The sequence below is a fragment of the Robbsia andropogonis genome (assembly GCF_034047095.1).
Classification (GTDB): domain Bacteria; phylum Pseudomonadota; class Gammaproteobacteria; order Burkholderiales; family Burkholderiaceae; genus Robbsia; species Robbsia andropogonis.
The window spans coordinates 1,153,429-1,211,099 of the sequence record NZ_CP139166.1 but is presented as its reverse complement, the minus strand read 5'-3'; the positions used below and the strand labels follow the sequence as shown (position 1 = coordinate 1,211,099).

Sequence of the window (57,671 nt, the reverse complement as noted above, 5' to 3'; positions counted from 1 at the left end):
TCGAGAATACGGCGTCTGCTAAGCCGACGATGATTCTGACGAATGGTCTTGACTGATGCTACGAAAAATCTTTGGGCGATATCAGTCGCTCTTTCAATTGACGGGAAAATCGCCCCCGAGAACGGGGTTTCGGCTCGGGTATGACGTGCTGGCGCCGATTACGCGAATGGCAACACTCAGACATATGGGAGCAGCTTCACCTGGCGATGCTCAATCGCCGCCGCGGTTATCTGTTCCAGATTCGTTGATGACTGTTGTTCGCGGCGCTTAGTAGAGGAACTAGACGACTGGTCTAATCTGATCTATAGTGGATCTATGAACACGTCAGCTACTCACGAAACGTCGGATGTCCGTCGGAAAATCCTGGAAACCGGCCGGCGCATTATGGCCGGCAAAGGGTATTCCGGCGTGGGTTTGAATGAGATTTTAACGGCGAGTGGGGTGCCGAAGGGCTCGTTTTACCATTGGTTTGCATCCAAGGATGCATTCGGTGAAGCGCTGCTCGACCATTATTTCACTGACTATTTGGCAGAAGTTGATGAGCTTTTGAGTGCGGCGGACCAGACGATGGCGCAGCGGTTGATCCGCTACTGGACGCAGTGGGAGGAGAACCAATCCGTCCTTGAGTGTCAGGGAAAGTGCTTGGCGGTCAAACTCGGCGCGGAGGTGGCGGATTTCTCTGACGCAATGCGCGCGGCACTAGACCGCGGGACGTCGCGCATTGTACGGCGCATTGCTGACACGATTGAGGCAGGTGTGGCCGAGGGTTCGCTGAGTGTCCAGGCGGATGCGCGAGTTATTGCCGAAAGCCTTTACGAAATGTGGCTTGGGGCGAGTGTCATGGCGAAAATTGTTCGGAACAACAAGCCATTCCGTAATGCAATGATAGCCACCCAGTTACTTCTTGGGTTAGCAGGAAAATAAGGTTCAGGCAAAGATTCAGAATGTGCTGTACATTAATCTAGACGACCAGTCTAATTTGATGTGTCTTATTGCTAGACGACTGGTCTACTAAATTTGTTTTTTTTACGTTGATCCGGAGTTGCGAAATGAAGATTTTGATGGTTCTGACCTCTCACGAAGCGCTGGGAAATACGGGCAAGAAGACTGGCTTCTGGCTGGAAGAGTTGGCTGCACCGTACTACGCGTTCAAGGATGCGGGCGCCGAAATTGTATTGGCTTCGCCTAAGGGCGGTCAGCCGCCGTTGGACCCGAAGAGCAATGAGCGAATGTTCCAAACGGCGTTGACGCATCGATTCGAGGCAGACGCTGCCGCCAAAGCGCAATTGGCCACAACGGTGCGTTTGGATAGCGTTTCGCAAGCCGACTTCGATGCCTTGTTCTATCCGGGCGGCCACGGCCCGCTGTGGGACCTGGCCGAAGACCGCGCCTCTATTGGCCTGATCGAAGCATTCTTCGCCGTAAATAAGCCGGTCGCCCTGGTTTGCCATGCTCCTGGGGTATTGCGTCACGTCAAATCAGCAGATGGTCAGCCGGTTGTAGCAGGGAAAAGCGTTACGGGCTTTTCGAACACCGAGGAAGACGCGGTTGGATTGACCAACGTCGTCCCGTTCCTGGTCGAGGATATGCTCAAGACAAACGGTGGTGTCTATTCGAAAGGACCTGATTGGGGCGTCTATGTGGTTGAGGATGGACTGTTGATTACGGGGCAGAACCCGGCGTCGTCTGAAGCGGCCGCAGCGCTACTCATCCAGCAGCTCTCGCATTGAACCCAGTCTCCAAATCAAAACCCGGCACGATTAATTCCTGCAGTATTTGAAGGCGTCGTCGCCAACAACGTATTCAATGGCCCTTATACCCTGGCATCGCGGGTAAGCAGGTCAGCGCCGTATCGCATTTCGGTGTGTGTAATCTGGCTAGTGGAAAGCGCCTGCTTTTCACGAATTCGAAGACGGTACTGATTCGCAAGTGAGGTCACGATGAGCGCCTATGTCGTAATGATTCGAGAGCGAGTGAACAACCCAGAGGAAATGGCGAGGTATGCGCAACTGGCACCAAGCGCGCGTGCAGGTCATCACATCACCCCAATCGCGTTTTACGGCGACCTGATGGCGTTAGAGGGACCGCGTCCGGATGGCGTGGTGATTCTGCAGTTCGCATCCGTCGACGAGGCTCGGGGCTGGTATGAAAGTGCAGCGTATCAGGATGCGGCGACGCACCGGCATCTCGGGGCTGATTATCGTGTCTTTGTCATCGAAGGCGTCGCGCCACCCACTGACAGCCAACATTCATTGACGAAGGGGTAGGTCGTACAGGCCGGACCCTCCCCTTACCTCGTTAGGAGTTTTTATGTCTCTCGCCCAACGTATTGTGCTAGCAAGCCGACCGAAGGGGCGTCCAATTCCAGAAAACTTTCGTCTGGAACAGTATGAGCTTCCACCACTGGCAGATGGAGAGGTCGCGCTTCGCGTGCAGTTTCTCTCACTCGACCCTTACATGCGTGGGCGCATGGACGATGCAAAATCTTATGCGCCACCGGTGCCGATCAACGGCGTAATGGATGGTGAGGCAATTTGTGAGGTTACCGAGTCAAAGCATCAGAACTTCCAGGTTGGCGACGTTGTACGTGCGTTTACTGGCTGGTGCACACACGCCGTCGTGAATGCCGCCGCTATCAACCATTTTGATACGCACGGTGCGCCGACATCGACTGCAGTCGGGGCAGTTGGTATGCCTGGCTTTACTGCATACAGCGCACTGAAGGTAATTGGCCAAGTGAAGCCGGGTGAAACCGTTGTGGTTGCGGCTGCATCCGGTCCAGTCGGGTCTATGGTCGGTCAGCTCGCGAAGCTCTGGGGCGCCCGTGCGGTGGGTATTGCCGGTGGCAAGGATAAGTGCGATTTTGCGCGCTCGGAAATAGGTTTCGATAGTGTTATCGACCACCGTTCGGAAAACTTCGCTAGCGAGTTGGCCAAGGCCTGCCCTGACGGTATCGACGTCTACTTCGAACTGGTGGGCGGAAAAGTGTGGAATGCAACGCTGCCCTTGCTCAACAAGTTTGCGCGTGTACCTGTGTGCGGCCTTGTTGCGTACTACAACGACGAGCGTGGTCAGGCCGTCGACCAACTGCCGAGTGCCATGCTGACGATATTGAAGCAAAGCCTGTTGGTCCGCGGGTTTATTCAGACGGAATTCATCGCTGAGCACTACGCCAACTTCGAGCGCGAGATTGGGCCGCTAGTGGCCGCAGGTAGAATTAAGTATCGCGAAGATATCGTTGACGGCCTGGAGCGTGCGCCGAATGCATTCGCGGCGATGCTAGAGGGTGGTAATTTTGGAAAGCTGCTGGTTCGCGTCGGGTAGGCTTCTGGCAAAATCCCATAAACCAGCTTCCGGAAAGTGGCAGAAGCGTGCGCTGCTCCTCGATGTTTCGCCGCGCACGCTGATGACTAAAGGTAGTCCGGCGCACGCAGAGAATGATGATTTCTTGATCAAACTGTCGCCCATCGAACAGCGCCTCCAGACCTTTCCGCTTGCTAATCACCGGTCATCAGATTGTTGAGCTGAATACGTTGACCGATCCGTTGGGCCTATTTGCGACAGAGCCTTAATGCTGGCGTGCTATAGCGTCCGTGCCCAGATATCTCTCTAGCGATCACTTGCCTTCTTGATAACTTTGCGAGGCCGATCTGTCAGGATGGCGCTCGAAATGAGGTCCAAGAGGTGATCACCTCGTTGCTCGAACGCGGGTTGGTCGGCGAGCCAGCCGAGTGACGACATTAAAGCGAACAAGTCAACGCCATCCATATCGCTTCGCGCCTCTCCCTGTTTCTGGGCTCGTAGCAATAGTCGTGCGCCCGATTCGTGTACTGCTTTGCATGATGCGTAGAGCGCGGAGTCTGGGTCCTCGTGGGCGCTGGCCATCAAGGCCGTGACACCGCTGTAACTGTGAACGAATGCTACCCCTTCACGAAACCACGAGATCAGTGCGTCGCCTGGTGGTTTTGACGTTTCAAGTGCAAGCGCCTTCTGTGTCAGCGCGTCCAAATTCTCACGTAGCAACGCATCGAATAAGGCTTCCCGCGTTGGGAAATGACGCAGCAGCGTCGCCAAGCCGACCTCCGCCTGACGGGCAATATCGCGCATAGAGGCATCTGCGCCATGTTCAGCAACGACGTTTCGGGCGACGGCGAGGACATGGTTGTAATTCTTTCTGGCATCGGCACGCATATAAATTCTTGACAAATGGATCAGTGATCCATATATTCCATGATAAATGTGGATCAGTGATCCATAAGATACCTCGAAATTGTGAAAATTGGAATACATACGCTATTCGATAGCACTACAGGAGAAATCATGGAAAAGCTTCAAGGTAAAGTCGCAGTTATCACTGGTGGCGCTACAGGCATTGGTTTTGCCGCAGCAAAGCGTTTCATCGAAGAGGGTGCTTTCGTCTTCATCTTCGGCCGCCGGCAAGAAGTGCTTGATGCCGCGGTTGCCGAGCTCGGCCCGAATGCGCGCGCGGTGAAAGGCTCGGTTTCTGATCTGGACGACCTTGACCGCCTCTATGCGGCAGTGAAGGCAGAGCGCGGAACACTCGATATTGTCTTTGCCAATGCAGGCGCAGGAAGTCAGGCTGTACTCGGTCAGATCACTGTCGAGCACATCGATGCGACTTTCGATACCAATGTGAAGGGAACGATTTTCACGATCCAGAAGGCGCTCCCGTTGATGCGTTCGGGTGCCTCGATCATCCTGACCGGCTCGAGTGCGGGTACTACTGGCGCACCGGGAATGACCGCCTATAGCGCGAGCAAAGCGGCAGTACGTAACTTGGCGCGGACCTGGGCGGAAGACCTGAAGGGCACTGGCATCCGAGTAAATGTTTTGTCGCCCGGTGCAACGGCGACCGACCTCGCGAAGGCAGCGCTTGGAGAAGAGGGCCAGAAAATCTACGCGTCGATGACGCCGCTTCAGCGCATGGCTGATCCGTCGGAGATTGGGGCTGCGGCAGCGTTTCTCGCATCGACTGATAGCAGTTTCATGACCGCCAGTGAGCTCGCGGTTGACGGTGGCCTAGCGCAACTGTAACGCATGATGCTCTACGGCACTTGGTCAACGGCGCATAGCACTGCAGGGCGTGCGTGGTTACAACACTAATAAAGGGGGAAATATATGCGGTACGCAATCATTGGATTTGGCAATATCGGCCAGGCTTTGGCCAAGGCCTTTGCCCGCAAAGGCATCGAAGTGTCCGTTGCTGCCACCCGTGACCCGGAAAATTTTGCATCCGTCGCGGCCGCGATCGGACCCAAGATCATTCCTACAAAGCTGTCGGAGGCCATTAAAGCCGACATTCTCTTTCTGGCAGTGCGTTTCGATTCGCATCAGGAGGTCGCAAAAGTGCTTCCGTCTTGGAATGGAAAGACCATTATCGACGTGACGAATGCTTACGGCGTGTCTCCTGAGGAATTGGGAGGACGTCCATCCTCCAAGGCCGTTGAGCAGGCCTTCAATGGTGCAAAACTGGTTAAGGGCTTCAATCATTTGGGCTCTGCTGTCCTCGGTCAAGATCCTTCCGTAAAGGGGGGGCGTCGTGTCGTGTTCCTGGCAAGCGACGACGACACCGCGGCAGCGCGGGTTGCCGCATTAGCGGATGAGTTAGGTTTTTCGCCCATCAAACTTGGCGGTCTTTCCGAAGGTGGGTTGCTTGTGCAGGCACGCGGAAATCGCTGGGGTCAACTGATTTTCAAGGATGTGGTCACATTCGATTGACCAATGGTGCACCCGGCAATCAGATGTCCAACGTAACGAAAAAGGAGTGACCATGCCCGGAAACGACGTACAGCAGAGAGGTCAGATAATTTGTTGAACGAATGCCGGGACGGGCGAAAAGAACGTGCCGAATCGTCGCTACACGGAGGAGTTTCGAGGGGAAGCGGCAAGACTGGCAAATTCTGTCAGGCACGACGAGGGGGCGTGCCATCGGTAGTGTGCCGACTACTGGCGCTCGAGTCACACGAATGACACTATCCTCGTCCAGACATAGCCGGGGCAGGCGTCTATCTCTCGTTCGATAATCGCTCGGACGACAGCGCCATTTATGCGAAAAGGTCGCGCTGCGGCAAGGCGTCCCGTTTTCAGCCGTCGCGCTGCCAACCCGCCCCCTAATCCATCGAGAATTAGGACCTAGGTTTGATGGCCGCCGTCGTTCGCAACGATACAGGCATGGTGCAGGTGCGTAGCGCCGAACACCTCACAACCCTTGTCGGCGCGCCCGTTACATCATTTCCGGTACCTTTACGGGTGTACCGTCCATGAAACGGCTCAAGCGGTACGGCGAAATATCCATTATAGGCTTGGCGCCCGTGACCATATCAGCGATCAGTTCACCCGCTGCCGGGCCCAACGCAAAGCCATGACCGCTGAAGCCGCTCGCGACGTAAAATCGGGGCAGTTTCGGTACATCAGAGATGACCGGGATCAGATCAGGTGTCGTATCGATCGCACCAGCCCATGCATGCACAATCCTCATATCCTTGAACGCTGGAATAGCACGCTTAACGTTATTGAGCGCAGCGTCGATAAATTCGAGATCGGGTTTCGGGTCCAGCACGCGGCAGCGTTCGAACGGCGAAACGCTATCGAAGTCCCATGAGTGCGACGCTTCAGGGCCTTCGAACCAAGGCTTCGAGAAACGGTATTTAAGTTTCTTGCCGAGGTCGTTGCGATAGTTGCGATAGTACTTCAAAGCATGCTTGATGCCGAGCGGTGCGAGATCAATCCGGCCATACCCAGGAATAGCCAGCGTGTACGAACCGTCTAGCCGTCGGCGGAGTGCGAAATCCGGGCCATTGAAACATCCGTTGATGACGTTCGGTGCAACCGACGTACGCATCGCCGTGCCAATAACGTTTACTGCGGGCAATGCCACTCCGTGTCGCTTACAGAAGCGGCTGCTCCATGCCCCCCCGGCACACACTACGCTGTTGGCCTTGATCAGACCACGCTCGGTCCACACACCGGTGACTCGTCCGTCTGTGAGATCAAGGCCGCGCGCCGCGCAGTTTTGGTAGATCTTCGCGCCCAGGCGCTTGGCCCCTTCAGCGAGTGCCGGTGCCGCTCGCGACGGTTCAGCGCGTCCGTCATCCGGGGACCAGACGCCGCCCCCGTAGCGCGGGCTGCCTAGCGGCGCTTTATTTGCAATCTCAGACGCGCTCAGCATATGGCTTACGAAACCCAATTCGCGCGCACGGTTACCCCACGCTTCCCACTTGGCGATGCTTTTTTCATCGTTACTAGCGTACAGGATGCCTTCGCGGCGGAATCCTAGGTCGATCTGGATTTCGTCTCGCAACTCGCCCCAGCGACGGAGGCTACGCATTGCAAGTGGTAACTCGAATATGTGCCGGTTTTGCTGGCGTACCCAGCCCCAATTTCGCCCCGATTGCTCACCGCCGACGATGCCTTTGTCGACCAGTACGACGGAAATGCCGCGCCGGGCCAATGCATACGCCGTTGATGTTCCAATAATTCCGCCGCCAAGCACGACCACATCGGCAGTGCTCGAGAATTCCTGAGTGTCGTAAACTTCTTCAAGTCTAAGCATTGCAGATTTCCATTATACGAAAGCCGCCGAGAATGGCGCTGAACCGCCGGGTGATTTCCTTGACCGCGCGATAGAAGCTATCCGAGAATTCGCAGTCGCGCCGGTTCTCATGGTGATGCGCCTACAAGCGTCGTTGTGCCAAGTGATGACATGCCCGTGCATCTGCCACGATTCTTAACTTTGCCGAACACGCATTTTTGCTGAATCTCATTCATTATTCTCCGGTTCGGAGAATACGTTTCAGGAACTCCCGGGTGCGGTCTTCGCGAGGATCGCCCAGCACTTGGGCCGGCGGACCCTCTTCGAGAATCTTTCCATCAGACAGAAAGCACACGCGATCGGCCACTTCTTTTGCAAATTGCATTTCGTGGGTTACGACAACCATGGTCATGCCGTTGGCGGCAAGATTCCGCATGACTTGTAGTACTTCTCCCACGCGCTCCGGATCTAGGGCAGACGTCGGTTCATCGAAAAGAATGGCTCGGGGGTCCATTGCCAGCGAACGGGCAATGGCAACACGCTGCTGCTGCCCTCCAGACAGTTGGGCGGGGAAGTGGTGCAGTTTCTCTTTAAGGCCAACCTGCTCCAACAATGCGGCAGCCCGTGCACGGGCTTCGGATTTTGGTACTTTGTTCACCTGTACCGGCCCCTCCATCACGTTTTCGAGCACGGTCCGATGTGGGAATAGGTTGAAACGCTGAAAGACCATCCCAATTTTTTGCCGCAGCTTGTTAATCGAACGCTTTCTCGTATCGACTATTTCGTCAAATACCGCGATCTGACCGCTATCGTAAGTCTCAAGGCCATTAATGCATCGCAGGATCGTTGATTTTCCCGAACCGGACGGACCGATCAAGCACACAACCTCGCCCTCGGCGACGTGCATTGAAATCCCCTTGAGCACTTCCTCCGCGCCAAACTTTTTATGGACGTTGGTGATTTCAATCATGTCAATTCCCGCGATGTTTGCCATACCTGGCTTCCATGTACTTCGTCAACTGCATCAACGGGAGCGTCATTACCAGGTAGAAGCAGGCCACCATCGTATAGACCGTGCTGTTGTCGAAAGTTGAGGCCGCCAGCAATTGGCCCTGTCTTGTCATTTCGGTCACCGCGATTGTCGACGCGATGGCTGAGTCCTTGATGAGCATCACGATAGTGCTCGAAAACGGCGGCAATGCGACCTTGAACGCTTGCGGCAATACCACCCGCCGGAACGCGTGAAAACGTCCCATGCCGATGGAACGCGCCGCCTCAATCTGACCCGTATCGACGGACAAGATGCCGGAACGGAAGATCTCCGCAACATATGTGGAATATGCAAATCCAAGTCCGACCACAGCCGCAGAGAACGAGCTAAGGCTGATTCCGATATCGGGGCAAACGAAGTATATGTAGAAGAGCAGCACGATCATCGGAACGCCGCGAACGACATTGATGACGCATGACATTGGCAGAGACACGGCTTTGTGCTTTGACAATTTTCCGCCGGCTAAAAGCAACCCTAATGGCATGCTTAAGAGCAACGAAAGGATCCCAATCTGGATGGTGACCAATGCGCCCTGCAACAGATACGGAAAAAATTCGACGACGTTGGACCACCGCACAATATTGATTCCTGTCGAAAGTATCGGCTCATCATTAAGTCGAAGGGTGCAGTATAGTGAACGAAAATATTGGTCAAAAAGAATATGATTGGTAGTTTCCATCATGCATAGGCATTATTCTTTAGATTATTTTTATCTCCTTGCGTCGCTGCAAAGTTTCACTATACTGAACGGGCACATTGATGTCAGGTGATTCGGCCTGCTCCCGCGGTTGGCCGGTATTCTCAACGCGTTGCTCCCGCAGGTACACATATCATCATGATTCCTAATACGGTGGTGGTTTTTAAAAAATGCATTTTTTGCCTTTCTAGCGGCATGCGACGCACGCTGGTTGCCGTGGCGCTTACCATTGGCGCCGTTGGACCGGCTTTTTCCGCGCAACTCATCGCCGGATCGCCTCCGTCGAGTGCCCCCACCACGTATTTGGATACCAAGACTGGCAAGATTTCCGGCTATATGCCAGAGATTGCCGCGGAGATAGCAAAGCGAGAAGGGTTGACTCTCGATTTTCAATCTGTGCCTTTCCCGGCATTGATCCAGTCGGTCATTGCTGGAAAAATCGACATGATAGTCGCGGGCATGACGCCCACGCCCAAACGCGCGGAAGTTATTGACTTCTCGCAAGTCGTCACGGCTTTTGGAGAAGGCATTTTCGTACGCGATACAAACAAAAAAGACTATAAATCGGCCGAGGATTTTTCTGGCGACATAGTTGGCGTCATGGCGGGCACTGACTACGCTGACTCGATTATCAAAATGAACGTTGCAAAAGAGGTGAAGATCTACGACAACCCCGCCGATATGGCGCGTGACGTCTCGCTAGGGCGTATCGCGTTGGGCATGACTGATTACCCTATTGTGAAGGCGCAGCAAGCGGCAGGGGCGCTTAAAGGCATGCATGTCGTGGAAAGTTACAAGCCAATGAAATCATTCGGTGTCGCATTTGGTGTGAAAAAAGGTAACACGGATCTGCTTAACAAGATCAATTCCGCACTGGATGCAATGCGCGCCGACGGCACTTTGAACAAGATCCTCGCGCGCTATGGCATGGTTGCGAAGTAACAATCGGGCATACATACGGTGTTCGGCAGACCGTGTTTCTCGCGAAAGTGATGTATTCAGCGACTCGATCAAAACGCTAGAGCAGGATGCCGACAAAGTGCACGTGGGCTTTGCAACCCAGTATCCTGCGTGAGCAGTGCGATCAATAACCCCGTTGAAAGTCGACGACCTCAGGAATGCTGCCGTTGTTACGAAAGCGCGCGATATTCGCGGCGACGATGGCTGACGCGCTGAGTCGATCCGTAGGGGCGGCGATATGCGGCAGCACTGTCACCCGTGCGTGTGACCAATGCCAACTGGCCGTGGGAAGCGGCTCCTGCGCAAATACATCCAGTACCGCATGAGAGATGCTACCGGAATCAAGCGCTGCCCGAAGCGCATCGTCATCGACGATGGCGCCTCGGGCGAAATTGATCAAAGCGGCTCCGGGTTTCAACGCGCTGAGTGCCTCCGAACCTAACACGCCGCGCGTTTCCGCGGTCAGCGGTAGGAGGCAAATCACAATGTCGCTTGTCTGCAGCATCGCATGCATTTCATCGGGACCGCACAAGCATTGCACCCCCTCGATCGCCTTGCGTCCGCGGCTCCACCCACTGACCTTGAAACCCGCAGCCACCAGACGCTTGGCAGCCGCCTCGCCCAATGCGCCGACACCGAGCAGCCCGACCGATCTATCCGCCGCACGAACATAATCCCGTTGCAACCATTGGGGCGTCCGCTGTTGCGCCGCGTAGTACGGCATATCGCGATGAAGATAGAGCGTCCATGCCAGCACCGCTTCCGACATTGTTTCTGCCAAGGCGGGATCGACGAGCCGCACGATCCGCAACGGCCCGCCAACACGAGTGTCCGCGTCAATCGATAGATCGGCAACAAGACCTTCCACCCCCGCCCATACGCTATGGACCCATCGTAAGGCCGGTAACGCGCGTACATGATCAGACGGCGGATTGGCAGCGATGGCCACTGTGCACTTGGCTCTTTCAGCGTCAGTCAGCGCGAAGAACGGCACGATTCGCTCATGCGGCATGGCGGCTTGCAGCGACATACGCCAAACGTCTGCAAATGGGTAATCTGGGTTGCACAGAAAAGGCAGCGGCAGAGAAGAAACAGGGTGTGGAGTCGTCATGGGCGATAAACCGGGAGTAATCCAATCAGGGAAGCGGTCAGGCAAGGCGTCACGGCGATGTGCCTGGAAATAAATAAGTAATAAAAAACAACAACGTGCATGAAATTATTTCGTTTCGACAACAAGGGCTGCGCGTGAAATTCATATTCGAAAAATGTCACAGGTCATCTGATGTATCTTTAATATCTTATTGACCTCTCGTTTTTTTTTGCGTGCGACAATATTCACGGTTTGCTTATCTCAGCACCATCCAGAACGCGACAAAATGGCTCGACGACTTCCCAATCTGAACTCGCTACGTGCATTCGAGGCGGCCGCACGGCACCTGAGCTTCAGTCGCGCCGCGGACGAATTGTTCGTCACCCAAGGTGCGATCAGCCGTCAAATTAAGTCCCTGGAGGACGCGCTGGGGGTATCCTTGTTTCGACGGCTTACCCGTACCGTCGATCTCACCGAGCACGGTCGCGAGTACCTCCCGGTTGTACGCGAGGCGTTCGACCGGGTCGAGCAGGCGACGCTGCGCCTGGTGAATCGAGAGCGTCACCGTATCTTGAATGTAAACGTGCTCCCTACTTTTGCGATGCGTTGGTTGATACCGCGCCTCCCATCTTTTGCTCTTGCTCATCCCGATATCGAGATTCGGATGATCACCTCTATTCGCCCGATCAACTTCTGGCGCGAGGATATTGATGTTGCCATCCGCGTCGGGCAGATTCCGGACTCTCCTCAGACGTCGAATGGCCCGCGGCCGCGTATCGATATCCAGATGACGGAGGATTGGAGCAATGTCCGCTGCTATCCCTTGATGCCCGACGTTCTTATTCCCGTATGTAGCAAGAGCCTGTTGGAACGTCTGCCCCCACTCCAGCGTGCCGAACAGTTGCTGGAGATTCCGCAATTACCGCTGCTGCATATGGCCACCCGGATTCACGCATGGCCCGATTGGTTTCGTGCAAGCGGCATCGAGTACGCAATCCCGGAGCAAACGCCCGCGCATGGGCATTTTTTCATGGTACTAGAGGCCGCACTGGCCGGCGCCGGTATCGCATTGGTCCCGAAGGCATTGGCTGCCGCCGACATCGACGCCGGCCGGCTTGCCGTGCCACTGGATCTGGCGCAAGAAAGCGCGGGTTCGTACTGCTTTCTCTGCCGCGAGCACCAGGCCGATACCGACGCGGTGCAGGCGTTCCGCGACTGGATTTTCAGCCAACGTGATGCGACGGACGTGCCCCCGGCAGAAGCGACGACGGGGGAGGGCGATGCGCCCCGAATCTATGCCACGCTCTAATACGGAACGGCATGCCACGCGCATTCACACCAAATATGGCCGTTCCGACGGCGAAATCGTTGCGATTACTTCCGGTCGCCACGCTTTGTTGACATACAGCTGGATCGGCAAACCGTCCGGATCAGTAACGAAAACCACGTCGCGCGCCGGATGTGAAAAGCGGCCGATCACCTGCGCACCAAAGTCGGCAATACGCGTGGCTGCCGCGTCCAGATCAGCCAGGCTCGTGACTTCCACCCCGATATGATGGGTGGGCAAATTCGAAGCCAGGCCGGGGCGATACAAAACGATATCACCCATGCTGTGCGTACCTGCGAGCAGCGCATACTCGTCGGCACCGCCGCCTGCAATCACGCGCAAGCCAACAATACCTGTGTAGAAGGCGAGCATGGCTGCGTAATCGCGCGTCACCAGTGCAATGTGCGTGACGCGTCGACCATGCACCAGGGAGTCAGGGATAGAACGAATTTCGGGATCGACTGGATAATAGTGTTTGTCCAATGGAATATTCGTCTCTCCTGGAATCCAGATCGGTTTTTTCTTGCTGAACACCCCTTTTCGTTCGGAGCGCCAGTCCGCGACCATGTCCGCATAGATTTCCACTTCGTTGCCATCGGGATCTTTTTGATACAAAGAGTGGGCAACGTCATGATCTTCGGTCGATTTGTACGACACCCCAGAGGCGATGGCAGCCTTATAGCCGGCGACCAGGGCAGCTTCGCTCTCGACCTCGAACGCAAAGTGATTCAAATCCGGTTTCTGACCAGGCTTGGCGTAGCGGCTATTGATGTCCACCAGCGCGAAGTCATGATAGGTATTGCCGTTGCTAATGAAGGATGCCTTGTTGTCGGGCTGACTATACACCTCTTCAAAACCGAATACGTCCCGGTAAAACCGGCTAGCCCGTTGGTAGTCCGAGACGAAGACGTTGGCGTGTGCCAGACGTCGCGGCGCAAAAAACCCGTGTTCAACTGCGCAATCTTTACCGATGTCGCTGTTCATCATTTTCCGATCCTGAAAAAGAAGAGGGCGCTCGCCATGAGCATGGCCACAATCGACCACCCGGGGTCGCTGCGGCAGTCCATGCTCTTCCGGGCGATTGATCACGTACCCACTCGCAACGGCGCGTGCAGTTTGCGTAGAAGTGCCAGAACGCTCAACGCTGTAATTCGGCCCGTCTTCGGGTTTTCGCTCGGGATATTCTCGATGGTCATCGTGAAACTGGCCGAGTCGGCATCGACAGTAATGGTATGTGTATTGCGCTGCAATCCTGGATCCGCCCATATCTCAAGCGATGTCGCGTCCGGACCGATCCCCGCGAGTGCGAGTGCCACCGCCACGTTCAGATTGGCGGGAAACCCAACAGCCGCTTCACGTGGTGTGCCCTCGAAAATTCGCATCGGTGCTTTGATATCGGCGATATCAATGTCGTTCTGTTCGAGAAACGGCGCACCTAGCAAGCCGATTACAGGCTTACGCGTCACCATCCGAACCGACCGTATGGTACCTTGCGCCGCCGCCGTCACGGCATCGAGACCAAGTAGCGCACCGGTTGGTACGCAAATCTGGCCCCCTGTCCCCCGGGCAATGTCGACTAGGTCCATGCGGTCGAGCAATGCACCCACACTCAGCGGGATGACGATCTTACCCGCGGTAAGCATCGGAGTGGCAATTGCGGCCAACAGATGGGATGGGGCGCATTCGACCACGACGTCGCACAGCGCTGGCATCGCGTCGAAGCCAACCACCGCGGGGGCATCAACGCGCCAGCGGCGTTCGCCGAGCCACGCCTGGGCCCGCTCGGGCGACCGGGCGGCAACCGCTGTCACCTGGATTGCGGGATCGCCCGCTTCGATCATCTCGACCAATGTCTTGCCTACTGTGCCGAGCCCGGCAATGCCAACGCGTAGCGCGTGGCGAACCTGCATGCCCATCATCAAACGTCTCCCGGTTAGGCGATGCATTCTAGGCAGAGCAAATGCAAAGAACAACGGAGTTTTTCGCGCAGCGCGATGAGGTGAACTCATGCCAGACTCGGCGGCATCGACATGCCGGCATGAATCCCCGGCGGTTCGGATCGCATATCGCGTCAATGCCTTGCCGAACCAATAGGCAAACGCTGGCCGACCCCAATGAAACGGATGATCTGACGTCATGGTGACCTGAGAAAAAGGCGTTTGTCCGGCATGCATAGCGCTACGCATAATGACTAGCTCCACGACCGGCGGCGATAGAGGCCTTGTTTGCCGTCGTGGCGCGCAGACGCCCTCCGCATCACCCCAACTGAGGAAGTGGCATGCCTTACCTGAATCGCGGTGCAAGCCGCCTGTATTACGAACTGCATGGCGTAGAGGCTCCCGTCGTGGCAACTCAGGCCGTCAAGCCGGCCAAGCCGGTGTGGGTACTACTTCACGGCGTAGGCGGTAATCACGCGAGTTGGTTCCATCAAATTGCCGCCTGGCGTACACAGGTCGGTCTGCTGGTCGTGGACGCCCGTGGCTTTGGCAACTCGACCGATGCAGAAGCCGCGGGTCGCGGTGCATTCGTCGACGATTTGCACGCCTTGCTCAACGCGCTGCAGCTTGACCGAGTGGTATTGATCGCTCAGTCCATGGGTGGCGGGACAGCCATCCACTTTGCGATACGGCATCCAGCCCGAGTCAGCGCATTGGTTCTAGCCGATACGATGGTCGGCCTCCAATTGCCGCCAGACATGGCGGCAAGGATGGCACCTGTTGTCGCCCGCGCCAATGCACTCACGCAGTTGGAGCGTGTGCTTGGGCCAACGTTTCAAGCACGCGCGCCGGCACAGTCTTACCTTTACACTGCTTTAGCAAGCTTTAACGAGACAAATGTACGGTCCTTGACGGGCGAGCAGGCGCAAGCGACACCGGCCGAGCTCGGGGCACTCGGGCTACCTATATTGTTCGTCGCAGGCAACGAAGACGTGCTATTCCCGCCCCAGGAGATCGCCGCGCTTGCCGCCGCGACGACGGGCGCCGAATTCCTTGAAATACAGGATGCCGGTCACTCAGCCTATTTTGAACAACCGGATGTGTTCAATCACGCCGTAAAGGCCTGGCTCGATCGCGTTACATAAGATGGTGCATGACTTCTTCTCATCACTCGGCGGCGGAAATCTCGTTTGTTGCCGGATTTTGTCATTCCTATGATGGTCTCGCATTCACATAAGCCAACCACGCATACGGAAAAATAAGCATGAAACTGACACCATTGGTCGCCCCGTCGTTCGCGCTTTTGGGCGCGCTCATCGCAGTACCGGCACTCGCGCAGAGCAGCGTTACGCTGTATGGCGTGACGGACGAAGGCATCGCATATGGCAATAACGTGGGCGGTGGCACCCAATGGGCGGCCGCAAGTGGCACCATGTCAGGCAGCCGTTGGGGCTTGAAGGGTGTCGAAGATCTCGGCGGCGGCATTAGCGCGCGGTTCCAATTGGAGAATGGCTTCAATCTCAGTAATGGCGCTTTGGGCAATGGCGGCCGTGAGTTCGGACGTCAAGCGTGGGTCGGCCTCGGCAGCACGCAGTACGGTACGGTAACGATGGGAAGGCAGTATGACCCGGTGACGGACCAAGTCCAAGGCATCACGGGCGACGGCGTGTTTGGTGCATTCTTCACCACACCAGGGGATGCCGACAACAACGACAACAGCATTCGTGTGAACAACACGGTGAAATACGTCTCGCCTACGGTTGGTGGCATGCAGGCAGAGGCGTTGTATGGCTTTGGTGGTGTTGCTGGCAGCATGAGCAGCGGGCAAACATTCGGTGCTGCGCTTTCGTATGCGACAGGCGGGTTGCACCTTGCGGGCGGGTATTTGTTCACGAAGAACGATAATGGCAGCAGCGCGACATCAGGCGGTTTCATCAACGACGGCAGTCTGGTGACGGCCGGTTACGGGGCCCGTGCCGGATCCTTCCAGACCGTGCATGCGGCGGTGTCTTATGCGTTCGACAAGTTCACCGTGGGCGCCCGCTATTCCAACTCCGAATACAAAACGTATGTGCCGAACGCTGTGTTCCACGATACAGAGAAATTCAATGTGGCGAGCGGCTACCTGGCCTATCAAATCCGTCCCGACCTGAACGCTGCCATCAATTACGGCTTCACCAAAGCAACAGGTGCCGCGTCCGCGAATTACCACCAGATTGCTGCCGGCATCGACTATTTCCTGTCGAAGCGAACCGACGTATACGGCATCGTGGGCTATACGAAGGCAAGTGGCCAAACGTTGAATTCGGCAGGTACCGCCGTAGTCGCCGCCACGGCGAATGTCGGCGACTACAACGACGCCTCCTCGAACAGCAAGCAGGTTCTAGCGGTCGTCGGTATCCGACACAAATTCTAATCCGCAAAAGAAGCGGTATACCCCTATGCAAATGGTGCTCGAAAACCTGAGAGACGACGCGGGCCTGCTGGGCGAGCGTCGGGTTTTCAACGTCCCGAAATGGCGCGATGCTGATACGCGCATCGTCGATGCGCGCGAATGGCGCGCGTACCCTGCCCTCTACGATGCGGACACGCTTCTGACATTGCGCGGCGGACATCTTAGTGAAGCCGATCGCGAAATCGCCCTGGCGGGCGGCGTTGCCAACCTGAACGCCAGCATCGCCTGGCAGCGTATGGCCGATCCGGCGGATGCCGCAGCATTGCTGCGGTCCGCGCAAGATGCCGACATGCCACGCATCCGCCTGTTGTTGTCGGCCATGCCGGATTGTGACAACACCGGATTCGTCGATTGGTTTGCGGCATTCGCTCGCGTACCGCCCCCGTCGGTTTTAGCGGCCTGCAAGCTCTACGGACGTGACGCGACATTCAATAGCAATCTGGAAGCGGTATGGCGAGCGAACTGGCTACCGATGGTGTACACCGATGACCCGGAACGGGTCGTGGAACGTGCGGTAGCGATGGGGAAGCCAGTGGTTATCCGGCACGCTACCCATCCAGATGCGATTTCCCGCCTGCGCGCTATCGCCGGCACGGCGGCGACCGATGACGCATTGATCGTGCTCGCCTGTGCGCCGCATTATCTGCTACCCATGACGGCATCGCTACGCGGCACGTTCAATGTGCGTCCGCCACTGCTCGATGACGCACGATGTATTGCGCTGCAAGGCTGTTTTGACGACATCGACTTGATCGCCACCGATCATGTGGCGGAAGGCGCAACGCGCGGCCCCGGTCTTCAGTCCCAGCATCGCTTCTTGCCCGCCCTTCTGAGTCTGGCGAAACGGATGAACGTGCCCACGGAACGTGTCTTGCGCAAAGCGTCGCGCCGACCTGCGGCGTTGTTCGGGCCCGATGTGAACGACTGGGCCGTTGCCCTGGTGGCTCGCGTTCCGGTGCAGCCATCAATGGCCGAAGGTAACGCTTTCCCAGGCATCAACCCACGCCACGATCCCTATGTCGATATCGCCTTCGAGGATCGGGTCGTCGCCATGGTCCGCGGCCTGACGTTATGGCCGACACGTCATCTTCTACCTGCCATCTGACCAAAAATTGGCAACCGAAAAAACATGCTTTTCTTCGTACCTCACTTTTCAATCCACTCATTGTCAGAGGTCTTCTGATGATCCAATTTCTATCCCGCGGAACGCCTGCCGTCTTTAAGTTGACGGCAGGAGGGGCATTGGGCGCAGCCATATTGGCGTCGACTTTTTTTTCGGGTAACGTCACCGCTGCGGGTGCGGACAATATGCCGTCCCTCAAGACCTTCGCCGCAAGCAGCGAATGCGTGGCGCTACGCAAAACGTATCCGACGCTGAATGGCAAGCATCTGACTGTCGGGCTGGGCGGTTATACCGCGGGATTCGAAGCACCCGACAAAGATGATCCGTCTAAGATCGTTGGTCTCGATCCCGACCTGATTGCCTATATGGGTGCGTGCCTCGGCTTCGAGCACACCTTCCAGAATGTGGCATTTAATGTACTCGTGACCGGCATCGCCGGAGGGCGTTTCGACATGGGGCCGAATCTCTACGTCACCGATGTGCGCCGCAAGCAGGTAGCGTTCATCTCGTCTTTCGCGGTGATCGACGGGTCAGTCGTGAAGCAGGGCAATCCAAAGAAATTGCATTCGATAAACGACCTCTGCGGCAGTACGGTGGCGGCTGCGGCAGGCACTTACGAGGCTGTAAGTCTGGTTCCGCCATTGAGCGAAAAATGCGTGGCGGAAAAGAAGCCAGCGGTCAATCTGTTACTGCTGCAGACGACAGATGCCAGCGTGCAAGCCGTCGAAAGCGGCCGCGCGGATATTTATTTGACGGCTGAATCGGATGCAAAAGCGTTGGCAGCTTCCGCACCCGGACTGACCACGGCCTTCACGGTGGATCTGCCAATTCTGAACGGCTTTCCCATTGCCAAGGAAAACACGGCATTGCGCAGTGGCGTATTGGCTGCAATGAAGCTCATTCAACAGAAAGGTATCGAGCGTGCCTTATTGGATAAGTGGGGCCAGGACGGAAAATCCGAACGCCCGGCCGCCGATGCGACTTAAGGTCTTATGCAAAACTTCCTTCATTATTTGACGTTTCCGTTTCTCCTTCAGGGTTGCATCGTTGCCATCGAACTGCTTGTGGGCGCGATGATCGGCGGTCTCGTCATTGGTTTTATGCTGGCGCTCGCTTCTGATGCCCGTTGGGCGTGGCTGCGTTATCCGGTACGGGCCTATATCTACGTTATTCGTGGCACGCCCCAACTGCTGCAGTTGATTCTACTGTTCAACGTCTTGCCGCAGGCGGGCCTCACGTTGTCGCCATTCATGAGCGCCTTACTTGCCTTGACGATAAATGAGACCGCGTTTTGCGCAGAAATCGTTCGAGGTGGTATCAAGTCAGTTGACAGGGATCAACGTCTCGCCGCTAAAGCGTTCGGATTCTCGACGGTGAGCGAGTTGGTGTATGTGGTCATTCCACAGGGATTGCGCGCCATCGTACCGACGCTTGGCAACGAGGCAGTTGGGCTGTTGAAATCGACATCGCTCGCGTCGGTGGTCGGTGTCAACGAACTGACGCTGCGCAGTCAGACCATCGTGTCTCAGAATTTTGCGTTCCTGCCGGTGTTGCTCGCTTCGGGGGTGATGTATATCGCGCTCTCGGCCGCGATTTCCGCAGTGCAAAGATGGTGTGAAAAAAGGGTTGATCCCGCGCAGCATGGACAATCCATCCGGGCGCGATCGATGCAGCCGCCGGATGGGGCAGGCACGCAGGTCATCGATGACCGGTGCGGCTTATCGAATGGTCCGCCGCTTGCTAGTGACAAGGGGCCATTGCCCCGCATGGCTCCGGTGAAATATGAAACGCCTTCCGATGATCCGCACATATTGGACGCATTGCCGACGGACGCGGCAAGCACGACATCCATGTCCCCGCAACTGGTCCTGAAAGGGGTGAAGGTGCGCTATGAAGGCAACGAGGTATTGAAGGGCATTGATCTTTCGGTGCGTGCCGGCGAAGTGGTCGCGCTGCTAGGCAAGTCGGGATCGGGCAAGAGCACGTTGTTGAAGACCATTCTTGCACTTAATCCCTTGGCGGCAGGATCAATCCGGGTTGACGGTCAATCACTGACGGAAGACGACAGCGGCCGCCCGGTTCCGGCACGACATGTGCCAGCGCGGCGCGCCGCCGCGCGTATCGGGCTTGTGTTCCAGAACTTCGCGTTGTTCCAACATTTGAGCGCGCTGGAAAATGCAGCAGTGATACCACTTCGCGTTCATCGGGTGCCGCGCATCGATGCCGCCCGGCGAGGACGCATCGCGTTGCTCAAGGTGGGCCTGGGACATTTGGCGGATCGCATGCCATTCGAACTATCTGGCGGGCAACAGCAACGTGTCGGCATCGCCCGGGCACTGGCGAGTGATCCGCGCATCATATTGCTCGATGAGCCGACATCCGCGTTGGACCCTGAACTCGTCGGTGAAGTCAATGAAACGATACGTTCGCTTGCGAAGACCGGGATTACGATGCTGCTTAGCACGCATGATGTGGGCTTTGCGGCCACTGTTGCCGACCGGATTGTGTTCCTGCATGATGGTCGCATCATGGAGCAGGGTGACCCGCATATCCTACGGTCTCCTCGTAGCAATGAGTTCGCTGCCTTCCTCCGGCATCCGGGGCAGTCGGATGGACAGTCGAGCGCTGTATACCCTGAGGATTCGGATACAGCGCCGCGCCGCGCCGTAACATCGCCGATATCTTCGCAAACACTCACTGCCTTATCTGGAGGGACCAGATGAGTGACTTGTCAGACAGCGCGCGACAGGCATTGGGTGAACATCTGTTCGGTTACTTGTGCGGGCGAGCTACGGATATGCCGTCGGAAGCGACAGATCCGAATGAATCGGCATTGGCGCACTATCGTCTGGTGCCGCGCATTCTGACTGGGCATTCGACTGTCGATATCCGCTGTACCTTGTTCGGCCGTGCCTACGCCGCGCCCTTTGGCGTCGGCGCGTTTGCCGCGGACCGCTTGTTCGGATCCGATGGCGTGGCGGCCATCGCACGCGTATGCGCCCGTCTTCACTTACCGCTTATTGTCTCCGAAGAGGCGGTTACACCATTACCTACTGTCAAGGCGACCGGCGTGGATTACTGGCTGCAGATTCGTGCGGCGGGACCGCTTGACCGCGCGATCACGCTTTCGCAACGCGCCTTGGCGGCAGGCGCGCGAGGCGTCGTGCTGACCGTGCTGGCCGCCGCGCATCCGGTACCCGGGCTGTATCCCGGTGGCGTTGACGTCGGGGCGGAAGTCGCTGCGCGTGGGTGGTCGACGATCGGCGCGGAAAACGGCGTCGCGCATCTGCCGGCGTTTCCCGGATGGAACATCGACGCATTGGAGACACTCGCGGCTGCGATTCATGCCGATGGGGGGGCGCTTATCGTGAAAGGCGTATTACATGCCGACGATGCCGCGAGCGTGGTGGCGGCTGGTGCCGATGGCGTCATGGTATCGAATATCGGCGCACGTCAATCGTATCGGTGGGCGCCGTCGATTTCCTGCCTTTCGAGCGTAGCCGCGGCACTGAAGCGTACGCCACCAACGGCCGTGCTGTTCGACGGCGGCGTACGGCATGCGGCCGATGTGCTTGTTGCGAGCGCACTCGGGGCCAATATGTCGATACTCGTGCGGCCGGTTGTGTACGCCCTTGCCACCGACGGCGAGCAAGCCGTGGAAACGTTGCTCACGCGGCGCATGGGCGAAGTAACGGCCTTGTCTGCATGGATGGGGGTTGCGACGCTATCGGAACTACGGCCCGATCATCTTATACACGTATCCGCTTGATCTGGCGCATGCCAGCAACTACGGTATATCGAATACGCGAAGCCAGAAATTGGCAGGAATGGAAGCCGAATAAAGGGCATGGATACGATGACAAGCGATAAACAATCGAGGCGACTTAACGCAGGACCCCATTTTCTGGAGAATATCGCCCTTCTGCCGCCGATCACGGATATCGATCATATCGACCTGATTGATCCGACCGGTCGTCTAGAGACGCGTATCCTCAATAAGGAAGGTCAGCGCGGCGCAATGGCAATATGTCAGTATCTGCTGCCCTTGTTTGGCAGGCTCGATCGTGACGCCGCCGCGCATGGCGTCCATTTTTTTGGTGAAGCCTATGTCGCTGATGCGCGCGCCCATCCGGGCGCGCATCGAAATATCGATCGCTTTCTTGCGATCATCGCAGGCGCGCCAACATTGGATATCGTCATCGCCCGTCGGCAGGCGTGACGACGCGGATAATGAAGCCCGCCACGTGCGACTCATCGCACATCTTTTCCGTAACGTCTTACACGTTACCTTGATTTCCAGCATCCACTTGGCGGTCGTCCCCCACAGAATAGCGGTCGTTCAGGGTAGAATTTTCTCGCAGTAGCACTGACAGGAAATTCTGCATAAAGACGTCCCGAGTCACAGAAAGCCAAATTATCGCGATATTAAAGCAGGCGCAGGCCGGAGCGCCCGTGCCGCAGCTATGCCGCGAGCACGGAATGAGCAGCGCAAGCTTCTACAAATGGCGCTCGAAATACCGTGGCATGGACGCCGCGTTGATGACCCGAATGAAAGAGCTAGAGGTCGAGAACGCGCGGCTAAAGAAGATGTATGCCGAGACGTCTGAAGGCGGAGGTCGTGCGCGAGGCGCTTGAAAAAAGTGGTGAAGCCGTCTCGCCGACGCGAGATGACCCAACGAGCGGTACGAGAGCGCGGGATGACCGTGCGCCAAGCCGGAATGGCATTCGGCATCAGCGAGACCTGCTACCGGTACGAATCGAAGCGTTGTGCCGAAAATGAGCTCATCGCGGATTGGCTTGTGAAACTCACGCACAATCGACGCAATTGGGGCTTCGGATTATGTTTTTTGTACCTGCGAAACGTCAAAGGGTTTGCCTGGAATAACAAGAGGGTTTATCGGATATACCGGCAGTTGGAACTGAACTTACGTATTAAACCGCGCAAACGCCTTGTTCGCGAACAGCCTGAGCCCTTTGCGGTACCGACGGCATTGAACGAGTGTTGGTCGATGGACTTCATGCACGACCTGCTTTCAGATGGCCGTAGCATCCGGTTGTTCAATGTGATTGATGAGTTCAATCGTGAAGGATTGTGCATCGACGTAGACTTCTCGTTGCCAGCACTAGGTGTTATTCGGTCGTTGAATCAAGTCAGCGAATGGCGTGAAACACCCCTGAAAATTAGGTGTGAAAACGGGCCAGAATATGTCAGCGAAGCACTGAAAGACTGGGCAGAAAAGCGCGGCATCGTGCTGTAATTTATCCAGCCCGGATAACCACAAAAGAATGCCTACATCGAGCGATATAACAAGACCATGAGATACGATTGGCCTGCCCATTACCATTTCGACACCGTTGCGCAATTGCAAGACTATGCGACGAAGTGGCTATGGTCATACAATCACGAGCGGCCCAATACAGCCATTGATGGCCTTCCGCCGAAACAGAAGTTGACAATCGCAGCCTAGCCTCTACCCTCGACGACCATTAAAAATGGAGGGACTACCATGCGACGCGATTTGCGTCGTAAGCATCATAATATTGCGTGCTTACATGCATTAAACCGATTTGCCGAACGCTCATTATGAACGCCCGCTATATGCAAAACACTTTAACAACGGACAGTACGGGAAAGTGAGGCAGTCTCGCCAACAGCATCATCTTGTCGCTTGTAGGGTCCGCAACCGCCTCATAAATCAAGTGCAGTAGCAGAAACGGCTCATTTGGAGCGAAGGTGGGTAGCTAGCATTACCCGGTCTCCGAAATCGTAATGCGGTTCCGCAGCGATCGTCGCTTCCTCTGCCTGGATGACGAAAGCGACATCGTCTTTTCGCCACGACTGGCATAGGTCGTCAAATTTCGCGCCGGGTCGATAAGGGAGTGCAAGATGGATGCCGGATGCGATACATTTGTCGATCGCAGACCGCCGAGATTGGGTAAATGCTCCTAAGCCGCGCCTCATTTCAAATCGCACATATCTACCTTTGCTTCGCTTATACCAATATACAGAATCCCATACGGGAGGCGTCCAATTTTGGTCGAAGAATAAGTTATTTGCAACGATCCCCGCGATTTCATCCGAGGCATTCACTTGATAGCAAGTACAGAGATAGATACATATTTCGTAAGATAAGCGCCGCAACAACGGTTCTGCGTTCACAGATACGATCATTGCTGGCAATAATTGCTTATCGATAAGTAGTGAATCTGCCAGCGTGTTTCGTGTAAAACTGCTGTCTGACATAAAGCGTATCACCAAAATGTCGAGCAGAGACAACGCTTCTTGAGTTTATTGAGTAGACGTACTGATTTCCTTTTCAATTGTGGCAATGACGGTGTTCAATTCGGAACTGAAGTTAGAAAGACCGTAAGGCAAAGCACGTTCTAAAGATATTTTATAAGCTGGTATTCCCATGACTAATTTTCGGAGCAGAACAGTCTGATCCATTTTGCAAGGATGTGCCTGAATACTCGTTATTACGTCGGACGAAAGAAGCGGCGTCCAGCCCGTGTGAACGGCTCTTATCTCAGAGATCGTGTTGAAGATCTGCGGAAACAATGCTTCCATAAAAGTTGCAAGGCTCTTGCTCGTTGATGCGAGTGTGACAATGCTCCGTGTCGAAAGCTGAAGCGTGCCGGTCCTGAATATATCGCCCGGAATAATTTCGAGACGCGTGTTAACGCCGTAATCGACGTCATTGCACGGTGCCCGCCTCGCGGCATCGTCGACAGATGACCATTGATCAAGTAGAAGGGATGATGCGTAAGAAAGGGCATTTGGGATGATTTGCATGAGGTACGATTTGGAATATGGGGACACGGGTTTGTTCGGTAACGTTTCATTAGAAATTGTTCATATTATGTACGAATATAAGTTTCGTAAAACGAAGCAATTTCATTTGACGTGTACGGCGAGTTATAGGCAATAAGGCGTATCCGGTAGCCTTACTGGCAAGGCAGCATACTGCATCTCTATTTGGGAAAATTGGCGAGATTGCGTGCAGGAAAAGCCAAATTTGGGTTCTAGGCCCTCTGGAGTCGGAATAGATGTTGCCTCGATAGAAATCGGAATAACAGAGCGATATAGGTAATCGGTAGAGGTTAGGCGGTACGGTTATCATTTAAAGACAAAGCGGTGTTGGGGCTGTTTCCGCCGGAGAGTATGTCTGTGCAACGCTTGACCAAGGAGCTAAGTGTGTCCGCGGCAATATTGACGCACTGGCGTGCCGATGCATTGAGCACACCCTACGGGGGCAGGGTATGGACTGCTGCGGCTTGAAGCACTTCTGGCAACCGCGGCGATGGACGAGAACGCCAAGAGGCACCCGATGCCGCGAGAATGGCGTATACCGCAGGAGCCTGCGCAGTGGCGGTAGCCGGCGGCGCAATCGCTGGTCGAGGCCGAAGACGCGCGCGCTATGTCCGCACAAGCAAAGGCCGATGGTCAGCGGGCCAATGAGCTTAAGCGCAAGGTACGGTGTAAGTAGTCTGCCTTGAACAATTCGTTGAGCCGCATGGCATAAGGCTTTGACGCTGTATGAGGATTGAGGGATTTGCAAGGAACGGGCATATTACGTGTTGAATCCTGCAAATTCTGACGAGGTTTGAATGGGTCCGAAGAAGGTAGTGCCCGAGGAAGATTTCTTTCGACAGCCGCTGCGCGAGCAGATCAACCTGAAGCATTCCTTGGTCAAGCTGAGCGACTTGATCGAGTGGGAGCGCCTGAGCGTTGCGATGAGTGCGAGCTTCGCATCGTCGCGTGGGCAGCCGGCTAGTTCGCCGCGCTTGATCGCGGGTCTACTGTATTTGCAGCATGCTTTCGACTGGTCCGATGAGGACGTAGTATGGCAATGGATCGAGAATCCGTACGGGCAGGTTTTTACCGGCGAGACGTATTTCCAAACGACGCCGCCAATCGATCCGTTGAGCCTCACGCGCTGGCGCAAGGGCCTTGGTGAGGCACGCGTGGAGGAGTTGCTGGCCGAGACGATCGAAGCGGCCAAACGTGCCCAGGTTGTTGAAAGCGCAAGCCTGAAGCGGGTCATCGTCGATACGACGGTGATGGAAAAAGCCATCGCGCACCCGACTGATTCGCGCCTGCTGGAGCGCTGCCGAGAACACTTGGTGAAGGCCGCGACACAACATGGTTTAGCACTGCGCCAGAACTACAATCGTGAAGCGCCTCGCTTAGCAAGTCAGATTGGCCGATATGCATACGCCAAGCAATTCAAGCGAACGAAGAAAACATTGCGAACACTGCGTTCGCGCGTTGGACGCGTCATGCGCGATGTAGAACGTCAAATTGACGGGGTCGCGCAACAAAGCCGCGCGGCACTCGACACGCTGCGGCTCAAAGCAAAACGGTTTCTCGTGCAACAACCCAAAGATAAAACCAAACTGTACGCGTTGCACGCGCCGGAGGTGGAGTGCGTCTCAAAAGGCAAGGCACGACGCCCGTATGAGTTTGGCGTGAAGGTGTGGATCACCACGAGACATCGCGAGAGCTTGGTGATCGGTGCGCGCTCGATGCCGGGGAACCCTTACGATGGACATATGTTAGCCGAAGCCTTGGAACAGGCAGCGATTCTGAGGGACGTTACGGCAAACATCGCGGCAGTGGAACGAGGTTATAGGGGCGTTGCGATAAGCGGAGTGAAGATCTATTACCCTGGTCCGCGACGTGGCATTACGCGAGGGCTACGAGCGATGATCAACAGACGCAGTGCGATCGAGGCGGCGATTGGCCACATGAAGTCCGACGGCAAACTAGATTGGAACTGGTTCAAGGGGGCGCTCGGCGACGCGATCCATGCTGTCATGTGCGGCACGGGCCACAACCTGCGGATGATCCTGAGGAAGCCGCGGTGTTTTTGCATCCTGCTATTGGCGTTGGCGTGGGGTGCGGAGTATGTCACGCGGCCGACGACCTGACCATCGCCAATCAAATTCCTTCAGGAAACGAATTTTTCAGGTCCGACTCCGTAAAGCTGTCGTCAGTGGGGCGTGAGTCAAGCAGGAGAGACGATGCATAGGAATATGCATTGATGACGGTTTGCATGGAAGGTGTTCCTGGAGACGGATGTGGTGGTGGCTTAGTACCCTCCCTGAGTATCAGTTCCTTTGAAGTAGAAGTGTATTAAAAAAGCGAGGCTTACCTACTCCGGGAAAATAAGACCAAATTGATCTAGGATAATGTCGCACCGAGACGGAGCGCGTCATTAAGAAGAGTCGATATAGCGATGAGCAGATTTTTCGGATATTGCGAGAGGCACTACGGCGTGCCGACGCCGATGTGCAACTGTTCGACATCTAGCCGACAGTGATACGACTGATTCGCGTCGTAAGCATCATAATATTGCATGCTTACATGCGTTAAACCGCTTTGCGGAACACTTACTATGTGCACCCGCTATATACAAAACACTTTAACAACGGGCAGCGCGGGAAAATGAGGTGGCCTCGCGAATGGAATCATCTCATCGCTTGTCGGTTCAGCGACCGCTCCATAAATCGAGTGCAGTAGCAGAAACGGCCCATTTGGAGCGAAGGTGCACACCCACCATTACCCTATCTCCGAAATCGTAATGCGGTTCGGCAGCGATCGTCGCTTCCTCTGCCTGGATAACGAAAGCGGCATCGTCTTCGCGCCACGCCTGGCATAGGTCGTCAAATTTTTCGCCAGGTCGATAAGGCAGTGCAAGATGAATACGGGATGCGACACGTTTGTCGATAGCAGACCACTGAGATTGGGTAAATAATCCTAAACCGGACTCCATTCGTTTTCGCACAAATTCTCCTTTGCTTCGCTTATACAAAAATGAAGATTCCCATACGACAGGCGTCCAATTGTGGTCGAAGAATAAGTTATTCGCAATGATCCCCGCGACTTCATCCGAGACATCCACTTGATGACGAGCACAGAGATATACACTTATTTCGTAAGATAAGCGCTGCAACAACGGTTCTGCGTTCACAGATACGATCATTGCCGGCAATAAAGCCTTATCAAAAAGATCTAATGAATCCGTCAGCGAGTTTCGCGTAACACCGCTGCCTGACATAAAGCGTATCACCAAAATGTCGAGTAAGGAAAACGCTTCTTGAGATGATTGAGTAGGCTTACTGATTTCCTTTTCAATTGCGGCAATGACGCTCTTCAAGTCGGCACTGAAGATACACAGACCGTCAGGCAAAGCACGTTCTAAAAATATTTTAGAAGCTGGTATTCCCATGACTAATTTTCGGAGCAGAGCAGTCTGATCCGTTTTGCAAGGATGTGCCTGGATACTCGTTATAACGTCGGACGAAAGGAGCGGCATCCATCCCGTGTGAACGGCTCTTATTTCAGAGAGCGCGTTGAAGAGCTGCGGAAACAATGATTCCATAAAAGTTGCAAGGCGCTTGCTCGTTGATGCGAGTGTAACAATGCTCCGTGTCGAAAGCTGAAGCTTGCCGGCCTTAAATATATCGCCCGGAATATTTTCGAGATGCGTGCCAGCGCTGTGATTGACGTCATCGCATGATGCTTGCTTCGCAGAATCATCGACAGAGAACCAGGGCTCAAGCAGGCGAGATGATGCATAAGAAAAGGCGTTTGGGATGATTTGCATGAAGTACGATTGGAAATATAGTGGCAAGGCCTGTTCGGTAACGCTTTACTCGAAATTGTTCATCTTATGTGCGAAGATAAGTTTTGCAAAACGAAGCGATTTCATTTGACGTGCGCGGCGAGTTATCGGCAATAACGCGTATCCGGTAGCCTTGCTGACAAGGCAGCATGCTGCATCTCTATCTAGGAAAGTCGGCGAGATTGCGCGCAGGAAAAGCCAGAATTGTGTTAAAAGCAAGTCTTGCTTGAAACGCGTTGCACAATTGGCAGAGGTATTACCATGCCTGATGCCGCGAGAATGGCGTTTATCCGCAGGAGCTTGCACAATGGCGGCAGGCGGCGACGCAGTTGCTGGCCGAGCCCGAAGATGCGCGCGCCATGTTCGTACATGCAAAGGCCGATGGTCAGCGGGCTAAGGAGCCTAAGCGCGCATCATGGCGTAAGGAGAAGGCGCTGGCTGAGACGGCGGCACTGCTCGTACTGTCAAAACACGTGAGGGTATATTCCTTAAGAGCTGGTGACAACGTTGATCCGCACAAGATCTGGGCGACCATGTTCGCCAACGAGAAGTCGGGCGGCCATGGCGAGCGCTCAGTCGCGATTGGAACAATTGACATGGCGATCTGCCCGGCATCGGCTTCGAAGGGAAGGCCGACCTTTTCGCTGAGATGCAAAATCTTTCCGCATAAACCTCCAAAATGCGGACATGCTGGCAAAAGTGTCGGCATGGCGTTCAAAAATACAGATTTCGAAAAGATCTTACGTCAGCATTATGCGCCGTGCGTCATGGCAACCGTTCAACTGCGGAGTAGTGTCGTCGGCATTTTGAGCGGCGGCACCAGGAAACGATAGTTCCCGGTTACCGCCACGTTAACATAACGACGCCTTTTTTCGGGGATACCCAATTAAAAGCGCCAGGGTATCCAGAAAGGCCCATCAGCCTTTTACGTTTTTCACCACTTCGCGCGCTGCGCGGACCACGGCGTCCGTCGTAATATCGAACTTGGCATAGACATCCTGGATCTTTCCGGACTCGCCGAAATCGTGCATTCCGACGAATTTACCTTCCAGGCCGAGATACCGCTCCCATCCCAGCTCGACAGCAGCCTCCACGGCCACGCGCGCGTGCGTGTCGCCTAACACTTTCTTCTTGTACTGCAGGTCCTGCTGTTCGAACAACAGGCGACATGGCATGGACACCACGGCTGTGGGCACGCCTTCCTTTTGCATGATCTCGCGCGCTTCCACCGCCAGATGCAATTCTGAACCGGTCGCAAGCAGCGTCAACTGCCGTGGGCCACCTTCCGCTTCAAGCAGAACGTAGGCGCCGCGAGCCGATTTGTTCTCTGTGCCGGCCTCCGTACGCAGCAGCGGCATCGGTTGGCGCGACAATGCGAGAAGCGCTGCCTGTCTTGGGTGTTCCAATACCAACTCCCACGCTTCGGCTGTCTCCACGGCATCTCCCGGACGGAAAACAGCCAAGTGCGGAATCGCGCGCAATGCCGCAAGGTGCTCCACCGGCTGGTGCGTCGGACCATCCTCTCCGAGGCCGATCGAATCATGAGTCATCACGAATGTCGTACGCACCCGCATCATCGCGGCAAGGCGAATGGCTGGCCGACAGTAATCCGAGAAACACAGGAAGGTACCGCCATAAGGAATCACGCCGCCGTGCAAGGCGAGGCCGTTCATTGCCGCCGCCATGCCGTGCTCTCGCACACCATAGTGGATGTACGACCCGTCATACTTGCCTGGCTTGATTTCTACCTGATTTTTCGCCTTGGTGTTATTCGACGGGGTCAGATCCGCCGATCCGCCTAACAATTCGGGAATCGCATCGAACAAGTGATTCAACACGGCACCGCTGGCTTGACGCGTTGCCATCTCGCCACCCTTGCTGACGAATTCCTCTCTCGCCGCCGCTATTGCGGCTTTCCAGTTCGGCGGTAATTCACCTTTGGTGCGCCGTTCGAATTCGCCACGCAGGGCATCCGGCGCTTTCTTGACACGCTCAGCCCATTTTGTCCGAGCCTCGCGGCCTTTGGCGCCGATTTCCCGCCATTCGTTCAGCAACTGTTGTGGGATCTCGAACGGTGCCGAATTCCATCCTAAAATTTTTCGTGCACCCGCGATTTCGTCCTCACCGGGCGCATCGCTGTGCGCTTTTTGCGTGCCAGCCTTCGTTGGGAAACCGAATCCAATAATGGTTTTACACGCGATCATCGTAGGCTGATCGGTTTTTGCACGGGCGGTCTTGATGGCATCGCGAATCGCATCGGTGTCGTGGCCGTCGATTTCGAGCACGTGCCAGCCGGATGCCTTGAATCGCTCGATCTCGTTGTCGGACACGGCAAGATTCGTCGCACCATCGATGGAAATGGAATTGTTATCCCAGAATGCGATCAACCGGCCCAATTTGAGATGGCCTGCCAGCGAAATCGCCTCCTGACTAATCCCTTCCATCAAGCAGCCGTCGCCGAGGAATACATAGGTGAAGTGATTCACGAGGTCGTCACCGAACTTGGCATTCATGATGCGTTCGCCAAGTGCCATGCCGACGGACTCCGCAATCCCTTGCCCGAGCGGGCCCGTGGTGAGTTCAATGCCGTCAGCGTGTCGATATTCCGGGTGGCCTGGGGTCTTGCTGCCAACTTGCCGGAATTTCTTCAATTCCTCGATCGGCATATCCGCGTAACCGGTCAAGTAGAGCAGGCTATACAACAGCATCGATCCATGGCCGTTTGACAGCACAAACCGGTCGCGATCAATCCAGTGCGGGTCCGCCGCATCAAACTGCATGAAATCCTTGAATAACACCGTTGCGATATCGGCCATGCCCATTGGCGCGCCAGGATGCCCGCTCTTTGCTTTCTGCACTGCGTCCATGGACAGGAACCGGATACAGTCCGCCATGTCTCGCAGATGTTTATCGCGCGGAGCCGGAAAATGGATCGGGGCTGAGGAAACTGAGGAAGATTGTGAGGTCATCGGGCTATCCTTTCGGGTCAATAGCGGGGCAGTACTGTCAAATGGACGTCTAAGTCCGGACGTGGGAGGCTGGGCGGCAGTCAGGGAAGGGGCGAACAGTCGTTCGCGGCGGCGTTGCTGACGGTCGATGCGTTCCTCTTATGGTAAGTCCGTCTGAGATCATTTGCAGGATGCCGTGAACCGAGGCTAGCAGGATGGATTGATGCCGGCGCTAGTACAGCGCGTAACGATGGGACGTGGGGAATAAACGCAAAAGGCGCCTGGGAGCGCCTTTTGCATTGTCAGTACGGCGTACACCGTGATTATTGCGCGGTGTAAGGGTTCATCGACACGGGACGACCGGCTGCGGACGAACCTGCTTCGACACCGCCGAAGCTGTTGCCCATGCGTGCGCGTGCCGCTTGGATATCATTTGGGTAGTCAGGATTGTTTCTTGCTGGTTCATATCCGGCGCGTTCCAGCTGTATCAGCTCTGCGCGAACCGATGCCCGCGTGACCGGTGCTGTTGACTGTGCGAAAGCTGCCAACGGCAAGGATAGGGCAACGGCAACGGCCAGTGATTGAATAAGTGCTTTCATGATCCCTTCTTCATTTTGTCTTTGTTACCAATGCTGCACGCCCGTGCAGTACGTCGATGAATGCATCTTACGGTAGGTTGCAAAGACAATAAATGGCGCTGAGACGAAGGAATTTGTACTAAAAAAGTAATAATAAAAGCGCGCGGGCGGGGTCACGGGGTTGCCATGCCCGATTGGCGCGAGACCAGGCGCGCATAGGTGCCCCCGTTCGCAATCAATACGGCGTGCGAGCCCGCCTCGACGATCCTACCCTCATCCATCACGATAATGATGTCCGCGTTCTTGATGGTCGAAAGACGATGCGCGATGACAATAGCAGTCTTGTTTTGTTTCAAGGCGTCGAACGCGGCATGGATATGATTTTCGTTGATCGTATCCAGCTGCGATGTTGCCTCGTCCATGATCAGGATCGGTGCATTCTTCAGAAACGCCCGCGCGATCGCAATCCGTTGGCGTTGACCCCCTGACAGTTGCACGCCGCGTTCCCCCACATGGGTTGCCAGACCGTCGGGCAGCGATTTGACGAAGTCGTCGAGTGCCGCGAGCGCCAACGCGCGCCGCATGTCATCATCGGACGCGTCAGGGCACGCAAGCCGAATGTTTGCTTCGAGGGTGTCGTTGAAGAGGTACGTGTCTTGGCTGACAAGTGCGATGTGCCGACGCAGGTCATCGAGACGTATGGTGCGCAGGTCGGTGTCGTCTAGCATGATGCTTCCTTGCTTTGGGTCCCAGAAACGCAGTAGCAAGTGCGCGAGGGTCGACTTGCCGGCGCCGGACGCCCCGACCAGTGCAACGCAGCTTCCCGGCTTCACCTGGAAGCTGACGCGTGCAAGTGCGGGTCGGGTATGCCCAGGATAGGCAAACGTCACGTCGTTGAAGCAGACGACCGGATTCTCCGGTACCGGTTGTATGCCGTCGCGCACGGGTTCCGGTTCCGTTTCCACTAGATGTAATCGACGGGTGGACGCAATCGTGTCGGCCAACTGGCGTGCGGTCTGCCCTATCTCGGATACCGGCATGAAGGCGGCTACCGAGACAAGCGCGAGCAATGGCAACCATTGCGGCGCGATCCAGCCTTTTGCGCAAAGCACCGCGCCAAGGACCGTGACAGCCAGTGCGCCTGCGCCTGTCGCCACCTCCAATGCGGCACTTTGGCGAGCGAGGTCATCGAGCAAAGCGGAACGTACGCGCTGGTATTGTGAGACGTCGGCCATGAAGACCGCTTTTCTTGCCTCTGTTGCCTGGAATGCGGACAATTCCGCAAGCCCCTGTATTGTCTCCGTAAGATGGGCGCCAAGTTGTCCGAGTGCCCCCCGCGCTTCGCCGCCGAGTCGATCGATCTTTGCGCGAGCGAATACCGGGTTTAAAGCCGCCCATGCGAGAAACGGGAACAGGATCACGGCAAGCGGCCAGGCAACGCATGCCAGCAGAACCAAGACCGCCGTGGGAATCAATACCGCGACGAACGCCGGGGCCACCGTATGCGCATAGAAATATTCGATTGTTTCCACGTCTTGCGTAGCCAGTGCGACGAGGTCTCCTGAGCGCCGACGTAGCAGATAGGCCGGCGCCAACTGCGACAGCTTTGCGAACAAGGCGATGCGCATCTCCGCAAGCAGCCGATAAGCCATGTCGTGTGCTTGCCAGGATTCGAGCCAGTGCAATGTCGCGGCGAGTGGCGCTGCCAGCAAGAGACCGATCGTCGGCAGTAAAACCGGGCCTCCCGACGCGACTTCGGCCACGACCAGCGATCCCAATAAACTCACGGCGATAAACGCCAGCACACGGCCGATCCCGCAACATACGGTCAGCGTCAATCGTGACCGCCAGGGCGCCACGAAGCGCAGTAGCGTTTGCAACGTGCGCGTCCAACTCACCTCGGTCGGATCATGGGCGAATGGTGGTGGCGCCGCCGATCCCGGCGCAGCGGTGGTGCTGTTTCGTCGATCGAGCGCCATTGATTGCACCACGGCTGTTCCTATTTGCGGCGCCATCAATCTTGCGTAAAGGCCCGATTGCATGATCAGCTCAGCGTGCGTGCCGTGTTGCACAACACGTCCCGCGTCCAGCACCAGGATGCGATCCGCACCGATGACGCTGGACAGACGATGCGCCAGAATCAGCGTGGTACGGCCACGCATCAACGTATCCAACGCTTGTTGAATGACGGCTTCATTTTCCGCATCCACGGCGGAGAGGGCTTCGTCCAGAATCAGGATGGGCGCATCCCGGAGCAAGGCACGCGCGATTGCGATACGCTGGCGCTGGCCTCCTGAGAAACGCGCGCCTCGTTCTCCCACGCGTGTCTCGTATCCCTCCGGCAGCGCCGCGATGAATTCATGGATATTGGCGGCGGTTGTCGCGGCGATCATGTCGGCATTGCTTGCTTCCGGCCGGCCAAGTCGCAGGTTTTCCGCGATCGTCCCATGAAACAAGGTACTGTCTTGTGAAACGATGGCGATCATGCCGCGCACCTGTTGCGGATCTAGCGACCGAATGTCATGCCCCCCGATGCGAATGGTGCCCGTTTGCGGATCGTGCTGACGCAGCAACAGCCGCAGGATCGTCGATTTTCCCGCGCCGCTCGGACCGACGATGCCAATGGTCTCGCCAGCGTTTATCTTGAAGCTCAGGCCGGTGTGCGCATCGAGGCGGCGCCCCGGATAGGCGAAACCGACTTCCTCGAATGTGATGTCGGAAGTGAGGCCGCTTACATGCGCCGCCACGGTTGGCGGCAGATCGGTAGGCGTTTCCATCAGCGTATGGATGGCCGTCGCCGCGGACTGTCCCATCATGCCGCGATGGAGCACGGAACGCAGATCGCGAAGCGGCCGGAATACCTCGGTACCTGCCATCAACACGATTAGCAGTGCCTCGATATGCATTTCGCCGTGGTACACGCGCCATGCACCAAGCGCGATCGCGGCCGCGGCGCCCAGTGCCGTACCGAGGTCGGTGAAGAAACGCGTTAGCAGCCCGAGTGCCAAGACCCAGAAGGTACTATCGGATAGCGCCCTTGCCTGCGCTGCGAGTTTTTGTGCAAACGCATCGCTTTGGCCGAAAGCCTTGAGGGTCGGCAGTCCTTGCACGGCGTCGAGAAATGCTTCACCGAAAGACTTGAATGCGTGGGCGCGTTCAATGGCTGCTTTTTTATCGGCGTGATGGATCGTCATTGGCAATGCCAATGTGACAAGCGCGGCAACAAGCAGCACGGATGCGGTTGGCAGGTCCCACCATGCAAGAATGCCGAAGATGATGAGCGGGGCGCAGGCGGCAATGACCAACTGCGGGACATACGAACCGAAAAACGTCTCCAACTGTTCGACGCCATCGATGACCGCCAACATCACGCCGCCGGTGCGCGCCGATCCGAACCATGCCGGGCCGAGCGCGACGATCCGATCGAACAAACGCGCACGTAATATCGATTGGATCCGTCCCGCCGTCGCTTGCGCCAACACGACCCTGCGGTGGTCCAGCCATGCGCGCATGAGAATGCACGCCAGTGCGCTGGCGGCGTCGACGGCAATTGGCTGAACCGCCGCGCCACCAAGCACGCCTGCCAGGACGCGGCCGAGAAAAACGAAACGGAGCACACCAAAAACCATTGCCACGAGCCCCAGGCCGACAGCGCCCGCCACACGCAGGCGGAATCCGGTCATGAGCGTCCACAGGGTATGGTTAAAATACATGCTTTATGCCTCCCGTCATGTCGTTTTGTCAGTTCGCACGGTATCGCGAGTCCGGCGGCAAGGCAAAAGACGTTTTTTCACGAGGTGTTGAGCAAGTTACAATACCCCCATGCCATCGCTTCCATCCCTGCCGTCGCTACGTGCTTTCGAGGCCACCGTCCGCCTCGGAGGGTTTGCGCGTGCGGCCGTGGAGTTACATGTATCGACGAGCGCGGTCAGCCACCAGATACGCGCTCTGGAAGAGACGCTTGGCGTGCGTTTGCTGGAGCGTAGCACCGGTCTGGGCGGTATCGCGTTGACGCAGGCGGGCGCACGTTTGCTGCCGGCCGCATCGGAGGCGTTGTCGATGCTCGAGGCAGCGTGTCTTGAGATCACAAAGTCTACAAGGCGTCTGACGATTTCGGCGAACGTCTCGTTCTCGTCGATGTGGCTCGCGCAGCGCATGGCCGCGTTCTCCGCGAGTCATCCCGAGGCGTCGCTGAATTCGATTGTCCAGGAAGGGCCGCCGGACGACAGTCGCTATTCCGTCGATGTCGCGATCGTGCATGTTGCCGAGCGAGACATACAGCCGGACGATCTAGTCCTCTTGCGCGAAGCCGTGTTTCCCGTATGCAGTCCGACGCTGCACGCCGTTGCCGCCACTGCCGGGCCGTGTCTTTTGCTGCAGCAGGAGCACCGCGATTTCCCGGAGATCGAGTGGCATTACTGGATGGGCCGAATGGCACTCCCGGATAATTTTGAGACAAAGATCGTTCGTTATAGCAGTTTCAGTCAGGTCATTGGTGCCGCGGTGGCCGGCGCAGGTCTCGCACTGGGGCGTCTGCCGTTGATCGAGTCGGAGTTGAAAAGCGGGCGATTGGTGCGCGTGCGGCCCGATCTCTGCCAGGCGGCGTCATGGCGGTATGTGCTACGCAGGGGCAAGGCGCGGGAACACCGCTTGGTGGATCGCTTGATTGCGTTTCTACAAGCCGAAGCGGCGGCAATACCGGAAGTAACGCGGCAAGATGTGCGTGCCTGAATGTTCGTTAGAATCATGCCGTCGCATCGCATCACTTGCATCCCTTGAAATCATCACGATCGCTCATGACAACCATCAATGCCGCCAAGCCCGTCTACCATTCGCTGTTCCGTCGGCCAGATGTATTGGCGCTCCGCCAGGATCTGGCGCTGGCTTTGCGCGCCGCAGCCTATCATGACCTAAGTGAAGGTGTCTGCAATCACTTCAGCGTTGCCTTGCCAGACGACGATGGCCTGTTTCTACTTAATCCACGAGGCTTGATGTGGCGCGAGGTGACGGCGGAAGATATCGTCATCGTCGACGCCGCTGGCAACCGCGTCGCGGGGCGGCACGAAGTCGAACCCACCGCCATGTTCATTCATGCGGCGATTCATCGAATCGCGGGCAAGCATACGGTCCTTCATACGCATATGCCCCATGCAATGGCGTTAACGTTGATCGAGGACTGCGGCCTTGATACACGTTTATCTCAGAATGCCATGCGGTATCACGGCCGGGTCGCCATCGACCGCGAATATAACGGGCTCGCGCTGGATGCCGGTGAAGGCGAGCGAATCGCACGGGCGATGCAGGGCAGGGATGTGGTGTTTCTCGCCAATCATGGGGTGATTGTTTGTGGCTCGCGCGTCGATCATGCATACGATGACCTGTATTACCTCGAGCGTGCCTGTGCGGCGGAAGTTCTTGCGCGTTCGACCGGGTGCGTCTTGCGACCGGTGGATGATGCGATGGCCGCACGTGTTGCAACGCAGACCCTTGGCGAACGACTGCAATCCGAGCTGTTCTTCGCGGCACTGAGGCGCACTTTGTCGGCACCGGGCGACGGTGCCTGTTAAACGCGCCATCATGCTGATGCGATCCCCGACCCCAAGGCTCCCGCTCTCGCCGGGCTAACAAGCGCTGGGCTTGAAACAGGAATAGACGATGATCCCCGCCGCTTCTTCCGTCCCATCCTCCGTATCGTCCCTCCTATCGCCTGCGCGTATTGCCGCATTGCGCGCCGCAACGCCGGGAGTGCGGACAGTAACCCATTTCAATCACGCTGGGGCGTCGTTGCCGTCAATCGCGACGTTGGAGGCGATAAAAGCGCATCTGTGGCGCGAGGCGACCATGGGCCCCATCGAAGCGGGTGTTGCTGCTAAGGCGGTGACCGAGCGCGCGCGAACCCTTGCTGCGCGCTTGTTAAATGCCGATCCTGCCGAAATAGCGATCACAAGCGGCAACTCGGCGGGGTGGAGTGCCGCATTCGCCGGACTGGATGCGTGGCGACCGGGTGACCGCATTTTGACCGCGAGGCATGAATGGGGCGGCAACGTGGCCAACATGCAAATGGCCGCGCAGCGTCATGGCGTATCGGTGGAAGTCATACCATGCGATGCCAACGGCATGGCTGATCCGCAAGCGCTGGAAACGATGCTCGATGCGCGTGTCCGTTTAATTGCCATTACATGGTTGCCTGCGAACGGCGGTGTCATCAATCCCGCCGTTGCGATCGGCGAGGTGGCGCGACGGCACGCTATCCCCTATTTCATCGACGCGGCGCAGGCGCTTGGGCAATACCCGATCGATGTGGCGGCCGTTGGATGCGATGTCCTTACCGCGGCTTGCCGGAAAGCGCTTCGGGGACCGCGCGGCACCGGACTGCTATATGTGCGGCGCGATTTTCTCAAACATTTGTCGCCATCACAGGTTGACACCCATTCCGCGCCGTTGGTGGCCGAGACCTTACCCGACGGCGCCGCTTCTGTCCGTGCAGCCTTACGGAATGACGCGGCGCGCTTCGAGACGAGCGAGGCTTCTTTCGCGTTGCATTGCGGCTTGGCCAACGCGTTGGAAGAAGCGCTGGAACTAGGGATCGACATGATCCGTGTGCGGATCGATGCGACCGCCCGAGCAGTGCGAGCCCGTCTGGCATCTATCCCTGGCGTAACACTCCTGGATATGGGCATCGAACAATCGGGGTTGGTGTCCTTCGCTGTTGATGGCGTGGATTTACCCGCATTGCAGCGGGGCTTTGCTGATCGCGGAATAACGATCAGCGTGAACGGTGTGTCATACACGCCGTTCGATATGCGTGCGCGGGGCTTGTCGCACGTCGCGCGGGCGTCGGTAAGCTATCTTACGACCGATGACGAAATCGACATATTAATCAATGGCCTTCGTGCACTGATGGCATGACGATGCGATTGGCATTGACCGAGCGTTTCTCGCGGAGCGCGGGATAAGCATGCCATGCTACATAGCATTTTCCAATGCAATCCATCTGAAAAAAATTATTTGTCTTTAAATTTGGATTGTTAATTTATCAAGGCAAACCTTGGTGCCAAGTCGGCGTCGATAGACAGACCACGCGCGGTTGCAGGTAAATGCTCGCGTCATGCTATGGCGTGCATGACGCCGTTCTTCCATATCGAACTGTACAGCTTGTAATAATCAGCGTATGGCTGCTGGAAAATGTAACAATGACCTTCGATTGGCACTATTTTCTGAGTCTTTTTGGTGAAGTCGATTTTTGGCTGGCTACGTGGACGGTCATCAAGCTCAGTGTCTTGACCTGGGTCGCGAGTATCGTCCTTGGTTTCGTTCTGGCGATGGCCAAGCAGTCTTCTCGAAACATTCTCAGTCTGCCCGCGCGCTTCTATATCTGGCTTTTCAGAAGTGTACCGTTACTGGTTCTTCTTATTTTTGTCTATAACCTGCCGCAAGCGGCGCCGGCATTATCCGTCGTGCTCGGCAACCCATTTTGGGCCGGTGCGATCGCGTTGATCATGAGCGAGACAGCCTATATTGCGGAAATTCACCGTGGCGGATTGCTCTCGATCGATAAAGGGCAGTGGGAGGCCGCGCAGGCCTTGGGGCTCCGATTTGTGGGTATTCAGTGGAAGATTGTCATTCCACAGGCGCTGCGCGTCGCACTGCCCGCGCTAACCAACGAATACATATCCATCGTCAAGCTGAGTTCGCTGGTCTCAGTGATCTCGCTGACGGAAATATTGATGGTTGGGCAGCGGCTTTATTCCCAGAATTTCCTTGTCATGGAAACCATGGCGGCAGTTGCGGTTTATTATGTTCTGATCGTTACGGTATTCGACTTCATTCTCAAGCGCACCGAACGGATGCTTGATGTCACGCAGCGCAAGGCAACGCACAAACTGGATGAGAAAGTGCTGGCGTTGGCAACGCGCCAACGTATTTCGACCGTGCGTCAGACAGTGGAAGGACAAGGGCCTGCGTTGCAAGCTTGGCGATTGCATAAGGCCTACAACAATGTCGAGGTCTTGGGGTCGGTCAATCTGCAGGTTCAGCCGGGCGAAGTCGTGTCAGTGATCGGACCGTCTGGCTCCGGAAAGACAACGCTGATCCGTCTGCTCAACGGACTAGAGAAAATTGACAACGGTGAGATCCGCGTCAATGGACGGCCTTTTATTCATCTGAGTAAGCGGGGAACAGAAAAACCGCGTTTCGTGGAGCATCTGGAACATCGCTTGAACATCGGCATGGTGTTCCAGAGTTTTAACTTATTTCAACACCTCACCGTATTAAATAACCTTTTGCTTGCTCCGCGTTATCACCGGCTTGGTACGGTAAGCGAGTTGAAGCAGGATGCCTATGGCTTGCTGCATAAAGTCGGGATGCTGGAACACGCCTGGAAGTACCCGCATCAGCTCTCTGGTGGTCAGCAGCAGCGGATCGCCATAGCGCGGGCATTAATGATGCGTCCTCAGATCATGTTGTTCGACGAACCGACATCGGCGCTTGATCCGGAAAAGGTCAGCGAAGTACTTCAGGTGATAGAAACATTGGCCAAGGAAGGAACCACAATGGTCATCGTCACACACGAAATGCATTTTGCATTCAAAGTGTCTGACCGCATCGTCTTCATGGAGAAAGGTCGGGTTATCTGCGACGACAAGCCTTCGGTGCTACGCAATGGTGAGAATCCGCGCATGGCGGCATTTCTGAAAGGCGTAGTGCTGGCGTAATCAGGCAGTCCATTGTGACGGCTGTCAAACTTCCATCAACGTCGATCTGTTACTACAACTGCAAAAAGGGATTGCCATGAATCTGCTGCGACGAATCAACTGCCGCCATATCGCTGCGACGATTTTAGGGGGAGTGCTTGCCGTTGGTGCACTTCCGTCGTTTGCGTTCCAGCAGTCTGGAAAGATTATTGTCGGCTCGGACATGACCTTCTTTCCCTATGAGTATATGGATAAAGGTCAACCTGCCGGTTTCGACATTGAGTTCATCGACGGCGTGGCGAAAGTCATGGGGTGGAAGGTCGAAAACATCGATACTCGGTTCCCAAATCTTATCATTGGATTGCAAGGCGGGAAATTCGATATCATTAACTCCTCGATGTACATCACCGCGGAACGTGTCAAGGTGATCGACATGATCCCTTATCTCAAGAGCGGTGAGTCGTTGTTGGCATTGAAGGGTAGCGATTTTCAACCTAAGGTTCCGGAAGACTTGTGCGGCCATAAGCTGGGCTCGATGGGGGGCACGGCATGGCTTAAGCAAATGCACGCGGTGTCAGACGATTATTGCGTGAAGAAAGGCTTGCAGCCGATCACGATCAGCGAATTCGTGACGGATCCCCAAACAACGCAGGCGTTGCTTTCTCACGCCGTTGATGCCCAGATCACCGATGCCGCGGTGGCGCGCGGCGTGATTCAGAAACTCGGCAATCGTGTCGTCATTTCATCGGACTCGCTGATCTACCCTGTTTTGAATGGGTTTGGTGTCAAAAAGGGAAATGACGACGTCAAGAATGCTTTGCTGAACGGCATCGAGAAGTTTAAAAAGACACCGGATTATGCCGCCTTGCTGAAAAAGTATCATTTTGAGGCACCCACCGAGCAAGATATCGCCACACTCATGCCAAAGCCCTGATAAACACGCGGGTGGTGTCGCCTACCGGTGGCATGCGGCCGCGTTTTTGAACGGCGGTGTCGAGGATCAAAAGAGAATGCTGACCGAATCGCAGAAATCATTTTTTCATGAAAACGGCTATCTCGTTGTGCATGATGTCGTTAGCAAGGCGTTGCTCGACCGTTTGCAAACGGCGTTTTCCAGTTGGGTGCAGGAAAGTCGCGCGCATGCCAACGCCTACGGTGAAACAGTGGATGGACGTGCGCGCTTTAGCGTGGAGCCGGGGCACAGTGCGGAACGTCCGGCGTTGCGGCGCGTGAATTCACCGGTGGAAATTTCGGAAGCCTACCTTGAGGCAATGCGTGATTCCGACGTGGTAACGGTGATTGCCGACCTCATTGGGCCGAACGTCAAATACCATCACAGCAAAGTGAATTCCAAAATGCCGGGGGCCGCTACAAATGTCAAATGGCATCAGGACTTCCCATTCACGCCGCATTCAAATGACGACATCATCACGGCATTGTTGATGGTCGATGAGGTCACGGCGCAAAACGGCCCTTTGACAGTGGTGCCGGGCAGCCATAAAGGGCCACTTCACGATTTGTGGCATGACGGCAAATTTACCGGGTTCGTCGCCGATGAGGTCGCGGCGCAGTGTGTGCCACAAGGCGTGCAATGCATTGGACCTGCGGGCTCCGTTTGTTTGATGCACACCCGTCTGTTGCATGCGTCGGAAGCGAATCTGTCGGCGGAACCACGGACGCTGTTCATCGCTGTGTACACCGCCGAAGACGCCATTCCGCTCTGCCCGAATCCTATCCCGAGTCGCTTTGAAGGACTGGTGGTTCATGGCGAGAAGACAGGGGTAGTACGATCGAAACCGTACCAACTGCGTTTGCCCGAGCATCCGAAGGGGGCGTCTTTTTTCGAACAACAGGCCGCTACTGCCGTGCAGACGATGCGCTGAATCGTAAGAAGTCAGTTTGACAGCGCATTATCCGTGCGTGTTCTATTCCGAATCCGGTCGTCCCAAAACGGGCAAATCGCGCGCTCCTGGCGGCACACGCCAGCTGCGCGAGATGGATCGACGGATCGATCGACGGCACACACTACCATGCGTCTCGCCACCGTTTTTCCGCTTCGGCGGCGTACAACGTACGACCGACTGAAATCAGGAATTCAAGATCGGACGGCTCCAGATGGGCGGAATGTCCTGCGATCCATGCGGCCAATTCATCAGAGGTGGTACGTGGTCGATCCGCCGCTTGTTCGGAGTCTCTGAATTTTTTTCTAATTTGAGCCTGATTCATGGTGCGCCTCGGAAATGACTACTGTCCGAGCCCCACTGCGAGCGATCTCAGATTGACCGATTACGTTCCCAGCCGAGCATGTGCCTGTTCAAAATAATTTTTTTGAGCCGGTTCTTCTATTGGATATCGGCACGTATTTCTAATCCTTAAGGGAAATTTTAAGAAAAAACCGAAATTCTTTCTCTCATCATATGAAAGCGTAAAACCATGTTTATGCAAGATATATAGCGATATTTCCAATTAGTGACCAGGATTGAACCGCATTGTTACAGATACGCGCGCGTGCTTCACTGGAAGCGTTGCATCCTGAAAGGTGCCAGCAACGGATTACCACCAGCGTCGATGTTGCCCGATGATCCGGCGAGTGCGTCGATTGCCAATTGTTCACCAAGACCCGCGGAGTTTTTGAAGCCGTGCCCCGAGCAGGCGGAGACCATGCGAACATTTTGCATATCGCGGTAGGCATCAATGATGAAGTTGGAATCCTTGCTGACGGTATATAAACATGCGGCGCTGGCGATAGTTTCGCTTTGTACGAATCTCAGGCGCGTCGCGACGTGTCTTTCGTACATCGCCAACGACTCTTTCGTATCCACCTCTCGCAAATAGCAATCGGGTTCCGTCTCGGTGTGATATTGCTCGGAGGCAACCTTGACGCCGTGCTTGCCGTCCACCATCGGGAAGCCGTACAGATAGTCGTCGTCGCCGTTGCCATGCATCCAAATAAAGATCGGGCAGTTTTCCGGTGCGTAGAGAGAAGGTTTGTCCGTCTTGAACCAATGGAGCGTTTGTCGTCTTACGGTCAGATGACGCTGTACCTTGCCACCGGCCATCGCCGGCGCCCACGGACCGGCGGTCACGATGGCCTTTGCCGCGGAATAGGCGCCAGACGCGGTTTTGACGTTGACGCCATTGCCATCTTCTTCAATGGCGATGACTTTCTCGTTCAGGCGCAACGTTGCACCAAGCATTTTGGCTTGGTCGAGTTGTGCCTGTACGCAGGCCTCGGGCAGCAGTGCGCCCGCGCCGGGTTCGAAGTAGGCGGTTTCGTCGCCGCGCGTGATGAATTGCGGATAACGTTTCCGGATCTCCATTGCGTCGAACACTTCGTGGGGAATATCGAATTGCGCGGCATTATCGATGGTTCGCCGGACGAAATCAGGTTTTCCGTGATGGCTGACGGCGCCGCTGATCGAACCGATGATGAGGCCGCCTGTTTGATGAAAAAGGGTCTTGCCGGTTACCGCTTCCAATTCCCGCCATATCGCGTGTGAACGCTGTATGAGTGGGATGTAAATCTGGCCTTCCCCAACGGCGACGCGCGTGATGCGGCTTGCGCCATGGCTTGATCCGCGGTCGTGCGGTGGCGTGTATTGATCGATCCCGATGACACGGGCACCGCGCTTCGCCAATTGGTAGGTTGTGGCGCTGCCGAATGCGCCGAGCCCAATGACAATCACGTCAGCGCTTTGGCGATGGCTCATTCTTGCTTCCCTCTCTATTTTTGACGATTCGCAGGCATCTCCGCGCCTCGCGACAACAGACGCACGTTTCATTTGAACGCCAGTCTTGTTCGGGCGGAATGGCTTGGTCTTGTGCGCGCTGCGCCTAGGCCTCGACACGATGATTGCAGGGGACCCGCACGATGGTGCTCGATCCTGTGTATCTTTCGGCGCGAGGAGAGTGGATGGCCGGGTGCGGCGTCCGTTTGACGCAGAGAGACGTATTACATCACGACGCGATGTCGCGATGTCAAGCGCGTGTCGACCGAAGGCCGGCACGGCATCGGATGGGCCAGGTACGCACGGTGGCGGGCTGGCCGTTGATGTCGAAAAGAGGCGATATCGCAGCATCGGCGCAGACTGCATCGCGTGTGGAAGACCTCCATCCGCGACGACAGGCTGCGCCGATGACCGCGTGACGCAGTCGTTTTCCCGGCGATGGGTCAGAATACGTGCTGAATGCCGGCGAAAACACCCGTTTGGCTGTGCCCAATCAGCGGATTGCCGGAACTCGCCGTGGTGCCCGCGCTGTTGGCATTCAAGCTGAAGTTTGCCGTTGAGCTGTTCTGCACGGTCGCGGCTTCCAGGTGCAATTGCGTGCGTTTCGACAAGTTGTAGGTTCCACCGACCGTGTACATCGTCGCGTTGCCCGCACCCTTGTTCGCATTCACGTGATACACGGCCGCGGTGAGTGTTGCCGCTGGTGTTGCTTGCCACGTGATGCCGCCCCATTCGTGATCCAGCGACGTCGGCTGGCCCGCGACATAGACACCGCCCGACGACCGGATCGCTTGATAGGCTGCGCGAACCGTGAATTGACCGAGGAAGACGTTCAGCGCCGCAGTGTATTCGCGAGAGGCGGTGAAGGCGTTATCCAACGAGCCGTTGCCGCTGTCACGCTGTTCGTCATAGAGGCCTCGGACCTGGAATAGCGATGATGTGTACGTTACCTGTGCGCCATCTGAACGCCCTTGCGTGGTCGTACCGTTGCCGTTCCAGTTAGTGGCGTTCGCGAAGGAATACTGTCCTGCGAAGTCGAAGCCACCATAAGTCGGCGATTGATAGGAGATGTTATTGCTGGTTTGATTCCAGTTACGACCCCGTACCAATGATGCCGATGACCAGTTCGACTGACCGAAAGGATCGAAATCCCATACGCCGTTGGAAATCGCAAGCTCACGGCCCATATTGAACGTACCGTATTGCTTGCTGGCCAATCCCACCGTGGCGTAGCGATTAAATATCTGGTTGTTGCCGGGCCCCGAACCGCTCATCGTATTGAAGGACCCTTCCAAGCGGAAGAGGGCCTGCAGCCCACCACCCAGGTCCTCTACTCCTTTCAAGCCCCACAAACTGGTTCCCCAATCGCCGCTTTCCGCGCGCCAGCGACTACCACCTCCACCCGGGGTGGTGTGCTGCAAGCCATTCATGTATTCAATGCCGGCGTCCAAACGACCGTACAGCGTCACGCTACTTTGCGCGTACGCGCTCGTCAAGGGTAATACCAGGGACGCCAACGACGTCACAATCCACGCTTTTTTCATTGTCTCTTCCATTTGATGGCGTGTTGTCATGGGTGACGGATTTCCGTCCTCATGTTCACGATAGTGTCGCTACTTTGTGATGAAGCCTCGGCGCTACTCCTCCTCTCAAAAACGGGTCATGCGACCCAAATCAACCCCGATCAGGCACCGGAAAAGCGATATTCCGACATGCCGGTAAATGTCGTTCGTACCGAAAATACACCGCCTGCCATGGGTTCGCTGGCAAGGGCCTCCGCCTGGAGACCAGTACGGGCACTCGTAATGAACAACGTGCGTCGGTCAGGTCCACCAAACGTCGCGCAGGTCAATCGCGATGCCGCTACATGAACATGAACGTCCATGACGCCCTCGCTATCGAAACGCACCATCCGGCTACCGTCCCAATGGGCGTTCCACAAGCCGCCTTGACTGTCGACGGTCGAGCCGTCCGGGCTGCTTTCATCGGCCAGCAATGTCGCAAACAAGGTGGGCACGCCCAGTCGACCGTCAGCAAAATAATCGCAGCGATGGATCTTGCGTGTCAACGAGTCGGCAAAGTACATTCTTGCCGGGTCGGCCGGTGCCTTTTGATCTTTTTCGGACGTTTCAGCGCCGGGGTAGGCAGCCGCGGCGCGCGTGTCGAACGCGATACTGTTCGCGCACGCAATGCGGGGCAGAGGCAACCGCTCCAGGCGGAGGTCGGCGTTCAGTCGCCAGAAATGCCCTACCGCTTCGGCTTTGTCTGCCTGGTCGAATGTGCCAAAAACAAAACGTCCTTGCGGATCGCAGCGGCCGTCATTGACACGGGTGCGGGGCAAATCGGCCTCCACCTCGACAATATCGACGAACGTATTCGTGGCAGGTTCGAACAACGCAAGCCGGGATGCCAAGCCAAGCAGCAACCAACCCGGTCGCGTGCAAAGCGCAAAACTGGCGAGGCGCTCGGGCAGTGCCCACTGATGCGTCTCGTATTGCGCGGGCGCGCCGTTGGACCAATCGGCGTCGGGGGCGAACGTATGCCGCCATAGGGTGGCGTTTTCGATATCGGTCCAATACAGTGCGTGGTTGATGTCATCCCAAAGGATGCATTCGCCAAGTGTAGCTTTGGCATCGTGAAACAGGCGTGCATGCAATTCAATCACGATCAGGTCCACCCGCCATCAACGACGAAATCTTGCGCCGTACACATCGCGCTGTCATCGGCTGCCAGGAAGAGCGCCATGCTGGCGATATGGATCGGTAGTAAGGGGGCATTGATGCATTGCCCCTTCGCAATGTCCTCTTTTGCCGCGTCGTCCACCCATAATGCCAACTGCTTCTCCGTCATGACCCAGCCCGGCATGATCGTGTTTACCCGGATATTGTACGGGCCGAGGTCCCGGGCTAGGCAGCGCGTCAGACCCTGCACCGCGGCTTTCGATGCGGTATAAGCAGGCATGCCGCCTTGTTTCAATTTCCAACTGATCGAGCCGAAATTGATGATCGAACCACCACCTGCCTGCTTCATGTCCTCCATCACCTGCTGCGCCGCAAAGAACTGGTGACGCAAGTTGACGGCAATGCCCTTGTCCCAGAATGCATAGGTGGTTTCTTCCACGCGATGCCGCTTATCGTTGGCCGCATTATTTACCAGCACGGTGATCGGACCGCAAGCGGCACGAATCTGTGCAATGGCATCGTTAAGCGCATTTTCCTCGGTGATATCTGCAGCGACAAAGCATGGACGATGGACCGTCGAAGGCAGGGGAGCGAGTTTTTCGACTAGCGCCGTGCCTGCTTTCTCGTCGAGGTCGACGAAGCCGACCCGGGCGCCTTGCGCGGCAAACGCCTCAACTAGCGCCGCGCCGATACCGGTGGCGCCACCACTGATGAATACGCAGCGATCTCTTAAAGTGGGATAGGCTGCATAAGCTCGCGCGAGAGACGAGGCCCCAAAATCCGGGGGCATGTTATTCGAGGCGTTTGTCGTCATATCAGAAAGAAAGGTCTACATTCCGCACTGCGTCAGCGGCGGGGCGTATTTATCTTAGCTAAATATCGTCGCACATGCTGAGGGCTCGAAAAGCATTCTAGTAATACCAATAGATCCCGTCATGCACGATATTCTCGGTGCTTACCCGTATTGAGTGCCTAAATAGTCTTACCATATGCTCTGAGCACTCAGGCTGGGCGTGTCAGAACCCTTGATATCGGTGCCTGGGCGACACAGAAGAAAGCCGCTGGCGAGGAAAGGCGCGCTTTTCTGTTAATCAAATGACACACGACCCAATATGTGGGATGTCGCCTTCGCGAATCGTCATCGCTAATCATTTATCGACCCATATCTTGGGATGTCCTTTAAATCGAGGCGTTGCGGTTCGGAGTAGCGCGGTACGCTCACTGACGCGAGGTTGGTTACAACAAGGATGGAGACTATAACGATGCGCATTTCAATGAAGATTTGCAGCCGCGCGATGGCAACTGGCGTACTCACGTCGGTGCTGGCGCTGGCAAGCGCCCACACTTACGCCGAAAAATTAGGGTTCCTCGTCAAACAGCCGGAGGAGCCGTGGTTCCAGACCGAGTGGAAGTTTGCGGATATCGCAGGGAAAAAGGATGGTTTCGAGGTCTTGAAGATCGCGGTTCCGGATGGGGAAAAGACACTGGCGGCCATTGACAGCCTGGCTGCGAATGGTGCCAAGGGATTCGTGATCTGCACCCCGGATCCCAAGCTTGGTCCGGCAATCGTTGCAAAGGCCAAAGCGGCTGGTTTGAAGGTCGTTGCGGTGGACGACCAGTTCGTCAATGCCAAGGGCCAGCCCATGACGGAAGTGCCGCTGGTCATGATGGCCGCGTCAAAGGTGGGTGAACGCCAAGGTCAGGAGTTGTATAAGGAGATGCAGAAGCGCCATTGGGACCCGAAGGTCACGGGTGCGATGGTCATCACGGCCAATGAGCTGGATACCGCACGTCGCCGGACCGACGGTGCTATGTCGGCGTTGAAGGCGGCGGGCTTTCCGGCGGCGCAGATCTACACCGTGCCAACGAAGAGCAACGACATTCCCGGCGCGTTGGACGCAGGTAATTCCTTGCTCGTGCAACACCCGAACGTGAAGAACTGGCTCGTTATCGGGATGAACGACAACACGGTGCTGGGTGGTGTGCGCGCGACGGAAGGTAATGGATTCCAGGCAGCAAATGTTATCGGGATCGGCATCAACGGTGTGGATGCGGTCAACGAACTGTCAAAGAGCAAACCCACCGGTTTCTACGGTTCGCTCCTGCCGAGTCCGGATATCCATGGCACCAAGAGCATCACGATGCTGCATGACTGGGTGACAAAGGGTATCGAGCCGCCGAAGTTCACCGAGGTCACCGATGTGGTGCTGATCACGCGTGACAATTTCCACCAGGAATTGAAGAAGAAGGGCCTGGAATAACGATTCCTGTGCTTATCTCCCGCACGCCCGGCCGATCGGGCGTGCTTTTGCGTCCCTATGGAACCTTTTTTACGGAGCGCAGTCATGCAGTCGAGCGCAACCTCGCTGGCATTTTGCGATATTGGCAAGACGTTTCCTGGCGTGACGGCATTGGCCGGCATCAGTTTCACCTGCCATCCTGGCGCGGTCCACGCGCTGATGGGAGAGAATGGCGCCGGCAAGTCGACCCTGCTGAAGATCCTCAGTGGCGCGTACCAGCCGAGCAGTGGCCATCTCGAAATCGACGGCAAGCCGGTGGCGTTCCGTAACACGCAGGATGCGTTGGCAAACGGCGTGGCTATCATTTACCAGGAATTGCATCTGGTACCCGAGTTGTCCGTGGCGGAAAATATCTGCCTGGGGCAGTTTCCCGGGCGCGCAGGTATCGTCGATCGCGCGTCGATGCGGGCGGCAGCGGGGTTGCAATTGCGACGATTGATGCAGGACATCGATCCCGATACGCCGGTCAAGTATTTATCGATCGGGCAACGTCAAATGGTGGAAATCGCAAAAGCGTTGCTGCACGAAGCCCGCATCATCGCTTTCGACGAACCCACCAGCAGCTTGTCCGCGCGCGAGATCGAGCAACTCGAACGCGTCATACGCGACTTGCGGGCCGAAGGACGGATTGTCATCTATGTGTCGCATCGGATGGAAGAAATCTATCGGATGTGCGACGAGATTACCGTTTTCAAGGATGGACGACTGGTGCAGACCTTTACCGATATCGCGCAACTCAGCCATGACCGGCTGGTGCGTGCGATGGTGGGTCGTGATATCGAAGACATTTTCGGTTATGCGCCGCGGCCACTCGGTGAGGTGCGGTTGGCAGTTTCGCAGCTGGACGTGCCCGGACTGGCGGCACCCGTGGATTTGACGGTGCGCCGTGGGGAGGTCGTCGGGCTGTTCGGACTTGTCGGCGCGGGCCGGACGACATTACTGCGGGCTTTGTTTGGTGCGGACCCTGCACGTTCGGGCGAAGTCAGGGTCGATGGCGCACTCTGTACGCCGGATTCTCCACGGGAGGCGATTCGCCAGGGCATGCTGCTTTGCCCGGAAGATCGCAAGGCGCAGGGCATCGTCCCCGTGCATTCGGTTGCCGACAACATCAATCTCAGCGCACGGCGTCACCATCTAGGCTGGCGAGCCCTGATCAATAGACGGTGGGAGCGCCACAATGCCGTCGAGCAGATCAAGTCCATGCGGATCAAGACGCCCGGCCCCGACCAGCTTATCCGTAACTTGTCCGGTGGCAATCAGCAGAAGGCCATCCTGGCGCGTTGGCTGTCGGAAGACAACATCAAGATCATGATCCTTGATGAACCAACGCGGGGCATCGATGTAGGCGCAAAACATGAAATTTATCAGGTGATATTTGAATTGGCAAAAAAAGGCGTGGCAGTGCTTTTTGCGTCAAGTGATCTTCCTGAGGCGCTGGGTCTTGCCGATCGGGTAATTGTCATGCGGGAAGGGAAGGTCGTAGGCGAGCGTAGTCACGATGAGGCGAACGAGGAAAGTGTGCTGGGCCTCGCGATGTTGTCCGCCGCGCCAACGGACAAGGACCCGATAGCCGCATGAACGCCGCGTTTTTTGCATTGTGCGACATGCATCTCGATTTACGCATTGGTTTTATCGATTTCAATCTATAGGTGAGAAAGAACATGGCCCTCACGCAAACGCAAGCAGGCAACAACGCGCCGCCGCAAAAGTCACGCGATGGCGCTGGCACTCTCGCATCTCGTGTATGGGACGGCTATGGCATGTTGTTGGTTGCCGTCGTTCTTTTCATCGTGTGTAGTGTCGCGGTGCCGAATTTCTTTTCGATGATCAATATGCGCGGCCTGGCGCTATCCGTGTCGCTGGCGGGGATGGTAGCGTGTGGCATGCTGTTCTGTCTGGCGGCGGGGGACTTCGATTTGTCCGTCGGGTCGATCGTCGCCTGCTCCGGCGTGGCGTGCGCCGTGGCGATGAACCGTACCGAATCCGTGGCCGTGGGCGTGGCGACGGGACTGCTCATCGGCGCGGCATTCGGCGCCTTGAATGGGTTTGTCGTAGCGCGCCTCAAGATTAATGCGCTGATTACGACGCTCGCCAGCATGCAGATGGCGCGTGGTCTCGCGTACATCATCTCGGACGGTCGCGCGGTGGGTATCGATCAGGAAAACTTCTTTCTGATCGGCAATACCAGCGTACTGGGATTGCCAGTGCCGGTATGGCTGATGATCGGGTGCCTGGTGATATTCGGCTTCCTGCTGGGACGGACGATCTTTGGCCGCAATACGCTGGCGATCGGCGGCAACGAAGAGGCGGCGCGACTTGCGGGCGTCAATGTGACATGGACGAAGTTCGTGATCTTCGTCTTAAGTGGACTGGTATCCGGGCTCGCAGGCGTGGTGCTTGCGTCGCGCATGACCTCGGGGCAACCGATGACATCGCTGGGCTTGGAGTTGACGGTGATTTCGGCCTGTGTGCTTGGTGGCGTGTCCCTGAAGGGCGGGGTCGGTCGGATTTCGTACGTGCTGGCGGGCGTGCTGATTCTGGGGACGGTGGAGAATGCGATGAATCTCCTGAACATCTCGCCGTTCGCGCAGTACGTTGTTCGTGGTCTGATCTTGTTGGTCGCGGTGATTTTCGATCGTTACAAGCAACAGTCGCGTACCTGATCGATGAGGCGGTGGTGTGTTTCTGGGCGAAGCACACCGCTTTCGGCTTGGTGAAAACCGGTCCGATGGACATGTGTGAGATAACGCAAAACGCGCCTCGGAGGCGCGTTTTGCGATTATACCGACGAAAGGGGTTGGTCGGCGAGCACGCTGTCCGCATCGACACCGGCGCTGTCGAGTTGCACAAGACTGGCCTGCCTGGCTGCGAGCGGGTCGCGGTTCTGGATCGCGGTCAAGATCGCTTTATGACGTGGCAGTGATAGCGCATGGGTGTTCGGATGGCGGCTTGTCAACTTGATCGACTCCGATAGTGCGAGCGACAGCATATTCCCGATGTGAGCCAGCATCCGGTTATGCGTGGCCGCCATGATCGCGCGGTGAAATGCGAGATCCGGTTCCAGCAGGCCATCCGGTGTATTGGCCGAAGCCATCTCAGAAAACGCGGTTTCAATGCGGCGGATATCGTTTTCATCAGCCGACGTTGCGGCAAGGGCAGCCGCGGCGGGTTCGATGATGCGGCGCACAGTCAATAGCGAGCGGAAGAAGTCTGTCTCGGGCATGCTGTTAAGTGTCCAGAACAGAACATCCGGATCGAGCAGATGCCAATCTTCGCTGTCTCGGACGACACTGCCCACACGCGGTTTCGAGACGACCAGACCTTTTGCAACAAGCACGCGCGTGGCCTCGCGCAGCACTGGCCGGCTGACGCCGTATGTCTCACATAGCAGGGGCTCAGGCGGCAACCTTTCCCCCGGTTTTAGCTTGCCGCTGACGATATCCGTCCCAATGTCTTGCACGATCTGGCCGTGCCGACTCTTGCGCGGTTGGGGATGGCGATAATCCATGCCTGCGTATGATTTGAGTTGGAGGACGGGCACGCAAGCATATCATGCAGAGATGCCGCAGGCGGATAGAACAGCGTTGCGTCACATATCACGCCGTTATCGCCGTAGAGGCATCGTATCATCGCGCGCTTTTTCCCCGCTTTGAGGCAAAGGCGTCTGGCGCGATCTGAATTATCTTGCCCAGCGCAGCACCAGGGGATCCAGCCGACGGGCGACGGTGAGCAGCCCGTCTCGGGTGGCCGGGTGAAGCGGCGCGAGCGGGTGACGGGTTGCATCGCTGGTGATGATGCCGCCCTCTCGCATCAACGCTTTGCAGGCGGCCAGTCCGGCTTGGCGATTTTCGTAGTTGATAAGCGGCAACCATTGCTGATATAACGCCGCGGCCTTCTCGGTATCGCCCGCGGTGTACGCATCGAGGATAAGCCGGATGCCGTCCGGATAGCCGCCACCGGTCATGGCGCCCGTGGCGCCGGCATCGAGATCCGCCATCAGCGTAATCGCTTCCTCGCCATCCCATGGGCCGATGATGGCGTCGCCGCCCAGTGCGATCAATTCGCGTAGCTTCGAGGCAGCTTGTGGTGTCTCTATCTTGAAATAAGATAGATTCTCGATCTCGCCAGCCATGCGCGCGAGAAAGGCCGCGGACAGCGGGGTGCCAGAAACCGGCGCATCCTGCACCATGATCGGAATCGAGATGGCGTCGGAGACCTGCTGGTAAAACGAATGGATGTGCGCCTCGCCGACGCGAATGGTTGCACCGTGATAAGGCGGCATGATCATTACCATGGCAGCGCCGGCATCTTGCGCCGCGCGGCTGCGCCTGGCGCAGATGTGCGTGCTGAAATGGCTCGTCGTGACAATCACCGGAACGCGGCCGGCCACGTGATCGAGGGCCAGTGTCTGCAGCACGTTTCGTTCATCGTCACTCAACGCGAACTGTTCTGAGAAGTTGGCCAGGATACATAAGCCATTTGAGCCGGCATCTATCATGAAGTCCAGCACACGACGCTGGCCCGCCAAATCGAGATTGCCATTGGCGTCGAAAATTGTCGGCACGACCGGGAACACGCCACGGTAGATTGGTGGGGAGTTCGTCGCGGCAACGGAGGGACGGGGCGCGTTGTGGTCGGTCATGCGGAAGGGCTCCTATGAGATTCGGTCGCGTTCATGCGCTGTTTGGACGGTGAAGAGGTCGAAGTGCCACGTTCAACATGGCGTGCGATAACGAAAGTCAGCAACACGCCAAGCAGCAGCACGCCGCCTGACAGGAAATACAGACCGTCTTCGATACGGCCAGTGGTTTGCTTGATCGCGCCCACGGCGAATGGCCCAAGATAGCCGCCGAGGTTGCCGATCGAATTGATGACAGCTATGCCCGCGGCCGCTTGCGTGCCGCTCAGGAAGCGCCCGGGCAAGGTCCAGAACACCGGTTGCGCGGCATACAGCGCACACGCCGTGACGGATAATGCCGCGAGTTGAACCACCGGTGAATGTACGGATGCCGACACGGCCAGGCCGATCGCGCCGACGCCCGCGGAAAGCGCGATATGCCACATCCGTTCGTCGCGCTTGTCTGAACTGCGCGGAATGGTTAGCAGACCGACGACCGCAAAGACATAAGGAACGGCCGTCAGCAAGCCGGTCGTGATATTAGATCCGCCAAAACCTTTGACAATGGTCGGCAGCCACGTGCTCAATCCATAGATCGCGAGCGGATAGGGCAGGAAATATAGCGCCAGCAGCAATATTCGCCGATCCTTGACCACGCTCAATAAGCCGCGTACCCCGTGTATGAGCGGTTGCGGTGCGGCGGCGCGCTCCCGTTCAAGGGTTCGTTCGAGCCATCGCCGGTCCGCTTCGGGGAGCCAGCGCGCTTTGGCGGGTGTGTCTGGCAGAATCAGAAGGGTGGGGACCGCCAGCAGGATCGCGGGGATGCCTGTCAGCAAGAAAAGCCATTGCCAACCGTGCAGACCGGCGACCCCTTCCATGTCCAACAATGCGCCCGATAAAGGGCCGGTGATGATCAGGGCGAACGGCTGGGACAGCAAGAACAGCCCGAAGATTTTCGCGCGATGATTTGACGGAAACCACTGGCAGAGAAAGTAGACCGCGCCCGGATAGAAACCCGCTTCTGCCGCGCCAAGCAGAAAACGCAACAGATAGAACGAATGCGGCCCGCTGATCAAGCACATGGCGGCCGTAATCGCGCCCCAGGTGACAAGGATGCGTGCGAACCAGCGGCTTGCGCCAACCTTCACCAGCATCACGTTGCTAGGTACCTCGAACAGGAAGTAGCCGATAAAGAACAGCCCGGCACCGAAGCCGTAAGCGGCATCGCCGATGCCCACATCGGCGTTCATCTGAAGTTTTGCAAAACCCAGGGTGGAACGATCGATATACGCGACTAGATAAAGCAATACCAGAAAGGGGACGAGACGCAAGCTGATGCGCCGTATGATGCGGTGCTCGGTAGCAGGGTCGAGATCGGCGTTGGGTACCGTTGCACCCCCAGCGGGAAGATTGTGCATCTCCGTCTCCTTGGACAGTAGCGCTATGGGGTCAATGCGAATGACGCGGTACCGCGGCGCCACGACAACCAACAAGGAAGTCGAAATCGCAACCCTGGTCCGCTTGCAGCACGTGATCTACGTAAAGATTGCGGTACCCACTCTGGTCCGCAGGGTCAGGCGCCTTTCGCGCATGCGTGTCGTGCCATTCCGTCAGTCGCGCTTGGAGTTCTTCATCAGGAATATCAAGGCGGAGGACGCCACGATAGCTGTCGAGATCAATCCAGTCGCCTTCCCGGACGACGGCAAGCGGACCACCGGCACGCGCTTCCGGAGCAACGTGCAGCACCACGGTGCCGTACGCGGTGCCGGACATCCGTGCATCCGACAGGCGCACCATGTCGGTAATGCCCTGCGCGAGCAATTTTGGCGGCAATCCCATATTGCCGACTTCGGCCATGCCGGGATAGCCCTTGGGTCCGCAGTTTTTCAAGACGAGTACGGAATCCGCGGTGACATCCAGGTCAGGATCGACGATGCGTGCCTTGTAGTCTTCCAGACTTTCGAACACAACCGCGCGACCACGATGTTTCAACAACGCGGCGGTTGCAGCCGATGGCTTGATCACGGCCCCGGAGGGAGCGAGGTTCCCGCGCAGGACGCACAGTCCGCCATCCGCCAGCAAGGGCTTGTCGATTTCGCGGATCACCTCTGTGTCGTAAATGGGTGCGTCCGAGACGTTTTCCCACAACGTTCGACCGTTGGCGGTACGTGCATCCGGATGCGGGATCAGATTTGCCTCACCCAGGCGCCGCAGCACGCCAGGCAGCCCGCCGGCGTAGTAGAACTCTTCCATCAGGAAGCGCCCCGACGGCTGCAAGTCGACCAAGGTAGGGGTGCCACGGCCGATTCGCGTCCAGTCCTCCAGTTCCAGCGGTACGCCAATGCGCCCGGCGATGGCTTTCAAATGAATCGCGGCGTTCGTCGAGCCACCAATGGCGGCGTTGACGCGAATGGCATTTTCAAACGCATCTCGCGTGAGCAACGTGGACAGGGTCACACCATCGCGAGCCATTTCCACGATGCGCATGCCGGACATATGGGCGAGCACGTACCGTCTCGCATCGACGGCGGGGATAGCCGCGTTATGCGGTAGTGTGACACCGAGCGCCTCGGCCATGCACGCCATGGTGGAGGCGGTACCCATGGTATTGCATGTGCCAACCGAGCGCGACATATCACCTTCGGCGGAGAGGAAATCATGCAGGGTAATGGTGCCAGCCTTGACCTGTTCGCTCAGTTGCCAGACCAGTGTGCCGGAGCCAACGTCGCGGCCGCGGTGTTTGCCGTTCAACATGGGGCCGCCGCTGACGAGAATGGCCGGCACGTCGCAACTGGCCGCGCCCATCAGTAGTGCCGGTGTTGTCTTGTCACAGCCAGCCAGCAACACCACCGCATCGATGGGATTGCCGCGGATGGCTTCCTCCACATCCATGCTGGCGAGATTCCGCGTGAACATGGCCGTGGGACGGAGGTTGGATTCACCGTTCGAGAAAACGGGAAACTCCACGGGGAAGCCACCTGCTTCCAATACGCCGCGTTTGACGTGTTCGGCCAGTTTGCGGAAATGGGAGTTGCAGGGCGTCAGTTCGGACCAGGTGTTGCAAATGCCGATGATCGGCTTACCTTGGAACTCATGATCGGGAATGCCCTGGTTCTTCATCCAGCTCCGATACATGAAGCCGTTCTTGTCCGCGGTACCAAACCATTGCGCGGATCGCAGTGGTCGGCCGGATGCACTCGCCGGGCCAGTCGGATGATCGGTGAGGCCGGCGCTCGGTGTATTGCTGCCGTGCGCCGTTGCGCCATGCGCCGCGTGTGCGCTGTCAGTTTCCGCTTCGCCCGTGG

48 protein-coding genes and 5 pseudogenes (1 of these 53 running past the window's edge) are annotated in these 57,671 nt (G+C 56.7%); 30 read left to right on the top strand and 23 right to left on the bottom strand.

Annotation, left to right across the window (positions count from 1 at the left end):
• Positions 1-104: 104 nt before the first annotated feature.
• The 5 genes and pseudogenes from SJQ66_RS10090 to SJQ66_RS10070 form a co-directional block, all read left to right on the top strand.
• Positions 105-224, top strand: a pseudogene (locus SJQ66_RS10090) (IS5/IS1182 family transposase); the annotation flags it as partial.
• 91 nt (positions 225-315) lie between these two features.
• Positions 316-924: a TetR/AcrR family transcriptional regulator gene (locus SJQ66_RS10085; RefSeq protein ID WP_320534011.1), complete on the top strand. Its 609-nt coding sequence runs from the start codon at positions 316-318 to the stop codon at positions 922-924.
• A gap of 125 nt (positions 925-1,049) precedes the next feature.
• Positions 1,050-1,730 carry a type 1 glutamine amidotransferase domain-containing protein gene (locus tag SJQ66_RS10080; RefSeq protein WP_320534010.1) on the top strand — a complete coding sequence of 227 codons (681 nt, stop codon included), beginning with the start codon at positions 1,050-1,052 and terminating at the stop codon, positions 1,728-1,730.
• Positions 1,731-1,940: 210 nt separating this feature from the next.
• Positions 1,941-2,267, top strand: a complete 327-nt coding sequence (locus SJQ66_RS10075) for a DUF1330 domain-containing protein (RefSeq protein ID WP_320534009.1) — start codon at positions 1,941-1,943, stop codon at positions 2,265-2,267.
• Between the two features lie 43 nt (positions 2,268-2,310).
• Positions 2,311-3,324, top strand: coding sequence for an NADPH-dependent curcumin/dihydrocurcumin reductase (locus SJQ66_RS10070; RefSeq protein WP_024905854.1), 1,014 nt, complete (start codon positions 2,311-2,313; stop codon positions 3,322-3,324).
• Between the two features lie 100 nt (positions 3,325-3,424).
• Here the strand turns inward: SJQ66_RS10070 and SJQ66_RS29875 are convergent.
• Positions 3,425-3,502, bottom strand: a pseudogene (locus tag SJQ66_RS29875) (IS6 family transposase); the annotation flags it as partial.
• 107 nt (positions 3,503-3,609) lie between these two features.
• Positions 3,610-4,191 carry a TetR/AcrR family transcriptional regulator gene (locus SJQ66_RS10065; protein ID WP_024905855.1) on the bottom strand — a complete coding sequence of 194 codons (582 nt, stop codon included), beginning with the start codon at positions 4,189-4,191 and terminating at the stop codon, positions 3,610-3,612.
• A 129-nt stretch (positions 4,192-4,320) separates the two neighbouring features.
• Between SJQ66_RS10065 and SJQ66_RS10060 the strand changes: the two genes are divergently transcribed.
• On the top strand, positions 4,321-5,055 hold the full coding sequence (locus SJQ66_RS10060) for an SDR family NAD(P)-dependent oxidoreductase (protein WP_024905856.1): 735 nt from the start codon (positions 4,321-4,323) through the stop codon (positions 5,053-5,055).
• A gap of 84 nt (positions 5,056-5,139) precedes the next feature.
• Positions 5,140-5,739 (top strand): NADPH-dependent F420 reductase, encoded by a 600-nt coding sequence (locus SJQ66_RS10055; protein WP_024905857.1) that lies wholly within the window; start codon positions 5,140-5,142, stop codon positions 5,737-5,739.
• A 505-nt stretch (positions 5,740-6,244) separates the two neighbouring features.
• Here the strand turns inward: SJQ66_RS10055 and SJQ66_RS10050 are convergent.
• The 3 genes from SJQ66_RS10050 to SJQ66_RS10040 all read right to left on the bottom strand — a co-directional run bounded on the left by SJQ66_RS10050 (position 6,245) and on the right by SJQ66_RS10040 (position 9,180).
• Positions 6,245-7,573, bottom strand: coding sequence for an NAD(P)/FAD-dependent oxidoreductase (locus SJQ66_RS10050; RefSeq protein ID WP_024905858.1), 1,329 nt, complete (start codon positions 7,571-7,573; stop codon positions 6,245-6,247).
• Positions 7,574-7,787: 214 nt separating this feature from the next.
• Positions 7,788-8,522 carry an amino acid ABC transporter ATP-binding protein gene (locus SJQ66_RS10045; protein WP_024905859.1) on the bottom strand — a complete coding sequence of 245 codons (735 nt, stop codon included), beginning with the start codon at positions 8,520-8,522 and terminating at the stop codon, positions 7,788-7,790.
• A 1-nt stretch (position 8,523) separates the two neighbouring features.
• Positions 8,524-9,180, bottom strand: coding sequence for an amino acid ABC transporter permease (locus tag SJQ66_RS10040; protein WP_320534187.1), 657 nt, complete (start codon positions 9,178-9,180; stop codon positions 8,524-8,526).
• A gap of 258 nt (positions 9,181-9,438) precedes the next feature.
• Here SJQ66_RS10040 and SJQ66_RS10035 point away from each other — a divergent pair, with 258 nt between their 5' ends.
• Positions 9,439-10,242 carry a substrate-binding periplasmic protein gene (locus tag SJQ66_RS10035; RefSeq protein ID WP_201779165.1) on the top strand — a complete coding sequence of 268 codons (804 nt, stop codon included), beginning with the start codon at positions 9,439-9,441 and terminating at the stop codon, positions 10,240-10,242.
• Positions 10,243-10,384: 142 nt separating this feature from the next.
• Here SJQ66_RS10035 and SJQ66_RS10030 read toward each other — a convergent pair whose 3' ends face one another.
• Positions 10,385-11,371 carry a 2-hydroxyacid dehydrogenase gene (locus SJQ66_RS10030; protein WP_024905862.1) on the bottom strand — a complete coding sequence of 329 codons (987 nt, stop codon included), beginning with the start codon at positions 11,369-11,371 and terminating at the stop codon, positions 10,385-10,387.
• A 265-nt stretch (positions 11,372-11,636) separates the two neighbouring features.
• Here SJQ66_RS10030 and SJQ66_RS10025 point away from each other — a divergent pair, with 265 nt between their 5' ends.
• Complete coding sequence (locus SJQ66_RS10025; RefSeq protein ID WP_024905863.1) at positions 11,637-12,659, top strand: LysR substrate-binding domain-containing protein; 1,023 nt, start codon at positions 11,637-11,639, stop codon at positions 12,657-12,659.
• A 24-nt stretch (positions 12,660-12,683) separates the two neighbouring features.
• Here SJQ66_RS10025 and SJQ66_RS10020 read toward each other — a convergent pair whose 3' ends face one another.
• The gene (locus tag SJQ66_RS10020; protein ID WP_176026098.1) at positions 12,684-13,766 is read right to left on the bottom strand and encodes a VOC family protein; all 1,083 of its coding nucleotides are present in this window, start codon (positions 13,764-13,766) and stop codon (positions 12,684-12,686) included.
• Positions 13,763-14,587, bottom strand: a complete 825-nt coding sequence (locus tag SJQ66_RS10015; RefSeq protein WP_036013149.1) for an aspartate dehydrogenase — start codon at positions 14,585-14,587, stop codon at positions 13,763-13,765. The genes SJQ66_RS10020 and SJQ66_RS10015 overlap by 4 nt, the downstream gene beginning before the upstream one ends.
• Before the next feature lie 368 nt (positions 14,588-14,955).
• Between SJQ66_RS10015 and SJQ66_RS10010 the strand changes: the two genes are divergently transcribed.
• The 8 genes and pseudogenes from SJQ66_RS10010 to SJQ66_RS09975 all read left to right on the top strand — a co-directional run bounded on the left by SJQ66_RS10010 (position 14,956) and on the right by SJQ66_RS09975 (position 23,660).
• Positions 14,956-15,759 (top strand): alpha/beta fold hydrolase, encoded by an 804-nt coding sequence (locus tag SJQ66_RS10010; protein ID WP_024905866.1) that lies wholly within the window; start codon positions 14,956-14,958, stop codon positions 15,757-15,759.
• A 119-nt stretch (positions 15,760-15,878) separates the two neighbouring features.
• The gene (locus tag SJQ66_RS10005; RefSeq protein WP_024905867.1) at positions 15,879-17,030 is read left to right on the top strand and encodes a porin; all 1,152 of its coding nucleotides are present in this window, start codon (positions 15,879-15,881) and stop codon (positions 17,028-17,030) included.
• Positions 17,031-17,055: 25 nt separating this feature from the next.
• Entirely contained in the window at positions 17,056-18,174 is a 1,119-nt protein-coding gene (locus SJQ66_RS10000) for an amidohydrolase family protein (protein ID WP_024905868.1), read from the top strand.
• Positions 18,175-18,251: 77 nt separating this feature from the next.
• Positions 18,252-19,178, top strand: coding sequence for a transporter substrate-binding domain-containing protein (locus SJQ66_RS09995; RefSeq protein ID WP_046153975.1), 927 nt, complete (start codon positions 18,252-18,254; stop codon positions 19,176-19,178).
• Positions 19,179-19,184: 6 nt separating this feature from the next.
• Positions 19,185-20,915, top strand: coding sequence for an amino acid ABC transporter permease/ATP-binding protein (locus tag SJQ66_RS09990; RefSeq protein ID WP_024905870.1), 1,731 nt, complete (start codon positions 19,185-19,187; stop codon positions 20,913-20,915).
• Positions 20,912-21,961: an alpha-hydroxy acid oxidase gene (locus SJQ66_RS09985; RefSeq protein WP_320534008.1), complete on the top strand. Its 1,050-nt coding sequence runs from the start codon at positions 20,912-20,914 to the stop codon at positions 21,959-21,961. Before SJQ66_RS09990 ends, SJQ66_RS09985 begins: the two co-directional genes overlap by 4 nt.
• Positions 21,962-22,039: 78 nt before the next feature.
• Positions 22,040-22,411, top strand: coding sequence for a DUF2322 family protein (locus SJQ66_RS09980; RefSeq protein WP_024905872.1), 372 nt, complete (start codon positions 22,040-22,042; stop codon positions 22,409-22,411).
• 164 nt (positions 22,412-22,575) lie between these two features.
• Positions 22,576-23,660, top strand: a pseudogene (locus SJQ66_RS09975) (IS3 family transposase).
• 251 nt (positions 23,661-23,911) lie between these two features.
• On the opposite strand, the gene SJQ66_RS09970 reads toward SJQ66_RS09975, so the two are convergent.
• Together SJQ66_RS09970 and SJQ66_RS09965 are read right to left on the bottom strand one after the other, a co-directional pair.
• Entirely contained in the window at positions 23,912-24,436 is a 525-nt protein-coding gene (locus SJQ66_RS09970) for a hypothetical protein (protein ID WP_320534007.1), read from the bottom strand.
• 45 nt (positions 24,437-24,481) lie between these two features.
• Positions 24,482-24,985 carry a hypothetical protein gene (locus tag SJQ66_RS09965; RefSeq protein ID WP_320534006.1) on the bottom strand — a complete coding sequence of 168 codons (504 nt, stop codon included), beginning with the start codon at positions 24,983-24,985 and terminating at the stop codon, positions 24,482-24,484.
• 815 nt (positions 24,986-25,800) lie between these two features.
• Here SJQ66_RS09965 and SJQ66_RS09960 point away from each other — a divergent pair.
• Entirely contained in the window at positions 25,801-27,123 is a 1,323-nt protein-coding gene (locus SJQ66_RS09960) for an IS5 family transposase (RefSeq protein ID WP_253464399.1), read from the top strand.
• 560 nt (positions 27,124-27,683) lie between these two features.
• Here SJQ66_RS09960 and SJQ66_RS09955 read toward each other — a convergent pair.
• The gene (locus SJQ66_RS09955) at positions 27,684-28,802 is read right to left on the bottom strand and encodes a hypothetical protein (protein ID WP_253464401.1); all 1,119 of its coding nucleotides are present in this window, start codon (positions 28,800-28,802) and stop codon (positions 27,684-27,686) included.
• A 287-nt stretch (positions 28,803-29,089) separates the two neighbouring features.
• Here SJQ66_RS09955 and SJQ66_RS09950 point away from each other — a divergent pair.
• Positions 29,090-29,299, top strand: a pseudogene (locus SJQ66_RS09950) (IS3-like element ISAzo10 family transposase); the annotation flags it as partial.
• 15 nt (positions 29,300-29,314) lie between these two features.
• Positions 29,315-29,467, top strand: a pseudogene (locus tag SJQ66_RS09945) (mandelate racemase); the annotation flags it as partial.
• Between the two features lie 270 nt (positions 29,468-29,737).
• Here the strand turns inward: SJQ66_RS09945 and tkt are convergent.
• The 3 genes from tkt to cydC all read right to left on the bottom strand — a co-directional run bounded on the left by tkt (position 29,738) and on the right by cydC (position 36,059).
• On the bottom strand, positions 29,738-31,789 hold the full coding sequence (tkt, locus tag SJQ66_RS09940) for a transketolase (protein WP_253464404.1): 2,052 nt from the start codon (positions 31,787-31,789) through the stop codon (positions 29,738-29,740).
• A 302-nt stretch (positions 31,790-32,091) separates the two neighbouring features.
• Positions 32,092-32,367 carry a DUF4148 domain-containing protein gene (locus tag SJQ66_RS09935; protein ID WP_046152815.1) on the bottom strand — a complete coding sequence of 92 codons (276 nt, stop codon included), beginning with the start codon at positions 32,365-32,367 and terminating at the stop codon, positions 32,092-32,094.
• A 152-nt stretch (positions 32,368-32,519) separates the two neighbouring features.
• Positions 32,520-36,059 carry a thiol reductant ABC exporter subunit CydC gene (cydC, locus tag SJQ66_RS09930; protein WP_320534005.1) on the bottom strand — a complete coding sequence of 1,180 codons (3,540 nt, stop codon included), beginning with the start codon at positions 36,057-36,059 and terminating at the stop codon, positions 32,520-32,522.
• A 109-nt stretch (positions 36,060-36,168) separates the two neighbouring features.
• On the opposite strand from cydC, the gene SJQ66_RS09925 reads away from it, so the two are divergent.
• From SJQ66_RS09925 to SJQ66_RS09900, 6 genes are all read left to right on the top strand, one after another.
• Positions 36,169-37,077 carry a LysR family transcriptional regulator gene (locus tag SJQ66_RS09925; RefSeq protein ID WP_024903826.1) on the top strand — a complete coding sequence of 303 codons (909 nt, stop codon included), beginning with the start codon at positions 36,169-36,171 and terminating at the stop codon, positions 37,075-37,077.
• A gap of 65 nt (positions 37,078-37,142) precedes the next feature.
• Positions 37,143-37,913: an aldolase gene (locus SJQ66_RS09920; protein ID WP_024903827.1), complete on the top strand. Its 771-nt coding sequence runs from the start codon at positions 37,143-37,145 to the stop codon at positions 37,911-37,913.
• A gap of 88 nt (positions 37,914-38,001) precedes the next feature.
• Entirely contained in the window at positions 38,002-39,255 is a 1,254-nt protein-coding gene (locus SJQ66_RS09915) for an aminotransferase class V-fold PLP-dependent enzyme (RefSeq protein WP_320534004.1), read from the top strand.
• Between the two features lie 284 nt (positions 39,256-39,539).
• On the top strand, positions 39,540-41,060 hold the full coding sequence (locus SJQ66_RS09910; RefSeq protein ID WP_024903829.1) for an amino acid ABC transporter permease/ATP-binding protein: 1,521 nt from the start codon (positions 39,540-39,542) through the stop codon (positions 41,058-41,060).
• Between the two features lie 76 nt (positions 41,061-41,136).
• Positions 41,137-41,973, top strand: a complete 837-nt coding sequence (locus tag SJQ66_RS09905; protein WP_320534003.1) for an ABC transporter substrate-binding protein — start codon at positions 41,137-41,139, stop codon at positions 41,971-41,973.
• 76 nt (positions 41,974-42,049) lie between these two features.
• Positions 42,050-42,922 (top strand): phytanoyl-CoA dioxygenase family protein, encoded by an 873-nt coding sequence (locus SJQ66_RS09900; RefSeq protein WP_024903831.1) that lies wholly within the window; start codon positions 42,050-42,052, stop codon positions 42,920-42,922.
• A gap of 142 nt (positions 42,923-43,064) precedes the next feature.
• Here the strand turns inward: SJQ66_RS09900 and SJQ66_RS09895 are convergent, their stop codons facing one another.
• Positions 43,065-43,265, bottom strand: a complete 201-nt coding sequence (locus tag SJQ66_RS09895) for a hypothetical protein (RefSeq protein ID WP_024903832.1) — start codon at positions 43,263-43,265, stop codon at positions 43,065-43,067.
• A 287-nt stretch (positions 43,266-43,552) separates the two neighbouring features.
• Positions 43,553-44,749, bottom strand: a complete 1,197-nt coding sequence (gene solA, locus SJQ66_RS09890; RefSeq protein WP_024903833.1) for an N-methyl-L-tryptophan oxidase — start codon at positions 44,747-44,749, stop codon at positions 43,553-43,555.
• 161 nt (positions 44,750-44,910) lie between these two features.
• Here solA and SJQ66_RS09885 point away from each other — a divergent pair, with 161 nt between their 5' ends.
• Positions 44,911-45,186, top strand: a complete 276-nt coding sequence (locus SJQ66_RS09885; RefSeq protein WP_157685771.1) for a hypothetical protein — start codon at positions 44,911-44,913, stop codon at positions 45,184-45,186.
• A gap of 24 nt (positions 45,187-45,210) precedes the next feature.
• Here SJQ66_RS09885 and SJQ66_RS09880 read toward each other — a convergent pair whose 3' ends face one another.
• The 3 genes from SJQ66_RS09880 to SJQ66_RS09870 form a co-directional block, all read right to left on the bottom strand.
• Complete coding sequence (locus SJQ66_RS09880) at positions 45,211-46,311, bottom strand: porin (protein ID WP_024903835.1); 1,101 nt, start codon at positions 46,309-46,311, stop codon at positions 45,211-45,213.
• A 140-nt stretch (positions 46,312-46,451) separates the two neighbouring features.
• Positions 46,452-47,432 carry an SMP-30/gluconolactonase/LRE family protein gene (locus tag SJQ66_RS09875; protein WP_236693462.1) on the bottom strand — a complete coding sequence of 327 codons (981 nt, stop codon included), beginning with the start codon at positions 47,430-47,432 and terminating at the stop codon, positions 46,452-46,454.
• Between the two features lie 2 nt (positions 47,433-47,434).
• Complete coding sequence (locus SJQ66_RS09870; protein ID WP_236693466.1) at positions 47,435-48,238, bottom strand: SDR family NAD(P)-dependent oxidoreductase; 804 nt, start codon at positions 48,236-48,238, stop codon at positions 47,435-47,437.
• A 472-nt stretch (positions 48,239-48,710) separates the two neighbouring features.
• On the opposite strand from SJQ66_RS09870, the gene SJQ66_RS09865 reads away from it, so the two are divergent.
• From SJQ66_RS09865 to araH, 3 genes are all read left to right on the top strand, one after another.
• Positions 48,711-49,709, top strand: a complete 999-nt coding sequence (locus SJQ66_RS09865; RefSeq protein WP_279612267.1) for an arabinose ABC transporter substrate-binding protein — start codon at positions 48,711-48,713, stop codon at positions 49,707-49,709.
• Positions 49,710-49,793: 84 nt separating this feature from the next.
• Positions 49,794-51,326, top strand: coding sequence for an L-arabinose ABC transporter ATP-binding protein AraG (araG, locus tag SJQ66_RS09860; protein WP_024903839.1), 1,533 nt, complete (start codon positions 49,794-49,796; stop codon positions 51,324-51,326).
• A gap of 83 nt (positions 51,327-51,409) precedes the next feature.
• The gene (gene araH, locus SJQ66_RS09855; protein ID WP_024903840.1) at positions 51,410-52,411 is read left to right on the top strand and encodes an L-arabinose ABC transporter permease AraH; all 1,002 of its coding nucleotides are present in this window, start codon (positions 51,410-51,412) and stop codon (positions 52,409-52,411) included.
• A 116-nt stretch (positions 52,412-52,527) separates the two neighbouring features.
• Here araH and SJQ66_RS09850 read toward each other — a convergent pair whose 3' ends face one another.
• From SJQ66_RS09850 to SJQ66_RS09835, 4 genes are all read right to left on the bottom strand, one after another.
• Positions 52,528-53,256 (bottom strand): FadR/GntR family transcriptional regulator, encoded by a 729-nt coding sequence (locus SJQ66_RS09850; RefSeq protein ID WP_024903841.1) that lies wholly within the window; start codon positions 53,254-53,256, stop codon positions 52,528-52,530.
• 171 nt (positions 53,257-53,427) lie between these two features.
• A complete protein-coding gene (locus SJQ66_RS09845; RefSeq protein WP_024903842.1) occupies positions 53,428-54,390 on the bottom strand; it encodes a dihydrodipicolinate synthase family protein in 963 nt (320 codons plus the stop codon).
• Entirely contained in the window at positions 54,387-55,784 is a 1,398-nt protein-coding gene (locus tag SJQ66_RS09840; protein ID WP_320534002.1) for an MFS transporter, read from the bottom strand. The genes SJQ66_RS09845 and SJQ66_RS09840 overlap by 4 nt, the downstream gene beginning before the upstream one ends.
• 31 nt (positions 55,785-55,815) lie before the next feature.
• Positions 55,816-57,671, bottom strand: partial view of an IlvD/Edd family dehydratase gene (locus SJQ66_RS09835; protein ID WP_024903844.1) — the 3' portion only. Its footprint extends 34 nt past the window's final position; only the last 1,856 of its 1,890 coding nucleotides appear in the window; its start codon lies off the right edge, out of view; the stop codon is at positions 55,816-55,818.

Coding starts and splice junctions, on each gene's coding strand:
- SJQ66_RS10085 (WP_320534011.1), top strand. CDS start 316: ATGAACACGTCAGCTACTCACGAAACGTCGGATGTCCGTCGGAAAATC.
- SJQ66_RS10080 (WP_320534010.1), top strand. CDS start 1,050: ATGAAGATTTTGATGGTTCTGACCTCTCACGAAGCGCTGGGAAATACG.
- SJQ66_RS10075 (WP_320534009.1), top strand. CDS start 1,941: ATGAGCGCCTATGTCGTAATGATTCGAGAGCGAGTGAACAACCCAGAG.
- SJQ66_RS10070 (WP_024905854.1), top strand. CDS start 2,311: ATGTCTCTCGCCCAACGTATTGTGCTAGCAAGCCGACCGAAGGGGCGT.
- SJQ66_RS10065 (WP_024905855.1), bottom strand. CDS start 4,191: ATGCGTGCCGATGCCAGAAAGAATTACAACCATGTCCTCGCCGTCGCC.
- SJQ66_RS10060 (WP_024905856.1), top strand. CDS start 4,321: ATGGAAAAGCTTCAAGGTAAAGTCGCAGTTATCACTGGTGGCGCTACA.
- SJQ66_RS10055 (WP_024905857.1), top strand. CDS start 5,140: ATGCGGTACGCAATCATTGGATTTGGCAATATCGGCCAGGCTTTGGCC.
- SJQ66_RS10050 (WP_024905858.1), bottom strand. CDS start 7,573: ATGCTTAGACTTGAAGAAGTTTACGACACTCAGGAATTCTCGAGCACT.
- SJQ66_RS10045 (WP_024905859.1), bottom strand. CDS start 8,522: ATGATTGAAATCACCAACGTCCATAAAAAGTTTGGCGCGGAGGAAGTG.
- SJQ66_RS10035 (WP_201779165.1), top strand. CDS start 9,439: ATGATTCCTAATACGGTGGTGGTTTTTAAAAAATGCATTTTTTGCCTT.
- SJQ66_RS10030 (WP_024905862.1), bottom strand. CDS start 11,371: ATGACGACTCCACACCCTGTTTCTTCTCTGCCGCTGCCTTTTCTGTGC.
- SJQ66_RS10025 (WP_024905863.1), top strand. CDS start 11,637: ATGGCTCGACGACTTCCCAATCTGAACTCGCTACGTGCATTCGAGGCG.
- SJQ66_RS10015 (WP_036013149.1), bottom strand. CDS start 14,587: ATGCAGGTTCGCCACGCGCTACGCGTTGGCATTGCCGGGCTCGGCACA.
- SJQ66_RS10010 (WP_024905866.1), top strand. CDS start 14,956: ATGCCTTACCTGAATCGCGGTGCAAGCCGCCTGTATTACGAACTGCAT.
- SJQ66_RS10005 (WP_024905867.1), top strand. CDS start 15,879: ATGAAACTGACACCATTGGTCGCCCCGTCGTTCGCGCTTTTGGGCGCG.
- SJQ66_RS10000 (WP_024905868.1), top strand. CDS start 17,056: ATGCAAATGGTGCTCGAAAACCTGAGAGACGACGCGGGCCTGCTGGGC.
- SJQ66_RS09995 (WP_046153975.1), top strand. CDS start 18,252: ATGATCCAATTTCTATCCCGCGGAACGCCTGCCGTCTTTAAGTTGACG.
- SJQ66_RS09990 (WP_024905870.1), top strand. CDS start 19,185: ATGCAAAACTTCCTTCATTATTTGACGTTTCCGTTTCTCCTTCAGGGT.
- SJQ66_RS09985 (WP_320534008.1), top strand. CDS start 20,912: ATGAGTGACTTGTCAGACAGCGCGCGACAGGCATTGGGTGAACATCTG.
- SJQ66_RS09980 (WP_024905872.1), top strand. CDS start 22,040: ATGGATACGATGACAAGCGATAAACAATCGAGGCGACTTAACGCAGGA.
- SJQ66_RS09970 (WP_320534007.1), bottom strand. CDS start 24,436: ATGTCAGACAGCAGTTTTACACGAAACACGCTGGCAGATTCACTACTT.
- SJQ66_RS09965 (WP_320534006.1), bottom strand. CDS start 24,985: ATGCAAATCATCCCAAATGCCCTTTCTTACGCATCATCCCTTCTACTT.
- SJQ66_RS09960 (WP_253464399.1), top strand. CDS start 25,801: ATGGGTCCGAAGAAGGTAGTGCCCGAGGAAGATTTCTTTCGACAGCCG.
- SJQ66_RS09955 (WP_253464401.1), bottom strand. CDS start 28,802: ATGCAAATCATCCCAAACGCCTTTTCTTATGCATCATCTCGCCTGCTT.
- tkt (WP_253464404.1), bottom strand. CDS start 31,789: ATGACCTCACAATCTTCCTCAGTTTCCTCAGCCCCGATCCATTTTCCG.
- SJQ66_RS09935 (WP_046152815.1), bottom strand. CDS start 32,367: ATGAAAGCACTTATTCAATCACTGGCCGTTGCCGTTGCCCTATCCTTG.
- cydC (WP_320534005.1), bottom strand. CDS start 36,059: ATGTATTTTAACCATACCCTGTGGACGCTCATGACCGGATTCCGCCTG.
- SJQ66_RS09925 (WP_024903826.1), top strand. CDS start 36,169: ATGCCATCGCTTCCATCCCTGCCGTCGCTACGTGCTTTCGAGGCCACC.
- SJQ66_RS09920 (WP_024903827.1), top strand. CDS start 37,143: ATGACAACCATCAATGCCGCCAAGCCCGTCTACCATTCGCTGTTCCGT.
- SJQ66_RS09915 (WP_320534004.1), top strand. CDS start 38,002: ATGATCCCCGCCGCTTCTTCCGTCCCATCCTCCGTATCGTCCCTCCTA.
- SJQ66_RS09910 (WP_024903829.1), top strand. CDS start 39,540: ATGACCTTCGATTGGCACTATTTTCTGAGTCTTTTTGGTGAAGTCGAT.
- SJQ66_RS09905 (WP_320534003.1), top strand. CDS start 41,137: ATGAATCTGCTGCGACGAATCAACTGCCGCCATATCGCTGCGACGATT.
- SJQ66_RS09900 (WP_024903831.1), top strand. CDS start 42,050: ATGCTGACCGAATCGCAGAAATCATTTTTTCATGAAAACGGCTATCTC.
- SJQ66_RS09895 (WP_024903832.1), bottom strand. CDS start 43,265: ATGAATCAGGCTCAAATTAGAAAAAAATTCAGAGACTCCGAACAAGCG.
- solA (WP_024903833.1), bottom strand. CDS start 44,749: ATGAGCCATCGCCAAAGCGCTGACGTGATTGTCATTGGGCTCGGCGCA.
- SJQ66_RS09885 (WP_157685771.1), top strand. CDS start 44,911: ATGGTGCTCGATCCTGTGTATCTTTCGGCGCGAGGAGAGTGGATGGCC.
- SJQ66_RS09880 (WP_024903835.1), bottom strand. CDS start 46,311: ATGAAAAAAGCGTGGATTGTGACGTCGTTGGCGTCCCTGGTATTACCC.
- SJQ66_RS09870 (WP_236693466.1), bottom strand. CDS start 48,238: ATGCCCCCGGATTTTGGGGCCTCGTCTCTCGCGCGAGCTTATGCAGCC.
- SJQ66_RS09865 (WP_279612267.1), top strand. CDS start 48,711: ATGCGCATTTCAATGAAGATTTGCAGCCGCGCGATGGCAACTGGCGTA.
- araG (WP_024903839.1), top strand. CDS start 49,794: ATGCAGTCGAGCGCAACCTCGCTGGCATTTTGCGATATTGGCAAGACG.
- araH (WP_024903840.1), top strand. CDS start 51,410: ATGGCCCTCACGCAAACGCAAGCAGGCAACAACGCGCCGCCGCAAAAG.
- SJQ66_RS09850 (WP_024903841.1), bottom strand. CDS start 53,256: ATGGATTATCGCCATCCCCAACCGCGCAAGAGTCGGCACGGCCAGATC.
- SJQ66_RS09845 (WP_024903842.1), bottom strand. CDS start 54,390: ATGACCGACCACAACGCGCCCCGTCCCTCCGTTGCCGCGACGAACTCC.
- SJQ66_RS09840 (WP_320534002.1), bottom strand. CDS start 55,784: ATGCACAATCTTCCCGCTGGGGGTGCAACGGTACCCAACGCCGATCTC.